Below are 57,671 nucleotides of genomic sequence, written 5' to 3'. Positions count from 1 at the left end.
TTTGCATACCCTTCGGGAATTACCCTTAAAGGTTCGCAGGGTTTACAATGGTCAAACATATCTTTTGGTAATTGCTGGTATAACCTGGTGCCTTCAGTTTTCCAATTGATCATCTCATCACTTACTTCTTTTATTTTTTTTGCCGGATTACCCACAATCACACTCCTGGCTTCAAACTGTTCATCCGCTTTAATAAAACTTAAAGCGCCTACAATACATTCATCCCCTAAAACAACATTATCCATTATTACCGCATTCATGCCTACCAGGCAATTTTTGCCGATAGTAGCTCCATGTATTACTGCACCATGACCAATATGAGCACCGGCTTTTAAAAGCACCGTTACACCGGGAAACATATGTACCGTACAATTCTCCTGTACATTACAGCCGTCTTCAATAATGATCTGTCCCCAATCTCCACGCAAGGCGGCACCGGGGCCGATGTAGCAATCTTTACCAATAATTACATTGCCTGTAACAGCAGCCTGTGGATGAATGAAAGATGATTCATGAATCACCGGTATGAAATTTTTGAAAGAATATATCATATCATTGGTTTTCCTGTGCGGTAACAAGTGCCTTTGAACATTGCTACTACATGTTCATTCTGGTTAGTGATAGTAATATGATACAAGCCTGTTGATTTTCCATTGTGCAATTCCTTTGCTTCTGCAGTTAAAACATCGTTGATGTGTACAGGCTTAATAAAATTGATTGAAGTATCCAACGCCACGGATAATACATTACGGTTATTACAGGCAAAGGCAAAAGCACTGTCGCCCAATGAAAAGGCAATGCCGCCATGTACAATACCAAAGCCATTGATCATTTCTTTTCTTACCGTCATTTGTATTTTACTATACCCTTCCCTGATGTCGATAACAGTAATACCAAGCCATTGCGAAAACAGGTCGTTTTCCATCATGTGTGTTACAACTGCTTTTGCTGAGGAATCTTTATCTACATTCATTTCTTAAAGTTGAATAATAAAAAGTGTTTTAAAGTAGTGAAGTGCTTAAAGTCCCATTAGGAGATTCAGGGGTTTTATTCCCCTTTAAATACAGGTGATCTCTTTTCCAGAAAAGCACTAATGCCTTCTGTATAATCTGTTGTTAATGCTGCTTTTTGCTGGTATTCATCTTCCAGTAATAATTGTTCTTCCCACGAATTATTAAAGGCATTGTTTAAAGCATGTTTGGTGTAAGCCAGGCCTTTGGTTGGCATTTGCGAAAGTGTGGCAGCAATGTTTTTACTTTCTGCTTCAAAAATATCGTTGGTAAAAACCTTGTAGATCATACCCATCTTTTCTGCATCAGCGGCGCTCAGTTTATCTCCGGTCATCATTAAAGCACTTGCTTTTTGCCAGCCAATTAAACGGGGTAAAGTAAAAGTGCCGCCGCTGTCAGGTATCAGTCCAATCTTACTGAATGCCTGAATAAAAGCTGCAGCTTCTGTTGCCACCACAACATCGCAACACAACGCAATATTGGCACCGGCACCTGCGGCAACACCATTTATTGCACACACTACCGGCTTAGGTAAATTCCTGATGCGTTTTACGATGGGATTATAATGCTCCGATAAAATTTGTTTCAATGCTATTTTATTTTCTCCCACCAGTTCGCTGATGTCCTGGCCGGCACAAAATGCTTTGCCTGCGCCTGTGATGTATACACAACGTATATCAGGTACGCTGGCACATTCATCCAGGTGCGCCTGCAGGAGCAACGCCATCTCACGGTTGAAAGAATTAAATTTTTCAGGACGGTTTAAAGTGATAAAAGCGATATTGTTTTTTATTTCGAAAAGAACGGAATTCATATCAGGTGATTTTTTGGAATTAATAATTTATACTTCAAAACTTTTTACTTCGGCATGTCGTAACAAAAAATGATTGACTGCATCATAATTTCTGTCTGGCGAACTGATACGGTAAATATATACAGCATCATTATTTTCTTTGATCATTTTCATACAGCGATAGGTCATTTCATTATGTTCAAAAAAGACCTCTAATTCTTTTTTAAAATTCTCACCAATAGAAACGGTCTTGATCCGGTAATCTTTTACTTTGTGAAATTTATTGATAAAACGTTGTACCGGCTCCAGCACAAATAATGTAATTACCACAATAGCTGTTACCACAATTGCGATCGGATAATAATGGTAGCCAATTGCCATGCCCAATGCGGCAGTTACCCAGATTAATGCAGCAGTAGTTAAGCCATTTACTGAAATGCCTTCTTTAAAAATTACACCAGCACCGATGAAACCAATTCCTGTAACAATATTACTGGCAATTCTGTCGGTACTTCCGGTACTTTCTTTTGAAATGATGGTGTATAAGCAGGAACCGACGCAAATCAATATCATCGTTCTGAACCCGGCTGGCTTACTTCTGAATTCTCTTTCTAAACCAATAATGGCACCAATGATAAAGGCTGCCGATACCTGCGCAGCTTCTTCAAAATAAATAGAGAGGTTCATAATTATTGATTTAAGCTACACCACAGTCTGACGTCCCGCCTGACCGTGGTGTAAGTGTTGTAAAAATAAGTGAACTCTTTTAATTCATTTCAGCGTTTTACGCCGTCCATGGTCTGGCGGGACGTCAGACCATGTTAATGACACTTAAAATAATCAAAGGGTTCTTTACAATCCTGGCATTGGTAAAGTGCTTTACAGGCCGTACTGCCAAATTCGCTGATGCATCTGGTATTGGTGGAGTGGCATTGCGGGCACTCAATCACCGGGTTGGCCGCATCGCCAGACCTGGTAACAGGTGGTGCAATACCATACACTTTTAATTTTTGTTTTCCTGCTTCGCTCATCCAATCTGTTGTCCAGGCAGGCGATAACACCGAAGTGATTTTTATTTTGGTATAGCCATTTTCAAGTAATGCCAAACGGATGTTCATCGCAATCATATCCATGGCCGGGCAACCGGTGTATGTTGGCGTAATTACCACTTCAACTTCTTCCCCGTTGATTTTTACATCTCTTACAATACCTAAATCTATAATGGTAAGTACAGGCACTTCAGGATCGCAAACGGTTTCCAATACCAGCCATATTTTTTCTGTTGCATTGCCCGTCATTTCGCTTTTCTTTGAATTAATACAATATATCTTAAGCCGATGCCACCATCTTGTGCAGCAGGGGAATAGAACTGATGAACGCCTGGTTGTATATAAAATGCTGTACTTTTCCAGCTTCCACCTTTTACAATTTTTGTTCCCTTCATCTTATTGATAAAACTATCCGGGGGTAGGTATGAAATAATTTCACCAGTGCCGGTATTGTTTATACTATCTGCAAAGTGTTTCCACGAAATTGCCCCGCCAGGCAATATCTTTTTTAATTCCCCATAGCATTCATCCCCATCTGTAACTGTCCATTCAGCTACATTACCTTTCATATTGTACAGGCCGTTGAAATTGGGCTCATATGCATTTACCGGCATGGTAAATACTTCACCGTCATCTCCGGGATTTTTGATGATGTATCCATTGGCATCCATGATAGTAAAGAAATTGCAATCATAATCGATACCATTTTTTTTATTAGCCTTTATAGGTTTGTTTAAAAATCTGCGGTACTCATTTATCCCTATAATATCTCTGCTGTGCAATGTTGTATCATTACCAGGCACGCTACCGGAAGTGGCAGCGGCTTCCCACTGAAATAAAGTGGGTAAAGAAATCACTACCTCAATACCTGCAACAGTACTGGTGGCTTTTTGTATTTGCCGGGTTTTCCAATTGCAGTACGCCTGGGCCTGGTAAAAACTTACTCCTGTTACAGGGTAATTATTAAAAGCAGGATGGAAGAAGCGATCGACAAACATCGGCTCATTGTAAGAATAGGGATAATCATTTTTCCAGGCATCAACATCGGGCATTACCGGAATCCGTATCCACTTTTGTCCATCTGTATAAGCATAAACAAGATACTTGGGAAGTAAATGAATAATGCCATTTGTTTTTGTAAAAATCGACTTAGTACCCGGATGGTCTGTTTTATCTATCTCAAAGCTTGCTTTTCTGATATCGATTTTTCTTGACCAGTCGATGCATATAATATCCGGATTAATTTGTTTTTCATACCCAAGCAAGTGCCTCAAAATTGAATCCTGTACATAATCTATAAATTGCCGGTATTGTTTGTTGGTAACCTCATAGGGCGAAATATAAAAACTATTAATTGAGTTTTTTTCAGCCATATAAAAACTTAAGGAGTCATGGCCTTCGTATTCCTGCAACAAAAACGTTTTAGCCGGAATGAGTTTAATGGCTGCAAATTCTTCAGCTAAAAGCTTATCGGTTTTGGATATTGTTTTTTTAATTGAGTTTAAATCAGCATCAACCTGTGCAAATGAGGGCAAGGCGGTGATAAGAAGAAGAAAGACAAAAAAGTAAACGATATTTTTTTGTTTACAGCTTTTCATTACCAGGTTGAATTTGGATATGCTCTTTGCACATATTGCAATTCTGCTAAAATATAACCCAGGTGTTCGGTATGTATGCCATCTTTACCACCGTTTTGCATAAACACTTTTTCAGGCAATGGCAATGTTGCTTCTTCAAAAATGGTTTTTACTTTTTGTAACCATTCCGCTTTTAATAAGGAACAATCAAAGCCTGTTTCCTCAGCAGCACATTGTAATTCATAGGGTGTACTTACAAACATTTCTCCTGAGTACCGCCATAATTCATCAATGGCTCCAAGCATTCTTATTTTACTTTCTTCAGTGCCATCACCTAAGCGTACCACCCATTCGCTGCTCCAGCGTAAATGGTATTTTATTTCTTTCAGTGCTTTGGTAGTAATAGCTGCCAGTTGTTCGTCTTTACTGTGTTGCAGTTTTTCAAACAATAAATATTGATATTGGCTGAACAGGTACTGCCGTAAAATAGTTTGTCCCCAATCGCCATTAGGTTGTTCTGTTAATAATAAATTTTTGAATTCTCTCTCTTTTCTTAAATAGGCTAATTTATCCTCATCAGTATCACCACCCATTAATGTAGCAGCATACTGATAAAAATTTCTTGATTGACCAATCAGGTCCAGGGAAATATTAGTGATGGCAATATCCTGTTCCAGTATCGGCCCATGGCCGCACCATTCTGCGTTGCGTTGCGCCAGAATTAACGTAGTGTCTGCAAGATGCAGTGTATAATCAACTAAAAAACTATTCATTATTTACTTATTCATTATTAATTAATCCTACATATGCCCCACTGCATCCGGTAATTCATAAAATGTAGGATGGCGGTAAATTTTATCTGCTGCAGGTTCATACAATTCACCGGCTTCTTCGGGGTTTGATGCCGTGATGTATTTACTTTCCACCACCCAGATGCTTACACCTTCCTGCCTCCTGGTATAAACATCCCTTGCATTTTCAATTGCCATCGCTGCATCGGCTGCATGTAAACTTCCTACGTGTTTGTGATCTAAACCTTGTTTACTGCGGATGAAAATTTCCCAGAGCGGCCAGGTGTTGTTATCATGCTCTGTTTTATAAAGATTGCCCGTTGCTTTTTCTTCGGGGATATCACCGTAATAGTATTTAGTTATTTTAATAGTCATCAGAATTATTGATTAATAATTATTAATTATTTCAGGATTTAGTGTCTTTTAAATATTTTATGTATCCATTAATTTGTTTTAAACATTCTTTGTAATCCTTATTCACTTCAGTTAGGATTTCCTTTTCAATAAATTTATCATCATAAGCTGTAATTATATGTTCCATAGTTTCTGTAAGAGATCCCCTTGCCTGTCTGCAAAATTGAATATTTTCCTGGTAATGAAATCTTCCAAAGCCTTCAGCAATATTTGCTGTAACAGATCTACTGGAATCTAATATTTGGGCTGTTAGATGAAAATTTTCATATTTTGGAAAATGCTTTTTAGCTAATAATGAAATCTTTTTTCTAAAAGCCCTGCAAATTTTATACGCAGGCAAGTCATAAAAGTGATTGTAAGTAGCCATGAAATAATTAATAATTATTAATCAATAATTCTCAGGCAGCTTTTTCTTTAAGCTGGTTGGCTTTTTTCTCTGCATATGCCATGGCTGCTTCCCTTACCCATTTACCTTCTTCATGTGCATTACGCCTCGCCTCTAACCTTTGTTTATTACAAGGGCCATTACCTTTTACCACGGCCCAGAATTCATCCCAGTTGATCTCACCAAAATCGTAATGCTTTCTTTCTTCATTCCATTTTAGTTTATCATCAGGCAATGTCATGCCCAATACTTTTATTTGTTCTGCAATCATGTCAACAAACTGCTGGCGCAACTCATCATTGGTTTTTCTTTTGATCTTCCATTTCATGCTTTGATCGCTGTTGGTAGATTCGGCATCTTTTGGGCCAAACATCATTAATGAAGGCCACCACCACCTGTTGATCGCATCCTGGCACATCGCTTTTTGTTCATCCGTTCCCTGCGATAGTACCAATAAAGATTCAAAACCCTGGCGCTGGTGAAAACTTTCTTCTTTGCAGATACGTACCATTGCCCTTGCATAAGGGCCATAGCTGGTACGGCATAACATTACCTGGTTTAAAATAGCAGCGCCATCTACCAGCCAGCCAACAGCACCCATATCTGCCCAGGTTAATGTGGGGTAATTAAAAATGGAAGAGTATTTTGCTTTGCCACTGTGCAGGTCGTTGATCATCTCATCGCGGCTTGTGCCCAGGGTTTCTGCAGCACTGTATAAATACAAACCGTGCCCGGCCTCATCCTGCACTTTGGCAAGTAAAATTGCTTTGCGTTTTAAAGAAGGAGCACGGCTGATCCAGTTGCCTTCGGGCAGCATACCCACAATTTCGCTATGCGCATGCTGGCTTATCTGGCGTATATTGGTTTTACGGTACGCCTCCGGCATCCAATCCTTTGGCTCAATCTTTATCTCCCGGTCAATTTTGTCCTGGAAAATCTGTTCAGGATGCTGTACTTCCATGGTTGTAGTTTATATTGTAAAAATAATACAAAAAAACTAACAACTGTTAGCATCGTAAGGTTTTGCAAAATGTATTAAAGTATTTACACCCAGTTATTTTTATGGGCAAGATTGATGATTTGCGCCTTGCTGTTCACATGCAGCTTCTGGTACACATTGGCAATATGCTTGCGAATGGTTAATACGCTGATATCCAGCACAGCAGCAATACGTTTGGCGTCCAGCCCGTTAATGGTATGTAACAAAATCTCTTTTTCCCTTTCGGTAAGTAAGGCATCCAGTAAATGCGGTTCTGCAGCTTTTGTTTCTGTGGGTAAGGTGGCCCTGCCCAGCATTTCCATTGCTTTACGGGCAATAGCTGCACTCATGGGTGCGCCACCATTCTCCAATACGTTGGTAATGGCATTGTGTAAGGTAACAGCACTTTCGTCTTTAAGTAAATACCCATGTGCGCCTGCTTTAATGGCTTCAAATATTTTATCATCATCATCAAAAACAGTTAATACAATAAAATATATTTCAGGATATACAGCTCTTGCAATGCTGATGGTTTGTACGCCATCCATTTCGGGCATTTCAAGATCTATAAAAATTACCTGTGGCATTTTTTCCAATGGCAATCCCTTTAACTGTTGCAGGCAATCGTTACCATTAACTGCAACAAAGCAAAAATCAAGGTCTTCAAACTGTTTTATTTTACCTGTAATACTGCTTCGGTTAACAGCCTTATCATCTACCAGCCCTATTTTTATTGCTTTACCCATGTTATTTGATTCTGTTGCAAAGTATAGGTTTTTAAATTTTATGCTAATACTTAATTTGTAGTAGCAGTTTTTAAAGTTACTGTAGTTCCGCCAGTTGACGGGGCGGCAACAAAAACTTCCATACCAATTTCTTTTGCCCTCGCTTTCATATTTAATAAGCCATTACCTTCAGCTTTATCCTGGTTTTTAATTCCTGCGCCATCATCTGCAATATGAATGGCAATATTATCTGTACTGCGTATATCAATATTGATATTAGCTGCATTACTATGTTTTAATGCATTATGAATAGCTTCCTGTGTTATCCTGAAAATGTTTAACGCATGTTGAGAGCTGATACGTACATCATTGGTGATGAATTCGTTGATATGAAACTGCACCATATCATACGTAGGTTGTAGTTTACTGATATAATTTTTAATGCGGTCGCTGATGCCGGTAATAGTAATATGTTCTTTATTCAATACCCAGATAGTATCTCTTAAAGAATTAATGATTTCCTGCGAATGCTGCTGCAGGTTTTGCAGGGCCGCATTATTTTTTTCAAAGCCATTGTCAGTTATCTTTTCCACATCAGCACGTATTGCCGAGGCATAGGCGCCTATGTTATCATGCAGATCGGCAGCAATTCTTTTGCGTTCATTTTCCTCTGCATCAATAATAGATTGTGCGGCAATTCTTTTTTCTTCCTGCAGGGCAAACTGCATTTTTATATGTTGTTTACGCCGGTAATTTCTAAACAGCAGCCACAATACCAGTAAAGTAAATGCGGCAAATATCAGGGAGCCATAAAATAAATAGTTCTGTTGCGTTATATCCAGTTTTTGTTTGATGATGGTGCTTTCTTTTTTCTGCAATTCATATTTTGCCTGCAGTTCTGCTAAAGCATTAGCAGAATTGGCTTCATAAAAAGCATCTTTTGCGGCAATCATTTTTTCGAGTGTAATGGTATAATTCTTATCATCGCCCTTTAGTTTATAACATCTTGCCAGTGTGGTGTAGTAAGAAATTTTTAACACATCTGCTTCGCTGCCTGATGCGGATTTTGAAGTAGTAGTTGCGGAATCACTTAATGCAAGGGCCGTGGTGAGTTCATGAATGGCTTTCTCAGTCTTTCCCCAATTCATATAAATAGAAGCCAGTGCCACCTGCTCGTTGGAGAGTGGTAAAATGCCCTCTGTTTTTTGCCTGATAGCAATACACTCCAGCATCGTCTTTTCTGCCTGTTCGTAATTTTTCCGGGCTTTGTAAATACCGGCTTTTACCCTGAGCGCATTGGCCAGGTAAAAAAGATTGCCAGCTTTTTCGCAAAGGGGAATAGCTTTGTTGATGCAGTAAATAGCAGAATCTGTTTTTTCAACCCAACGATAGGTTTCTGCCAGGTTAATGTACAGTACAGATGCAGGAGCATAAAATGCCGGCGCATCCTGGCAAACGGCCAAACCTTTAAAATACCAGCTAAAGGCCTCGGGTACATGATTAAGGTTATAATTAATTACGCCCAGTGTACTCATGTTTTTTGCCAGCACAGGAAAATCCTTATACTGCTCCGCCAGGTTTATTATTTTATACAATGCTGCTACCGCATCTTCGTAATTTGTTTTTTCGCCAAAGCAATCCACCTGCAAAGCACTCAACAAAAAAAACAGGCTTCTTGTTTCGGCATCTTTTACATCATACAGCGGAAGATTTGCATTTACGATGGCTTCTGCGCTGTCAGTTTTTCCCTTGCGCAGGTAAGCATTAATTAATATTACTGCAGCACGGCCTTTATTAATTTTATCATGGGTATCATTTGCAAGTTTGCCGGCTTCAACTGCGTATAAATAAAGTGTATCCTTCTGAATACTCTGGTGCTGTTCGCAAAGGTTAAAAAGGGCTGACAGTTTATTATCTCCATCGGTAGCATTTTTATACAATTGCTTAAGGCTGTCGATTACCCTGGTTTGCGCCTGCAGGTTATGGGTAGCAAAACACAGCAATAAAATTATCCACTTGTATACAGGCTGTTTCATCTGTTTAAATAATTAATTAAAAATAGGTATTAATCATATTGAATGTATTAAAAAACGTTGTACTACTACAAATTGAGTATTGCAACACCTGTGCTTTTTGAGCAGTTTTACAACCATATCATTCACCTTAAATTTTTGTTATGAAGTACGCCATTCTGATTATTATTTTTTGCACCTGTGTATACGGCTCCTGTTCTAAAAATGATGATGTGGCGGCAGCTCCTGCATCGGTTACCGGTTACTGGAAGGGCAGTACCAATACCTATGGCATTGGCACCATTGTAAGAACCAATGGTACAGCACGGCAATTATTTAACACCGGCAGCCTTACACTGGGCGATACTACCGGCAGCAGTGTATTTAAAGAAGAAGGTACCTACACCATAATTGCAGACAGCATTTTTATAAACACTGCCAGCGTGCAATTGAAAGGAAAAATGAATGCAGGATTCAGCAATATGCAGGGAGCCTCCAGGATTTCGGGAGGAGGGTTGATAATAAATCAAACGTTTACCATGACAAAATAAAATGATCCCGTTGGCCCTTTAGGCAGCAATACAATAAATAAAGTATCGCCGTCTTTACTACCATTCTAAGATTTGCAGCTACATCCAATATCCCTTTACTTACCACCTACTATTTTTTTTAAAACTCAGGGATATGAAAAAATTTACTTTATCAGTTGTAATGTTTTTACTGCTTACTGCCACTACCATGGCACAAGGCGTTTCTAAATTATTTGGATTGGTGGGAGGCTCTCCGCAATCCAATCAGCAGTCCAACGGATTTTTATTCAGCACCGATAGTTCCGGACAAAACTTTCAGCTGAAATACGATTTTCCGGTAACTACATATGGTGCTAACCCGGCTAACCTGGAGTTGGTACCCTACAATGGAAAATTATACGGTACTACTTACCAGGGTGGAGTTAATAACTATGGAACTATTTTTGAGTACGACCCTGCCACGAACACGTATACCAAAAAATTTGATTTCGGACCCAATGTGTCACAAACAGGCGGCGGCCCCAAAGGATCGTTATTGCTGTATAATAATAAATTTTATGGCTTGGCAGCAGATTATGGTGTATCAGGAGCCGGAGTAATTTTTGAATGGGACCCGGCAACAAATGTTTACAATAAAAAATTTGATCTTACTGGTGGGGGCGGGGCTTCACCTCAAAATTCGCTCAGGCTTATGAATGGCAAAATGTATGGCACCACATCGGGCGGTGGGGCATCCGGTTTGGGAGTTGTATTTGAATGGGACCCGGCAACAAATGCTTATACAAAACTGCTTGACCTGAATGGTATTGGTGCCGGAACAAATGGCTGGTCTTTTTACAATAATGTTACTCCGTATAACAATAAGCTGTATTGCACCACTGTTCGTGGCGGGCTAAATGATTATGGTACCTTACTGATGATAGACCCTTCTCTACCCATTGGTTCAAATTCCACTATCATAAAAAACCTTGATGCAGCCAGCGGTGGAAATGGCAGCAATAACGAAATGATCGTTTATAACAACAAGTTGTATGGTTGTTTATATGCGGGAGGCTCCTCCGGTGCCGGAACTTTATTTGAATTAAATCCTGCTGGAAATATTTTTACAAAACTGTTTGATTTTGATTATACCGCAACCGGCGATCAGCCGCAGGGTAAACTGGTGTTGAACGGTACCCGATTTTTGGGTTTGTGCACCAGGGGCGGAGCGAACGGTACAGGAACTGTGTATGAATGGGACCCGGCCAACCCGACAACGGTCGTAAAAAAATACAGTTTCCTCACTAATAATTACGATAACACAATAAACCCCGGCAGTACGCTGGCTTTATTTAATTCAAAATTTTATGCGGTAAGCTATAATGGCGGTTATGTAAACCAGGGTAACCTGTTTGAGTACGACTATACTCTTAACACAGTAACCAAAAAGAAAACTTTTAACGCAGCAGAAAACGGCCGCATCCCTTATGGTAAACCGGTTTTGTTAAACGGAAAAATATATGGCATCTGTTACCAGGGCCCGCAGGAAATTTTTGGTACACCTTATGGTTGCCTCTGGTCTTTCGATCCGTCCTCTTCTGTTTATTCAAGAAAATTTTTGTTTGATTATCCAGGCAATGCCATCAATGGAAGAGCGCCGGTATCTGCCCCTGTAGCCTATAATGGAAAATTATACGGCACCACTATAAATGGAGGAACAAGCGATCTTGGTGTTTTGTACGAGTACGATCCTGCAACAGATGGGTATACAAAAAAAGATATGCAGCCCATCGCCGGCTCGTTTCCTGTAGGTGAGCCTGCTGTTTACAATAACAAATTGTATGGAATGACCAATGCAAATGGTATTGGTAATAACGGTATCATTTATTCCTATGATCCTGCATCAGGAGTATTAAGCAAAGTATATGATGTGCAAAATGGCGGAAGCCTTTCGCCTAATGGTGCTTTCACAGTATACAATAATAAACTGTACGGTACTACTTCCGGCGGCGGGGCTAATAACTTCGGAGGCGTATTGGTATTTGATCCTGGTACCAATACGGCCACCACGCCAGCTTCTTTTTCATCAGCGGGTGGCGTTACTGTTTCCAATGCACCCACCTTATACAACAATAAGTTTTATTTGATGGCCTACAGCGGTGGTGCAAATGGAAGGGGAAGTATTTTACAATTTGATCCCGCTACCAATGTACTAACTACCGTTTATAGTTTTTCAACTAATGCCGGTGGCAACGGTTACGATCCCAACGGCGGATTAACGGTGAATGGAAACTATTTGTATGCTGTACTAAGGGAAGCAAACAATATAAATGTGATACAATTAGATCCTGCTACCAACACCGTAACCACCCGATCTTCGTATACCCCTGCCAGTAATTATAATATGCCTTCGGCACATAATAGCCTTACCGTTGTACCTGCATTTATTGCCAATGGTACACCCGGTAGCTGCGAAACTTATCCAACTGTGGTGATTAACAGTTCTAATAATAACCAATGGGTACCCATACTGAATACCGCAGGCGATGTAGTGGCAGAAATAAAAGCCAATGGCAATAACCTGGGTAATGTAAACGCCTCAACATATGTAAACAATACTGCTGTAAGAGAAGATCCGATCAAAAGATTATATATGGACAGGAATATTACCATTACTGTACAAAATCAACCATCATCCAATGTTGATATCAGGCTTTATGTAAAGACATCAGAATTTCTGGCTTTAAAAAATGCCACTAATTCAGCGGGGCAACCATCAGGCATCAGTACTATCAGTGATGTAGCTATATTTAAAAATGAACAAACCTGCAATGGTGCACTTACACAAAATGCAGCAAAGTTAGCTACAGCAACCAGTGCTTATGAATATGGTTATGTTTTATCTGCAAGTATCAGTTCTTTCTCCACCTTCTTTTTCGCAAAAAATACATTTACAGCATTGCCGCTTACGTTTATAAATTTTGATGCAGTTAAACAAGAGCATGATGTTAAATTAAACTGGGCAACAGAAAACGAAATTAATTTAGCAAACTTTCAGGTGGAGAAGAGTAATAATGCCGGCAACTTTACTGCAATAGGCACAATTGCTGCCAAAGGAAACGCTTCGCAAAACAATTATACCATAACCGATAGCCAACCTTTTGCAGGCGTTAATTATTACCGCCTGAAAGCCACAGATAAAAACAGTGCATTCAGGTATAGCGGTATAGTAAAAGTTGACTTTAGTAAAAAATACACCATCAACATTTTACCTAATCCTGCACAAGCGTATATAACAATAACCGGGGCCGACGCATTTAAACAGATACAGGTAATAGATGTAACAGGCAAGGTTGTAAAACAGATGAACAAAGAACTGACTAACCGCTATAATATATCCGGCATTAACAAAGGTGTGTATATAATAAAATTAATTAACGGTCAGGAAACCATAGCCGGTAAAATTGTGATCGAATAAAAAAAGGTGCTTCAATGTTTAATGTGCTGCTGCAACTTGCGGCAGCACATTAAAAACTTTACCTGAATTATTTCGTATGCTTAAGAAGGATATACTCATCATTCTGATTTTAATGGCAATAATTATTTTTAGCTAACCCGGTAAAGACTGTAGGTTTTTTTTAAAGTGTAAGTCCCTGTTGCATTCCTGCAGCGGGGCTTTTTTATTTACTGACTGCGCTAATTGTATAACAAAATACCCTGCACAGGGTACTGAATAAATTATGTTGCCGGCTTATGTTTACCAAAATTTAAAACATGAAAGCAACGCTGTTAGTATTAGCCTTATTTTGCTACACTTTTATTACTGCACAAAAAAATAATCCCGTTTATATAAAAGCAGATGTTGGATTAAGTAATGTAAAAACCAGCTCAGGCAAAGGCAGCATGGAGTTTGCGTTAGGTATTGGCCTGGAATCTTATGTTGCCGTTAAAAAAAGTTCAGACTTCGATTTGTCATTGAATCCCGTACTGTCGTACTTAAAAACCGGCTATGAACAAACGGCAGGAGGCAAGGTAATTGTAAACTATATTAACCTGGCTATGCCACTGGAATTTGTGGTAAATCCGCCCCGTTCCGGCGAAAGCATCGGTATAGCGTTTGGTGCCGGGCCCTTTGTTGGTTATGCAGTATCGGGTAAATTTAATTTACTATCAGGCGATCCTTATAAAAAAATGAGTTTTGGTAATGGCATTGCAGACAACAGAAAATCTATTGATGCTGGCATTACCTTAAAATCCTCTATCAGGCTGAGTAAAATAAATATGGGCATGCAGTATAATTGGGGATTAACCAACCTGGTGCCGCAAGACAGGATCAGCAATGGGTCGTATATAAAAAGCAGGAATTTTTTATTTTACCTGTCCTTTGCACCGGGAGGTAAAAAATAATTATTTACAGGGTTTTATTTGATGTCGAAATCAACCACTACTTTTCCTGTTGTGGGGTGGCTCTGGCAGGTGAGAATAAAACCCTGTTCTATTTCTTCATGTTCCAGCCCCCAGTTTACATCCATATCTACTTTACCTTCTACTAATTTTGCTTTGCAGGTGCAGCACACACCACCTTTACAGGCAAAGGGCAGATCGGCTCCTTGTTTTAAAGCAGCATCTAAAATATTCTCGCCGTTAAAAGCAAGATCAAAATCAAAACTACGTCCATCCAGCTTTACTGTGATTTTACTTGAAGGACTGCTGCTGAATGCTGTACTTTGTACTTTGGCTGCTTTATTTACTTTATTGCCTGGCGTGGTAAACAATTCAAAATGGATCTTCTTTTTATCAATGCCCTGTTGTTCTAAAAAATCTTTCACACAGAAGATCATCTCTTCCGGGCCGCAAATAAAATATTCATCAACGCCTTTATAATTTACCAGCTTATTTAATTCAATTAATTTTTGTTTGTCAATTCTTCCGGAGTTTATCGGGGCATCGGTTCTTTCCCTGCTTAATACATTAATGAAATTAAAGCGCTGCAAAAATTTATTTTTCAATCCTTCCAGTTCTTCAAAAAAAATGATAGAAGAACGGCTGCGGTTGCCGAATATTAATGTAAAATCGCTTTGTGGCTCCGTTTGCAAAGTAGTTTTAATGATAGATAGTACCGGGGTAATACCACTGCCTGCAGCAAATGCAACATACTGTTTCTTGTTTGCGCTGTGTAATAGGGTATTGAACTTTCCTGTTGGCGGCAGCACATCTATTTCATCACCGGCTTTTAAAATATCATTGGCATAGCAGGAAAACTTTCCGCCGTCTACTTTTTTTATGGCTACTTTCAATTCATTTTCAAAAGGTGCCGTACATATAGAATAAGAGCGGCGCACTTCTTCGCCATCAATTATTTTTTTAAGGGTAATATTTTGCCCCTGCTCAAAAGCAAATGTGGTTTGTAAGCTTTCCGGAATGGTAAATGCAACAGATACACAATCGGGTGTTTCTTTTTTAACCGTTTTAATTTTTAATGTGTGAAAGTGAACTGCCATAGAACTATTTTTTATCTTGCTGAGCTTGCCTAAGCGTTATAACGCCTTTTAATAAATGAGTTACCATATCATCCTGTAATACTTTGGTACTGATATTTTTTTTGTGCCTTTGCCAAAACTCCAGGCCACGTACGGCCGATAATAAAGTAAGCACCGCTACATAGGGATTAATATTCCTGAATTCTTTTTTGCGGATGCCTTCTTCCAGCAGCGCTACCAACCGCTTTTCGTAACTGCGCCGCTGGTGTAAAAAATTGCTGAGAAAAGGTTCCTGCAAATGTTTCCATTCGTGGTTGGCTACAAACACTTCATCAAATTCTTCCAGCATCATCGTAATATGAAAACGAATGATCAGCTCAATCTTTTCGGTACTGCTGCAGGTTTTATTTTCTGTTTCCATCAGCTGGGTGGTAAATTCGTTAGCCACTTTAAAACAAATGGTTTGCAACAATTCGCTTTTACTTCCAATATGATTGTACAGGCTAGGTGCTTCCACGCCTACAGCTTCGGCCAGTTCCCTCATTGATGTTGCATTAAAGCCTTTCGTTCTGAAAAGGGCAGATGCTTTTGTTATAATAACATCCTTTTTACTGGCATTTTTACCCGGCTTTATTTTAGCCATATTCCATTTTTTACAAAACTAACGCTTATTAGTTTTTGGAATTTATTTTTTATATATTTTCTGCAAGCAGAAAATACTAATTTTGCCGTGTAAATAACTCCGCCATGCAATTACAAGCTGTAGATACGGTAGATAGTATATCTCCTGAAGATTTTAAGAAGCACTACTACAACACCATGAAGCCATTGGTTATTAAAAACCTTTCTAAAGACTGGCCGGCTTATAAAAAATGGACCTGGGATTATTTTATTGATATAGTTGGAGACAAGGAAGTAGGTGTATACAATAATATTAAAAGCGATGCCTATACTCCCATCAATACAGCAGATGCATACATGAAATTTGGCGATTACCTGAAAAAAGTAAAAGAAGGGCCATTAGATCTGCGCATTTTTCTATTCAACATATTCCAGCATGCACCACAGGTAGTAAAGGATTTTACCTGGCCTGAAAACCTGATGAAGGGCTTTGTAAAAAAATATCCCATGCTTTTTGTAGGTGGCCAGGGTTCTGTTACACACATCCATTTTGATATAGATATGAGCCATATCCTGCATACACAGTTTATTGGCCGTAAAAAAGTGCTTTTATTCCCTTTTGAAGAGCAATATAAATTATATCGTAAGCCCTGGGAAGTGCTCAGCCTGGCCAATTTTGCCAATTACAGCCAGGATTTTGACTATGAAAACTTTCCGGCAGTGAGGTTGGCCAAAGGCTACGAAGTGATCCTCGAACACGGCGATACCTTGTTTATGCCCGCCGGGTACTGGCACCACATGGAGTATTTGGATAGTGGTTTTGCCATGAGCCTCAGGGCTTTACAAAGCAGCGTAGGAGGTAAATTAACCGGCCTCTGGAAACTTTTTGGCATGAGAAACATCGACACCCTGATGAAAAAAACCGCCCCAAAATGGTGGTACAACCGCAAGCGGAGAAAACTGTACCAACTGGCTGAACAGGAATTAAAAGTTGCAGAAAAAATTTAATAAAATAAATTCCTTTACTTAAAAAAAAACCTTACTTTTACATCCTGCTGGTTATTTAATCCACTCCAATCTTATTTAAAGCTTCCAGGGAATTGGTATTTACAAGACCCGTTATTATCCAATTACATTTTCTATTATCCCCAATAAACTAACTTTTTTAACAGAGTTAATTTAATATATTATATATACCTTTTTTTCTTGTGGTTTCAGAGGTAAGCAAGGCCGGAGATTTTTATCTCTGGCCATTTTTTTGCGACAGCGTGTAGCCTGAAGAAGTAAGCCACAGGTTACAAGCCACAAGGGATAAGCATTAGATTTAAGTCAGCTTACTTCCCCCTTGCAGCTTTTTTATGTTATTCTGTAGCAGCATTTAAAAAATCGATCAACGGCTTCATTGTTTTAAAAGTATTGGCTACCTGTTTCACAAATGCTTTATCCTGCACTTCGGCATCAGTAAAAGACCTGCTTACAATAAAGCTTTTGAGTTTTAAAAATTCAATAGCCGGATTGGATTCTTCGTAACCTTTTGGGGGCCTCACCAGCGCATCTCCTTTTACACCTTCGGTAAACGCTTTTTTAAAAGCCGGATTCCCGGTAAATTTCTTCCAGGCATCAAAGCTGTAATCAATTTCCTGCCTTATTTGTGCCAGCTCTTTTGGCTCGGGCATCCACATACCACCGGCAGCAAAACTTTTACCTGGTTCAATATGCAGGTAATAACCGGCACCCGTACCTTTTTTCCCGTTCCTGTTAAAATAACCGGCAATATTATTTTTATAGGGGCTTTTATCTTTACTGAACCGAACATCACGGTTGATGCGAAAAGTACAATCCTTAGCTTTTAATTGTGCAATCGGCGGATCAAATGTGGCAATACCTGCAATCAGCTTTTCTGTCATCAGCAAAAAATCTTCCTTAGCATCCTCATATTGTTTGCGGTGCCCTTCAAACCAGGGCCTGTTATTATTCTTTTGTAGGTCTTTTAAAAACTTTAAAGTAGATGACTGCAACATAAAATATTTTTTTAGACAACGAATTTACATAAAACAAAAAAGGAATCAGCTATCAGCCAATTCCTTTATTTACCAATTTCTTTATTTACAATCTACTTATTTCACTCTTCCCCAATTTTCTCCGCTCTTAATACGGTACAAAGTCATTTCACTTACTTTGTATTTTGCAGCAATCTGCTTGTAGGTTAATTTTCTTTTAGGATTTTTGATCATGTCCTTGATCAGTTTTACCTGTGTGGCATTCAGTTTTAAACCTTCGGTTCTGTTAGCCTGCCTTTTTTTATAGGCAATTTTTTCGGGGCTTAGTTGCTGGTGACTGCTCACTTCATCCAATGTGGCCCATTTTAAATTTTTAAACTGGTTATCTTTTTTCTTATGATTAATGTGAATTACATATTTATGTTTAGGCGAAGCTTTTTTACAAAACTGCCGGGCTACTTCCCTGTGAATATAAATGGTACCATTACCGCCATTAACGTGCAGGTTCAATGTTCTGTAACCCGACGTAATGGACCCCGTTAGTAACTTTCCGTCTTCAGTAATGTTTTCACTAAAACTGGCTGCACGCCCTAACGACGATACTGCATATTTTTTGCGAAGTGTTTTTGAGCCGGCGAACTGAATGGGTTTCCAAACTTCCCCGGTAATTTTTTTAATCATTGCAATATGATTTTAAGGTGGTATCCGGGCTCATGCGTTTACCCGAACAAATAAGGTTCAAAGATAAATATAAAAAGAATTTTATCAAGAAGAAAGCATTTTTATGAAATCTTCTTCACTTATTATTTTAATGGTAGCTATTTTCCTGGCTTTTTCCAGTTTACTACCGGCATCTTCTCCCACCACAAGATAATCTAATTTACTGCTTACACCACTAACGATCTTGCCACCGTTCTTTTCTGCCATAGCCTCCGCTTCACTGCGTTTAAGCCTGGCCAGGGTACCCGTAAACAAAAAAGTTTTGCCCGACAGGTTGCCATCTGTTACCAATTCTTTATGCTCATTCTTAAGCTGAACACCCAGTTCCTCCAGCCTTTGCAGCAGTTTTATATTTTCCGGATCGCTGAAGAATGCATGAATACTCTTAGCAACTTTTATGCCTACATCTTCCAGCTGCTGTAATTGTTCTTCGGTATAACCGGCAAAATCATTCAGGTGTTGCACAGCGTTAGCCAGCGTTTTGGCGGTGGTTTCCCCAACATAACGGATACCCAACCCGTAAATAATGCGGTGCAATGGTTGTGTTTTGCTGGCTTCTATGGCGGCCTGTAAATTAGTAATCGACTTTTCACCAAAGCCATCCAGTTTTCTGATGGCATCAAACGGTAAGGTATAAACCCCGGGCACATCTTTTAAAAGGCCCATCTCGTAAAATTTACGCACATTGGCCTCTCCAAAACTGCGGATATCCATGGCATCTTTACTTACAAAATGAATGATCCTTTCCACCACCTGCGCCTCACAGTTAATATTAGTGCAACGCCAGACTGCTTCATCTTCTGTTTTAAATAAACGGTGATGGCAAACCGGGCATTTGGTGGGAAAGACGATCTTTTGCTCATCGCCCTTTCTTAATTCGGCAAATGATTTTACAATTTGTGGTATTACATCGCCGGCACGTTCAATTAAAATGGTATCACCCAGCATCAGGTCTTTCTCCTTAATGTATTCCTCGTTGTGTATAGAAATACTACTAACGGTAACGCCGCCTACCTGCACCGGTTCCAGCTTGGCAACGGGTGTAACGGCACCTGTTCTTCCTACCTGGTATTCTATCCCGATTAGTTTACTGGTGCCCTGCCTGGCTTTAAACTTAAAGGCAATAGCCCACCGGGGGTGGTGAGAGGTCATGCCTAATCTTTCCTGCAGTTGCAGGTCGTTTACTTTTACCACCATACCATCAATTTCATAAGGCAGGTTATCTCTTTTACCTTCAAACTCCTCCACATATTTTATTACACCTTCAATGCCCTGCACTACTTTCATTTCTTTTTTCGGGCTTCTGAAACCTAAATTCCATAACATCTCCAGCATACCACTGTGAGTTGTTGGTTGCGGGTAGTTAGTGGTTAGTTGGCCAGCGGCGTTTTTTCTGTCAGCTGTTAACTGTAAACTATCAACTATATAGCTCACATGATACAAAAAAGCCTCCAGGTTTCTTTTACCAACTTCGGCCGTATCTTTTATACGTAAACTTCCTGCGGCCGCATTGCGTGGGTTAGCCAATGGCGGAATACCTTCTTCGATCAGTTTATCATTATAAGCTTTAAAATTATTTTTATTCATCAGCACTTCGCCACGTATTTCTATTTGCTGAATACCATAGTCGCTGAATTTTGCAGACAGTGGTACCGACTTAATTTGTTTAGTATTGATCGTTATTTCATCGCCTACCGATCCGTCTCCCCTTGTGGCGCCCCTGGTAAAAAGATCGTTATCATAAATAAGCGAAATACTGGCTCCGTCAAACTTAGGCTCCACACAATATTCAATACTATCCAGGCCGCTCAGCTCCCTGGCTTTTCTGTCAAAATCCTTTAGATCTTCGGCATTATAACTGTTTTCCAAACTCAGCATGGGTACTAAATGCTGCACTTTGGGAAAATCTTTCACCAAACCTGTGCCTACTCTTTGTGTGGGAGAATCGGTGGTTATGGCACCGGGATTTTCTTTTTCCAGCTGCTCCAGCTTTTTATACAGCGTATCATATTCAAAATCGCTGATCAGCGGATCGTTCTGTACATAGTAGCGATATTCGTGAAAACGTAAAACTGATTTCAGATTGTCTATTTCAGCTTTCAGATCTTTTGGGGCAGACTTAAGAAATGCTTCAGTGAGTTCCTGTAATTTTTTAGTTTGGCTATCGTTGTACATAAATAATGATCTTCTGCACCAAAGATAAAAATTGTAAAGCCCGTTTTAGTACTTTTGAAAAAACTTTTTATGCCATTGAAAAAACTAACTACTTCCAGGTTATTACTGATTACTTTTTATACTTTTTTACTTTATTCCTTTTCCTCCTGCAAGTTCCGGCAAAAAGTGCCTTTATTGGTGCATCATGCAAAAATTTATACTGCCGATAATGCCTTTTCGGTAGCAGAAGCAATGGCGATAAGAGATGGAAAAATAATTGCTACCGGCACCAATGATAATATATTAAAAGAATTTGAGGGCGAAGAAGAAATAAACGCTGAAGGAAAAACAATCTTCCCGGGATTTATTGATGCTCATTGTCATTTTACCGGCTATGCCACAGACTTGTGGAAATGTAATTTAACCGGCACCAGCTCATTTGACGAAGTAATAAATAAGATAGTAACGTATAGCAAAACTGCACCGATGGAATGGTTGTACGGCAGAGGCTGGGACCAGAATGACTGGGAGATAAAAGAATTTCCTTCCAAAGAAAAATTAGATTCCTTATTTCCCGACCGGCCTGTTTTTTTAAAACGTGTTGACGGGCATGCGGCGTTGGCCAATCAAAAAGCTTTAAACTTAGCTAATGTTACAGCCACATCAGCTATTGAAGGAGGTAGTGTAGAATTAAAAAATGGTAAGTTGACAGGCATACTGGTTGATAATGCCATGGGACTGGTGGAAAAAGTTATTCCTGCAATCAGCGACAGCCTTGCAAAAAAATATTTTAATGAGGCGCAAAATACCTGTTTTGCTTTGGGCCTTACGGGTGTGCATGACTGTGGTGTTAGCGAACATACGGTTGACCTGGTAGATGCTGAGCAAAAGGCAGGGCATTTAAAAATGAAGATCTATGCCATGCTGAGCGATAATGCAGCGTACTATGATAAATGGATAGCCAAAGGCATTTATAAAACTGATTTATTAACCGTAGGTGGGTTTAAATTGTATGGCGATGGTGCACTGGGCAGCCGTGGCGCATGTTTGCTGCAGGATTATACCGATAAAGCAGGCTGGAAAGGTTTTTTATTAAGCGATCCCCAACATTTTAAAGAGATAGCAGCAAAATTAGCCAGTACCCGATTTCAAATGTGTACGCATGCCATTGGCGATAGTGGCAACAGGCAGATATTAAATATTTATGCTGAAGTACTGAAAGGAAAAAATGATAAACGCTGGCGTATTGAACATGCACAAGTGGTAAATGCCAACGATTTTGATCTGTTTGGCAAATACAATATCATTCCATCAGTTCAACCCACACATGCTACCAGTGATATGTATTGGGCCGATAAGAGACTGGGCCCCGAAAGAGTAAAAAATGCCTATGCCTATAAAAAATTACTGAACGAAAACGGTTGGATGCCTTTAGGAACAGATTTTCCGGTGGAAGATATTTCTCCGTTTAAAACATTTTTTGCAGCGGTGGCAAGGCAGGATAGTAAAGCTTTTCCTGCCGGAGGTTTTCAAATAGAAAATGCTTTAACAAGAGAGGAAACATTGAGGGGTATGACCATCTGGGCAGCCAAAGCAGCTTTTGAGGAAAAAGAAAAAGGCAGCCTGGAAAAAGGTAAAGCAGCAGATTTTATAATACTGGATACAGACCTGATAAGCTGCGATATAAAAAATGTACTGAACGCATCGGTGATCAAAACTTTTATCAATGGTAAGCTGGTATATAAAAAGTAAACCGGCTTATTTATGAAAACACCGCTGGCTTTTTGCTTTTTAATGAATGCTTTATTTTTTACGGGCCTTTGTAATGCACAAAATGCTGACTCCGTAAATAAAGTAACCGTTATGGCAGATGCACAATATGCACAGCATGGTTTTTTATATAAAATTATATTGGGCAAAAATTACAGGGCTGTCTGGAATACACCTGTTGCTGCAGATAAATTTTATTTTAAAACAATTACCCGTCAGTATACGCCGGTTAAAACAGGCGGCGGGTTACAAACAGTGTCGCTTTTAATCACTGATAACAATAATACCGAATGGTCGTTACGGTCAGTAAAGAAAAATCCCACCAAATGGATCAGCCCCTTCTGGCAAAAAACTTTTGTAAGGAAAATTGTGCAGGACCAGATATCGGCTTCATTTCCCTACGGTGCATTGGTGGTGCCTGAACTGGCTGATGCCTTGCAAATTGATCATGCCACACCAAAACTGGTAGTAATAAATGATGATACACTTCTTGGAAAATTCAGGGATCAGTTTGCCAACAGGCTTTGTTTTTTAGAAGAGCGAAATCCCAAAGGGAAATCAATAAGCACAGAAAAGTTATTGAAGTTAAAAGATTCCTTACCGGGAATATTGATTGATACGGTTACCTATTTAAAATGCCGTTTGCTGGATATGGTAATTGGCGATTGGGACCGGCATGCCGATCAATACAGGTGGTATCTTGATAACCCGAAAGAACTGAAAATGTATAAACCTATTCCCAACGACAGGGACCAGGTATTTTTTAAAAGCACGGGGGTACTGCCTGGTATCATTATGAAATTGGGTTTTATGCGTTACCTGGAAGGTTTTAATTATGAAGTAAAAAACATTAAAGGATTCACACAAAGAGGTGCTGCTCTTGATAAAAAAATACTAGGCAGGATGACAAAGACGCAGGTTGAAGCAATTACTAATGAAGTAGTGAATAATTTATCAGATGATGTTGTACAGCATGCACTTCTCCATCTGCCCATAGAAATACAAAACAATGAATTTGATCTCCCGGGTAAATTGATCAGCCGGCGCAATGCTTTACCGGCACTGTCAAAAAAATATTTTAGAAAAGTGATCAGCAGGGCTAACCGTAAAAATATCAATTGATTAAGTGAGCAAAGCGGTAACTAAAAAAGAATCCCACATACCTTATTTTAATCTTTATTCAGAAATCCTTTTTGCCGTTTCATGCTAATGTGTTTATTTTACACATTAAATTGCTTGTTTATGAAGAGATACCTGCTTTTGCTGGTACTGTTTTGCATAGGAACAGTATCTTACTCACAACGTTTACTCAGCTGGACACCCGAGTTTCCGATAGATAATTCCAACCTCAGTTTTACTGTGGATTGCAATAAAGGCAACCAGGGCCTTTTAAATTTTGAAGGGGGTAATTCCAGTAATGTATATGTACACGTGGGTGTCATCACCAACCTGAGTACTGGTCCCTCAGACTGGAAGTATGTAAAATTTACCTGGGGAACAGCAGACCCATTGGCCCATGCCACACCACTGGGGTCTAACAAATATCAATACACGATAAATAATATCCGTAGTTTTTTTGGCGTGCCGGCCGGGGAAACCATAAAAAAAGTGACTGTAATTTTCAGGAATGCTGCCGGAACATTAAAGCAGGTAAACTCCGATGTGAGTGATATGTATTTACCTGTTTATGGAAATACCGAGTACGCAGTGCGGTTGAATTTACCACCTTTTGAACCCCGTTATATCCCATGGCTGGAACCATTAACTGTAGCTGTTGGCGGTAATGTAAATATCACAGGTGTTTCATCAGCCAATGCCGCCTTAACCTTAAAATTAAACGGCAATACAATCGGTACTGCAGCAAGTGCCAATACAATTTCTGCCAACCCAACTATCACTACCGCCTGCAGCCAAAAAGTAATGCTGGAAGGTAATGACGGCTCAGGTATTAAAAAAGATTCTTTCGAATTCTATATTCCGCCAACCACTACAGTTGCAGCTTTGCCTGCCGGTATGCAGGAAGGAATTAATTATGCTGCCAGTAATACATCAGCTACATTAGTATTGTATGCACCGGGTAAAACAAGCGTGGTGGTATTGGGAGATTTTACCAACTGGTCTGTGGATTGTGCTTACCAGATGAACAAAACACCCGACGGTAATTATTTCTGGATAACCATCAATAACCTTACGCCGGCCACAGAATATGCTTACCAGTACTTTATTGATAACACCATCAAAATAGCCGATCCTTATACACAAAAAGTATTGGACCCCGATAATGATCCTTTTATTACCGCTGTTACTTACCCTAACCTTAAGCCATATCCAACAGGATTAACAACAGGTATTGTAAGCATACTGCAAACAGCAGAACCGGTATACAACTGGCAGGTTACTAATTTCAGCAAGCCTGATAAAAAGAACCTGATGGTGTATGAATTACTCATCAGGGATTTTACTGCACAACATAGCTACCAATCACTGATAGATTCATTTCAGTATTTTAAAAACCTGGGTATTAATGCCATTGAGTTGATGCCCATTAATGAATTTACCGGCAACGAAAGCTGGGGGTACAATCCAACTTTTTACTTTGCGCCTGATAAGTACTATGGCACTAAAAATAAATTAAAGGAGTTTATCGATAAATGTCACCTTAACGGCATTGCGGTAATATTAGATGTGGTGTACAATCAATGCGATAATAATGCACCGCAGGCAAAAATGTATTGGAATGCAGCTACCAATCAGCCGGCTGCCAATAATCCCTGGTTAAATGTTACAGCACCACATCCTTACAGCGTATTCAACGACTTTAACCATACGTCAACGGCTACACAATACCTGGTGCAACGTTCATTAAATTATTGGCTGGATGAATATAAGGTAGATGGTTTTCGCATGGACCTTGCAAAAGGATTTACACAAACTGTAACTAATACCACCACGGTTGAAAATTATGATCCCACCCGCGTGGCCAATTTAAACCGCTATTACGATGGCACTATTCTTAATCATCCTAATACCTATATTATACTGGAATTCCTGGGTACTTTACCTTGCCAGGAAGAACAGGAATATGCAGCACACGGATTTATGTTGTGGGGCAATAACAATTTTGTGTACAACCAATGTACCATGGGGTATACAGCCAATTCTGATATCTCTCCTATAGTATACAGCGATGCAAAAAAAGCGTTTAACAATCCCGCCGAAGTGGGTTATATGGAAAGCCATGATGAGGAGCGTACGATGTATAAAAATCTGAATAACGGTAATTCATCAGGCAGTTACAATGTAAAAACATTAAATACGGCGTTAGCCCGCGAAGAAGCTGCGGCAACGGTTTTCTTTACAGTACCGGGCCCTAAAATGATCTGGCAGTTTGAAGAAAGAGGCTATGATATTCCGCTGACTTTCGGAGGCTCTAATTTGGCCAATAAGCCACCGCATTGGGAATATATGGATGATGTTAACCGCAAACATTTGTACGACACTTACAAAAGCATCTTACAACTAAGGTTAGCCAACACTGCTATTTTCAACAATACCAGTTTTACTTACGATTTTAATGGAGGATTAGTGAAAGTGCTTCAGATAGCAGACCCTAATGCAGGCGGTAAAAAAATTACCATCGTGGCAAACCTCGATGTTGTGCAGCAAAGCAAAGCTATTACTTTTCAAACCACCGGCGACTGGACCAATTATATCAGCAATGGCACCGCCACTGGTATTAATGGTGCAACCGGTGTAAACTTTACATTAACAGCAGCCGCACAAACCATTACGCTGCAACCCGGCGAATATCATATCTATATAAGTGTGCCGGCATGTGCTACCCTTGCACCAACTGCAACCACGCCAATAAACTATTGCCAGAATGCCACTGCCGTACCGTTAACAGCTACCGGTACCAACCTGCTATGGTATACTGCTGCAACAGGAGGTACAGGTGTTGCAGCTGCACCAACACCATCTACCGCCACAGCCGGAACAATTACTTATTATGTTAGTCAAACCATAGGTTGCGAAAGTGTGCGTTTACCCGTAGTAGTAAATGTAGCAGCTATATTAACTGCACCAGCTGCAACCAGCCCCGTAAACTATTGCCAGAACTCGCCAGCCACTGCACTAACTGCAACAGGCACTAATTTATCCTGGTATACCACCGCAACAGGCGGTACTGCAAGTACTGCGGCACCTGTACCATCTACCACTGCGGCAGGAACGGTAACCTATTACGTAAGCCAGAAAAATAATTGTGGCGAAAGTGCCCGAACACCCATTAACGTGGTGGTAACGGCGCCATTGGCTGCATCCGGCCTTAATGTAACAGGTATTACAACTAACTCTGCCATCTTAAACTGGACTGCTGCTGCCGGCAATTATTATACGGTGGATTATAAAGATGCTGCTGCAACCGCATGGATAAATGTGGTGAGTGCTATTACAACAGGTACTATTACACTAAATAACCTTAACTCAGGTATTGTATACGACTGGAGGGTAAGTACCAATTGCGCTGCGTTGCCCAATACCAATTATGTTACTGCACAGTTTACAACAAATGCACACAACAGTACTATTACAAGGCTAAAAGACGGGTTGGGCATTAAAATATCCCCTAATCCTGTTACCGGTAACGCGGCTATCGATTATATTGTTCCGGGTAATGGAAAAGTGGTAATTACATTGATCAACTCTTTCGGGCAGCAGTTACAAATTTTATGTAATGCCAGCTTAAGTGCCGGGCAGTACAGGATACCGGTTATCAGCCAGCTGAATACATTGGTTAAAGGCAGTTATTTTTTAAAGATTGAGCAAAACGGGAAACGCAATTTTACCCAGTTTTTAAAACAATAAAATAGTTTTACTTTTAAACCATAAAATTGTCTGAAATGTCTGCTGAATTAAATACTGATAAAGGGAAGAATATTAAATCCCTTTTGGCCATCCAGTCTGAAGTGGAAAGCAGTAACAAGATCGCTTTATCTGTAGACTGTGTGATTTTTGGGTTTGATGAAAACAAGCTGAAAGTATTACTGATCAGGAGTGATCTTAAGAAATATCTTGGTAAATGGTCGTTATTGGGCGACCTGGTAAGGCCCAGCGAAGACCTGGATGCTGCCGCCTACCGGATTTTAAAGCAGCGTACCGGCTTAAGCGATGTGTACCTGGAACAGGTGCACACTTTTGGTTCGGTTACCCGCCACCCTGCAGGCCGTGTGGTTACAGTAACCTATTGCTCACTGATAAATGTACAGCATCATAAATTAAATATACTGGATAATGAACTGCACTGGCACGATATTGTAAATGTTACAGACCTCGCATTCGACCATCAGCAAATATTTGACACCTGTTACAAACGTTTACAAAAAAGAATACAGGAACATCCGCTGGGCTTTAATCTTTTGCCAAAGAAATTCTCATTACGCGACCTGCAGAATTTATACGAAGCCATACTGGATACCAAAATGGACAGAAGGAATTTTCGTAAAAAATTCTTCTCCATGGACTTTTTGATTGACATTGACGAGATGGAACAGGATGTACCGCACAGGCCTGGTAAGCTGTACAAATTCAATTACGAAAAGTACGAAAAGAAAAAGAAAAAATGGGTGGGTATTGATTTTTAATGCCGGGTATAGTTGAAGAAAAACAGGCCCTGAAATCAGCTGCTAAATACAGGGTAAAAATTTATTACACCATCCTGCCCTGGCTTAAAAAACATGATAAAAATCATATTTTTTAAGCCCTGGAAATGATTGTAACCCAAAACCAGCCTCATTTTGCAGCACCCCAATCTTTTATGCAGCACTTTCAATATTGTGGCTGCCTTTTAAAACAGCAATAATAATTTTTAGCGGAAAGATGCCAAAAAAAATATTTAACAAAATGTTTGTAATATAAAATAAAGGCTTACTTTGCGTAATATTTACACATCTTGCTTTGTGTAAAAAATACACATTATAAGATTGCTTCTCAATTTTTTTAAACGATACAAATTGCATGTATGAAAAAAATCATCCCACATTTCTTACGGATCATTCCGCAAACGATTGCATTGCTGTGCTTATCAGTAGTGGCGTTTGCACAAACTGCTGTTACCGGTAAAGTTACCGACAGCAAAGATGGTACCCCTGTAAGCGGAGTTACAGTAGCTGTTAAGGGAACAACCACTGCTACTAAAACAGCAGCAGATGGTACCTTTAAAATTAATGCAGCTTCTACTGCTACATTGATGTTTACATCAGTTGGGTTTGCTGCCCTGGAAGTTCCGGTTGCCGGCAAAACTTCCTTAGAGATCAGCCTTGTACAAGCCGACCAGCGCTTAAACGAAGTAGTGGTTGTGGCTTATGGTACCAAAAGAAGAGGCGACCTTACCGGTTCGGTAACAGCCATCTCTGCCAAGGATTTTCAAAAAGGTAATATTAACTCATCAGAGCAATTACTGGTGGGTAAAGTTGCCGGACTGGAAGTTACAACAGGCGGTGGATCTGCCGGTGGCGGAAGTAAGATACGCATCCGAAGCGGAGCTTCTTTAAATGCCAGCAACGATCCTTTAATTGTAATTGACGGTGTACCTGTAGAAGGCAATGGCATTGCAGGATCGGGTAACTACCTCAACACCATTAACCCCAATGATATTGAATCTATAAGCGTATTAAAAGATGCTTCTGCAACTTCCTTATATGGTTCTAGAGCATCAAACGGGGTAGTGATCATTACCACCAAAAAAGGTTCAAAAGGAAAAGTAAAATACAATTTCAATACACAAAGTTCTGTTGCTAATGTGGCCCAGACAGTAGATGTACTTTCAGGCGATCAGATCAGAAGCATCATCAATGCAGATGCAGCTGCTACGGGCAACAATACCTATAAAAATTTATTGGGTACAGCTAATACCGATTGGCAAAAGCAAATTTACAGGGCTGCATTTGGTAATGATAATAATATCAGCGCCAGTGGCAATATTGCCGGTTTACCTTTTGATCTTCCTTTCAGGGCATCATTAGGATATCTTAACCAGGCAGGTATTTTAAAGACCAATAAATTTGGCAGGGTATCTACCTCATTAAATCTTTCTCCTAAATTATGGAACGATCATTTATCCGTAAACGTTGCTTTTAAATACAGTCATACCAACAACCAATGGGCAAATGAAGGTGCAATTGGTTCGGCTGTTTCATTTGATCCTACACAACCGGTTTATACCACAGGAGGCAAATATGGCGGCTACTACGAATGGTTGCAGCCTGATGGTAAACCCATTGACCTTGCTACAAGAAACCCGTTGGCATTACTGGAATTAAGAGATAATACATCCGATGTAAACAGGGTAATTGGTAATGTGCAGATAGATTATAAAATGCATTTTTTACCTGATCTGCATTTATTAGTTAACCTGGGTATTGATAATGCAGGTGGTAAAGGCAATGATAATACAGATTCTCTTTCTGCTACTGTGTATAAAACCGGCGGTTCAAAATCTTATTACGAGCAAAAGAAAAAAAATACACTGGCTGATGTGCAGTTATTTTACAGCAAAGAAGTAAAGAGCATTAAAAGTAAGATAGACGTACTGGTAGGTCATAGCTACCAGGATTTTGTTACAGAGGTAAAGAACTTTGCATCGTTTAGTTACAGGGCTATTTCAAATCCTGCAAAACCTGCATTAAAAGATACACTGGAAGGTTCTCAACCCACTTTCCTTACTGATAAACCTGAATACAGGTTAGAATCTTATATCGGAAGGTTGAACTATACCTTCAACAATAAATATTTATTAACGGCTTCATTACGCCGTGATGCCAGTTCTAAATTTGCTAAAGAAAACAGGGTAGGTTATTTCCCTTCTGTAGCGGTGGCATGGAAAATGAAAGAAGATTTTTTTGCACACAGTAATGTAGTGAGCGATTTAAAACTGCGTTTAAGCTGGGGTGAAACCGGCCAGCAGGATGGTATCCCATACTATTCTTACCTGCCTTATTACTCACAAAGTAATGCTTCGGCACAGTACCAGTTTGGTAATACTTATTATAGTTTCTTACGTCCTTCTGCATATGATAAAGACAGGAAATGGGAAAGTACCACTACTTCTAATATCGGTATGGACTTCGGTTTCCTGAATAACAGGATCTCCGGTTCTGTTGATGTGTATCAAAAGAAAACCAAAGACCTGTTGAGTGTAATTCCTGTTGCTCCTGGTTCTAACTTCGATATTACCCTGTTTACAAACGTAGGTAATATGGAAAATAAAGGGATAGAGTTTTCATTGAATACTATACCTATTGCTAAAAGAGACCTGACCTGGAATTTTGGTTTTAACGTTACTTACAATCAGTCTAAAATTACCAACCTGCAAAAATTCCCCGATCCTAATTTTAAGGGAATTGATGTAAGCAGCATTGGAGGTGGTTTAACCAACTACATTGGCAAATTTGCAGTAGGTTATTCTCCTTATGTATTTAATGTATACAAACAGGTATACGATAAAACAACCGGCGCACCAATAGAAAATCTTTTTGAAGATTTAAACCGTGATGGACAGATAACTGAAGCCGACCGTTATTTATACAAAAAACCTGCTGCCGATATTTTATTTGGTATCAATACACAGGTTACTTATAAAAAATGGAATTTTGGCCTGGCTTCTCATGGTGCTTTAGGCAACTACCTGTACAACCAGTTTAACTCTAACAACGGGGTGTTGAGGGCTTTAAAAAATCCGATCAATTTTATTCAGAACGGGGCACCTGATTATATGGCCACTAAATTCAGCGGTACTTCTACCAACGAATATTTATCTGACTATTATATTGAGAATGCTTCCTACCTGAAATTAGACAATATCAATATTGGTTACAATTTTGGAAAGATCATTCATAATAAAGCTTCATTACGTGTAAGCGGCAGCGTTCAAAACGTATTTACCATCACCAAATATTCCGGCCTTGACCCTGAAAATGCCAGCAGCTCCGGTGTAGATTATACTATCTACCCACGCCCAAGGATCTATTCAGTAGGTGCAAGTCTTGATTTTTAATTTAATAAAATAAGTTTTATGAAAAATAAAATGATCAATAAAATATTATTAGCAGTTGTTGTGGCCATTGTTGCAACATCCTGCGCAAAGAAACTGGACCTGTATCCGGTAAATGATTTAACGCCGGAAAAAACATATTCTACCGCAGCAGGTTATAAAAGTGTACTGGCAAAAATTTACGGTACATTATCTATCACCGGTAACTCAGGCCCTGCAGGTAGCCCTGATATCAGTGGCGGACTGGATGAAGGATCGCAGGTGGCTTTTATACGTATGTTTTTCAACTGCGAAGAACTGCCAACCGACGAAGCAGTGGTAGCATGGAATGACCAGACCATTAAAGACTTCCATAATTTAAAATGGACTGCCGATGATCCTTTTTTAAAAGGGATTTATGCAAGGCCTATTTATAACATTACATTGATTAATGAATACCTGAGAGAAGCAACTGATGCAAAACTGGCAGAACGCAACATCACAGGTACCGCAGCAGATGATATTAAAAAATCAAGAGCTGAAGCAAGGTTTTTACGTGCTTACAATTACTGGGTGATGCTGGATCTGTTTGGAAAATCTACTTTTATTACTGAAGCTAATGCTGTAGGTACAGAATTACCCGGCGAAAAAAGCAGGGCTGATTTGTTTGTGTATATCGAATCGGAATTAAAGGCAATTGAAACAGAACTGGCAACAGTAAAAACCATTGAGTATGGCAGGGTAGACCAGGGAGCAGCATGGGCTTTACTGGCAAGATTATATTTAAATGCACAGGTATACACCGGTACGGCTAAATATACCGAAGCCATTACGTATGCTAAAAAAGTAATTGGCGGTGGCTATAGTTTATACCCGGATTACCGTAAGGTTTTTATGGCAGATAACGACAAGGCCAAAGACGAATTTATGTTTGCCATTAATTGTGATGGATTACGCACACAGGCCTATGGTAATACTACCTTCTTTGTACACTGTGCCTCAGGTGATGATCACGATGAATATGGTGTAGGAAGCGGATGGTATGGATACAGGGGCACCAAGGGTTTATCTGACCTGTTTAATGACCTGAGTGGTAATACAGATAAAAGAGCCATGTTCAGTACTACTAAATACGGAACAGCAGCCAGCCAGATAGCCATCAGCGATATCAGCAATTTTGATAATGGTTTACACATCAATAAATACAAGAACGTGCGCTCAGACGGTGGTGCAGTATCTGACTCCAAGAAAGATTTTTCTGATGTTGATTTTCCTGTATTCCGTTTACCAGAAATGTACCTCATTTACGCAGAAGCTGTATTAAGAGGTGGTGCAGGTGGTGATGCAGCAACAGCCTTAACTTATATCAACCTGATAAGAACAAGAGCTGGTGCAACTGCATTTTCAGCATCTGACCTGACACCTGTTGCCAATGGGTTACAAAATATTTTAAATGAAAGAGGCAGGGAATTGTATTGGGAAGGACACCGCCGTACAGATCTGATCCGCTACGGATTATTAACTACCGGTACTTATTTATGGCCATGGAAGGGTGGTGTGGCTTCAGGCACTGCAGTAGACAGCAAGTATAATATTTTTCCTGTTCCATCTACTAACAGAACCGCTAACCCTAACTTAACACAAAATACAGGCTATTAATTTTTAACTGCTAAAATCATTTAAAATGAAAAATATTGTAAAACAGATTTTCTTACTATCCTTACTGGTGGCTGTATTGGCTTCCTGTAAAAAAGATGAAAATAAAAACTATTTTGAAGGAGGCACGGCACCTGTATTAAAGGCTTCTTCAACTGCCGCAATGGTATTAGACAGTACTAAGAAAAACAATACTGCTGTTGTTTTTACATGGACGAACCCTAACTACCAGTTTAATACCGGTAACAGCTCACAGGATGTGATATACATACTGCAGATTGATACAACTGGTGCCAATTTCAAAAATCCTAATATACAGGAAGTGGCCATTCCAAAAGAATTGAGTGTGTCTTATACTATTAAAGACATCAATACTTTCCTGTCTAAATTAGATGTGCTGGAAAACATTCCGCACAATATCGAGTTCAGGATAAAATCTACCATTGCAGGTAATGCAGTGCCTTTATATTCAAATGTGGTTAAAATTGTGATCACTCCATACCTGGATGTTGCCGTACCAATTCCACCAACAGGTGATTTATACATAACAGGTGATGGCACACCCAGCAGCTGGACCAACAACCCTCCGGCAGCTCAAAAATGCACAAAGGTTAGTAAGGTAGAATATAATATCACCATGAACTTTACACCAGGCTTCTATTACAAATTCTTATCTACATTAAACAACTGGCAGCCACAATATGGTGGTAAAGTTGCAACAGGTGGCGATATAGGTTTTAACATGGGAGGCGGCTCAGATCCTGATGCTATTCCTACTCCGTCAGTAGCGGGTAGTTATAAAGTAACCATGAATTTTAAAACGGGAAAATATACAGTTGTAAAACAATAACAAACAATTAAAATTTTAACAATGAAACATATTTTAAAAATATTTTTAGCTGCTGTTACGGTTGTTGGTTTGTTTACAGCATGTAATAAAATAGACAATCTTAAAAAGGTGGAGGCATTACCTGTTTACCAGTTAGGTGTTTCGCCGGTTTTAAGTACTTCAACTACTACTGTTGCACCAACCTTGGCAGATTCCAACAAAGCAGTGGTAACATTTTCATGGACCAACCCGAGGTATGCACAGGATTCGGCGGTGTATAAATACATCCTGGAGATTGACAGCACCGGCAAAAATTTTGCCAACGAGAATACCAAAACAGTAATTGGATTATTAAACACTTCATTAACAGGAAGGGATTTAAATGCTATCCTGCTGAACCTTGGTTTTAAATTGAATACAGCGCAGAGTATTGATGTAAGACTGATCTCTTCTTACAGTAACAACAACGAAAGGTACATGTCTAATGTATTGAAATTGACCGTTACTCCTTTTATGGATCCTTCAACATTGGTTACCGCCAACACATCAGTTACCTTAACCTTAGCCAATGCTGCATTAGCTTCCAATACTTTCAGCTGGACAAATGCATTCACTGGTTATCCCGGTATTGTAACCTACACATTACAATATGATTCTGCCGGTAAGAATTTTGTAGCGCCTATTGAAATTGCCGTAGGGCCTTCCATTTTAACCAAGGGTTTAACCCAGGGAGAAATGAATACTACAGCATTAAATTCGGGTATACCAGGGGGCAATACCGGAAAAGTGGAGTACCGCTTAAAGGCTGTAACCGCATTAGGCGCTATCGTGTTTTCTAACGTGGTTAATGTAACCATTCAAAGCTATGTGCCCATTGTAAGAATGTATTTACCGGGCAGCTACCAGGCCTCCACAGGCAATGGTAACGACTGGGATCCGCCAACAGCACCTGAATTGATCAGGGACCTTCGTGCAGGGGTGTTTAACGATATGTACTACATCTACATCTACTTACCTGCAGGTGCCCAGTTTAAAGTTTCCGAAGGCCGCTCGTGGAATATTGCTTATGGTACCGGTGCAGCACCAGGTTCTATCACCAGCAATAACGGCGGAAATTTTTCTGTAACCAATGCCGGCTTTTACAGGATAACTGTTAACCGCACTACTTTAAAATATGATATCCGTGAAGGCAGGATGGGTTTTGTAGGCGGAGCTACCGCAGCAGGATGGAATCCTCCGGGAGTATTCCCCACTTATGCTATGGGAACAGCCGCCACCAATTTATTTGTGGGTATCAACACCTTCCCGAGCAATGGCGGCTGGAAGCTGATTGATAATAATGCCTGGGATAATGGCAGCAAAGCAGTAGATGAAACCAGGAGCTATGGCACACCTAACGGCGATGGCAGTACGCTGGAAGTAAATGGCGCTAACTTTGCCGACATCACTAACTCGCCTGTAAGAAACAGGGTGATCTGGGATGGCCGTGATGTGAATAATGTAAAATATTTTATGAGTCCTGCAGCCGAAATGAGGGTGGTGGGAGACGGTATTAACCAGGCCGGTGTAAACGACTGGGATCCGCCAACATCTCCTCAAATGACTTACGCTGGTAATGGCGTATGGACGATCAGCATTACCTTAAAAGCAAATAAGGATATTAAATTTGTGGCCGGTAATGCCTGGGGTGCTTTTGATTATGAAGATAACAGCGGCCAGAGCCAGGCTGTAGGTGCCGATAAAAAGATCAAGTGGGAAGGCGGGGACAATTTTAAAACCCCGGCAACTGCAGGTACTTACACTATTACATTGAATGAAAATACCCAAACAATGCGTATCAACTAATTGCCGGGTTTGCGGAATATATAGATAAAAGGGCTGTCCGGAAGGGCAGCCCTTTTGTATTAGTAATTTCTTCTCTCTGCGGTCTCTGCTTATAAAATTTACTATACTCACTTATCGCCCTGAACGAAGTTGAAGGGCACCATTCACCATTCACTTCCTCACACACTCACAATCCCATTCTTAATAGCATACATTACCAAACCCACCCTTGTTTTTACACGCAGTTTTTCAAACAAGCCATCACGGTAGCCATCGATAGTGCGTGGGCTTACAAACATTTTATCGGCAATTTCTTTGTAGGTCATTTCGGTGCAGGCGTATTTTAAAAAATCGGTTTCTCTCTCGTTAAGGTTGGCCAGTGTATTAATAGTACTGCCTTCATCCTCTATCTTATTAATGGCATGAATTAGTTTACCACTCACCAGGTCACTGTAGTAGTAGCCTTTGCTCACCAGGGCATCAATAGCGGCTTTTAATTCTGCCGGTTCGCTATCTTTTAAAATATAGCCTTTGGCGCCGGCTTTCAGCATACGGATGATTGAGTTTTCATTATCGTACATGCTGAGGGCGAGTACTTTGATGTCGGGGTGATTTTCTTTAAGCCATTGAGTTGTAGTAAAGCCATCCATTACGGGCATGTTAATATCCATCAACACAACATCGGGGAGCCTGGCGGAGTTTAATTTTTCTATGAATTCTTTGCCATCATCGGCCTCAAAATTTACTTCATAACCAAGGCTTTCTACAAGGCTTGCAAGGCCCATACGAAGGAGGGAATGGTCGTCTACTAAAACAATGGAAGTCATGGCTAAGGGTTGTTAGTTGCTGTGCTAAAATAAAAATACTGCATTTGTAGCAAAAAAGGGTGAAAACACGGTGGGAGAGTTTTGGAAGGCGAATTAGTTTTGGATATTTGATAAAAGGCTTGTTTTTTAGAGAATGTTGATTTATAATTACAATAGAAACCTTTTTTAACCTAATAAATTTTTAAATTATGGAGTTCGATCTAAAAGTTGAAACAAAAAGTGAAATCCTTTTTAAATATGGTAGAGGGATGGGGCCAAATTTAGCAGCACTTCCAAATGAAGAGGTTGTTATGATTACTTATGAAAGCCTTGGAGCTGAGGATAAACCCAATGGGCTAAAATTACTTGCCAGAGATAAAACCGGCAATAGTGTTTCCATTGCTCTAAACACTCCCAAAAAACCATGGGATTCAGGAGGCGATCCGGAGGGGTTTGAGTTACTTAAAAAACTTTTCGAAGAAAAAAATTATGCCGAAATAAGCAAACAATTCTTTATTCAAAAAATAATGCAGTGATTAGGCTGTTATAGTAAGTTTCATCACTAAATCTACTATATGGTTTCCTGTAAAGACTTCTGAGGTGAGATAAAAAGCTATATCTGGATTTGTAAGGATATAAAAGTGAGGGAAAATTGTGAGGAGATAAAGTGTGTAACGGAATGATGTTTTTGTTACAAGCATTTTCGAAACCGCCAATTAAATTAAGGGCATCTATATTATTACCAGCAAATACTTTTAATAATTCAATTACATCGTAATACTGAAGATTAGGATCGTGAGAGATTGGCGATATGGGCAAACCTGGGTCTGGTATCAAAAATGGAATTCTTGAATTTCTAAATAATTTATCTTTTAAGTACAGAGTTTTAAGTAACTGGAATATTTTGCTGATACATGTAAATACTTCGTCAATATTGCTTGTTTCCGCCATTAATAAACTGTCCTCAAAAATATTATTGTCAATCATTAATTTTCTTAGTTTGTTCATCATTCCCATTTTTATTTTTTCCATGCATTCATTCTGTATAATACTCAAATAAATAATTTCATAAGAATTGAGTCTTTTTGATATATTTCCGGTAGATCCGAAAATTATATTTGCAGTATCTTTAAGATAATAAAGATTTTCTAACAAAAAAGTATCGCAATTTTGTAGAAACAGGAACTTAAACTTAATTTTAGTTTCTTTTAAATACTTTGAAAAATCATATAATAAAAGTCCATTAGAGCTATTACAACTTGCCCATTTTTTCAATGGAAGTTTTTTAGGGTTTAGCTTTTTAAAAAGCTTTGTATTTTCATTTCCTTGCTTCTTAAGACCTCTTAAAAAAAGGGGATTTTTTTTTCCTGTATTTTTTCTTTTAAGGAACTCAGTAAAATAAGCCGACTGATGTTTATACGCAGAGAAAGTTGCCTTCTTCGTTAGAAGATTACCACAGCCATTCATAACAAATCCTTCATCAGTCACATTAATTTCAAACCCGTTACTGTGGCTGGATGTATGCAGAACATAATTATCTGCTGTATAATTTTTAAAAACAAAATCAAAAGCTTTTTGCCAGTAGTTGAAAGATGTTTTTACTTTTTGTATAACGAGTTTATTATCATTGCAACTTTCACTTTCATATATTGTTATTTCGCAAAAAAAGAGCTTCGTTTTTTTAGAGTTGTTTATAATTTTTACCTCGTTTCTTTTATCTGTTTTTAAAAGAAGGCGTTGGGTTAAAAATGAGTTCTTTATAAAAACCACCTTAATACGTTGGGAATAACTTAATTGTTCTAAATATTTTTTTGTATCTTGAAAAACCTTGTCTGGTTGAGATTCATCAGTAAAGTCAGAGATAAATATTATGTAAAGCCATTCGTAATAGTTCATTTTAGATACTTGATTTAATAAACTCTAATTTACAAAACACATTTATCATTTTAACTATAAATTAATTAAAATGTCAAAAAAGACTAGCTTGTTTTTTTTGACATTTGTTGTTTCTAGTTTAACAGTACAAAGTCAGACATACGAGAAATATCTTATTCATGAGGCTAAAGTACCAGGCCCCCAAAAAATCACGAACGTAAGGGAAACAGTTCAAGACAATTTCGGTTTCTTGTGGGTGGGTACTCAAGATGGTTTATTTAGGTATGGCTCTGAAGTACTGGGGTTTTATACTACTGATTTAGGAACAAAACATAGCCTTATTACTCCAGACATAAGAAGTATGGTTGTTGACAGTGTGAATAACAAAGTTTGGATTGCAGGTATTAGCGGCGGTATCAATATAGTAAATTTGACCACAGGCGTAATTGAATACAAAAATATACTCTATAATAATGGAGAAATAATATTGATTACTCGAATTTGTATTGCTGAAAAGAAAGTTTTCGTCGCATCTTCTTCAGGTATTTATTCAATTGACAAAAAAAATTATGAGGTTAATAAACTGCCTGGTTCTGACTCACTCAACGTTTTAAATTTACTAATCATAAAAGATAAATTATTAGCCTTTACGCAATCAAGCGGAATAATTCTTTATGATATAAAAAAATCGAAGATACTTAGCCGGTTACCGGTTAAAGCATATAGTAATACCATTGATTTGGCTTATTTTGAAGCTAAGGCAAGTGAGGATTGCTTTTATGTGGCAACTTCAGATGGAGTCAAAGGATTTAAACTAAATTCTCAAAACATCATTTATGAAAAGGACTTGTTGGATTTTTTACCTCTAAAACATAACAATCATGCCTTTGGACTTTGTATAGACAAAGAAAAAAATATTTGGTATTCCAATGAAAGCAATCTTATAAAAGTCAACTTTAAGACAAAGAAATATAGCGTAATAAAAAATGCGTCAACCAGTGAATCGCCAGTGTGGTTGAACTCAATTTATACTATTTTCTGTGATAACGAAGACAATCTTTGGCTTGGTTGCCAGCAGGGCCTGGCCTATTTAAAAAACAGTCCTCCTTACGCTGAAAATATTTCTTCAAAAGAAACGTCGATTTCAAATACCAGCATTACACAGGCTTATTACCTGTATCCGCAATCAGACAGTATTGTTTATGCATGTTCAGAAAATGGTCTTTACAAAGTGAATTGTTTTACCGGTGATATATACCCAATAGATAGCAGAGTTTCATACGACTATTTCTATTGCGACAATATATTAGATACATTAGTTTCAAATACAAAGGGGCTATTTTCTATTAGAAATAAAAAATTTATACCTTTTGAATCCATACATAAAGAATTTGGATTTATTGGAATTATACGCATCAATAGCATTGTGAAAATGGGGGACATATATATATTCGGAACCGAAAATCACAAAGGAATTATTGTATGGGATTATAGAACGAAAATTGTAAAGCATTTTGATGGAACCAATAATAAGAGCTTTAATGAACCAATAATAAACACAGTATTTCAAGTCTCTAATAATGAAGTGGCAGTATTGGGGGATACACATTTTAATGTTTTCAACATTCAAACGTATAAATTCACTACGCATACCTTTAAAAAAAATGCAAAAAGTAACTACTCAATATTCTTTGATATATCAAAAATAAAAAATAAATATTATGTCGCTACATATGGAAGTGGTGTCATTGTTTTAGATTCTAATTTTACTTTTGAAAAAGAATTTTCAACAAACAATGGCCTCAGGAATAATGGAGTTTATAAATTACTCCCTTGGAGGGATAGTTTGTTGTTTATTACAACTAATCAAGGTTTAAGCTGTTTAAACGTAAATAAAGAGACTTTTAAAACATTTTATGCGAATGATGGTCTTCATGATAACGTTTTTGAAGAAACAAGTGGCAATACGTTAAACGATAAAATTTATGCCGGGGGTAAAGGAGGGTTTACAATATTTAATCCTTTAAATCTTCCGGCAGAAGTAAAAATACCTGCGATATATTTCTATGGTATTAATATTGAGTTATCTGATGAAAAAAAAACAGATACTGTTAATCTGAAATCAAAATCTTTTTATATTCCTTTTAATGTATTACAGGCTACAATTAAGTTTATTGGCATTAATTATTTTAATCCAGAACGCACAATATATCAATACAGAATTATTGAGAAAAGCAAAAACTGGATTGATCTTAAAACACAAAATTTCATTACGCTCATTGGCCTCTCCCCCGGCACCTACCACCTCCAGGTAAAAGCAGCCAACGAAGATGGAATTTGGAGTGAGCCAAAAGAACTCATATTAATCTTTGAACCCAAATGGTACCAAACCTGGTGGTTTTACTTATCAATAGCATTAACAGTTGCAGGAATTCTTTATTCATTATACAGTTACCGTATTAAGCAAATACAAAAACAACATGCCATACGAAAAAATATTGCCACAGATTTGCATGATGATTTGGGTAGCACACTCAACAGTGTAAAAGTATTTACCAACCTGGCCATAAGTGGTGTAAAGCAGGAGGAAAACCTGCAGCAGGTTAAAGATAATTTAACTGAGGCCACCATGAGCCTAAGGGATATGATTTGGGTACTGGACGATTCGCTGGATACAGTAGATGAACTGATAACCAGGCTTAAACAATTTGCTATACCGGTAGCAGGCGCAAGCAATATAGTGGCAGTAATTAAAGCTGATAGCGAAGTCAATAGCCGGCAACTCACAAAAGAAGAAAAACGTAACCTGTTTTTAATTTGTAAAGAAGCTATTAATAACAGCATAAAATATTCCAGTGCAGGCCAGATAGATGTTAGTATTACTGCCAGCGGTAAAAAAATAAAGATTGTTGTTGCCGATAATGGTAAGGGGTTTAATGTAGAAGAAGTTAAAAAAGGTTATGGGCTTAAAAATATGCAGTATAGGGCTGGGCAGATAAAGTATAAAGTTTCCCTTGTTTCTTTTCGTGGTGAGGGAACTCAGGTAGAAATAAAGCCAGCCTGATAATTATTTTACAATTGGTAAGGATGATCCACAGATATTTTTTTTTACGAAACAAGATTTTTTGGAAAAATCTCTTTGCCATTGGTATATTCCTATCCCGGGAATAAGAATATACCGGTATTAGATTGCTCTATGATACTTTCTGTGGAATGAAACTATTATCAACGAAAATAAATTAAGTATACTATTTTTTAAATTTAAATGCCAATAGCCAGAATGTTTGCTTTGCTATTCCATCGAGAGGGTTTGCGCCGTCATTGTAAGATAGACCAATTGTAAATTTATTATTTTGAGTTGGGTAAAAAATAAGCTCACCTTTAAACATAGGTACATATGACTCTCCGGCAGCAGCTATACTGTTTGAAATATCAACCCTGCCATCGTAAGTAATTTTAAGTTCTATACCTTTTGTCCAAAATTCTTTGTTTAATAAGCCGTTTTTGGAATCGTATGTTTTTTTCTTAAATAATAGATTTCCACCCAAACTGAAAAACCCTCTTAAATCATATCCCTCATCTGCTGCTGCTTTTGCTGTAAATACATTTTGATATTCAATGCCAGCTTGTGGATGTAAATAGAATAATACCCGTTTTGCAGTTTGGGCATAACCACCTAAGATAATTCCGCCGGGCTTTTTTGAAAAGGGGTGCCAGTACGAAGTGAATAAAACAGAATGTGAAGTATCATAAAAATCGCGTAAATATTCTAGTGCATATTCCACGAAATGAGCTTGAGACTCGTCAATATTTGTGTAAAAAGCCTGCGAAAAAGACATACCCGCTTTGTAGTTTTTTTGTTCTTTTTCTATTTCGTTGTTTTGATTGTAAACAAAAAAGCCTGAGAACACTTCTTTGTAAGCCTTATTGTTTTTTGTCTTTTTTGTTCTGTCGCCAAACTGATATCCTATGCCGGCATTTATCACAAAAGAATTAGGTTTGCCTTTGGGAAATGTAAAAGAAAGATTGGCGGCCTTGTCATCGTCTTTGGTACCTGTTTCAAAAGCTTTTCTCACTTTTAATTTTTTCCAGAATTTGCTTAAAGTGTGGTCTTCTTCATTGCCGCCGTTTTGAGCAACTACAGAAGATGCTATCATAAGCAGAGGTAAAACAAGAATGGATTTTATTTTCATAACCCTTTTTAATTATTTAATTTTTGAATCTACTAATGCTGTGCAGTGCCCTACAGTAGAGCAATCGCCTGCTTCTGAACTACTGATGCTTGCGGATGACTTAAATTCTTTTACAAGAATATCAAGTCTCATCTGCAATAATGTATACTCATCATCTCCGTACAAAAGGTTTTGCACCAAGTCAATATTATCGTTTAATGTTTCGGGTTTAGTTGTAAAATTTCCTGCTATATGAAGTATGATACGCTTTGTTCTTATTGCTGCAGTGTCAGTTTTATCATCGGCAAGTGAATTAGCAATTAAAAAATCAGACAATAACTGATTGCCTATTTTCAAAGAGGGGTCTGATGCTTCCATTTTTTTTAATTTTGAATGTAGCTTTTTAAAGTCCCCAGGTTTTAACGTAATTCTGTGTTTTGCCATGTTTTTGAGTTTAGAATGTGGAATTACAAATTGGTATTGATTGAAAGTAAAGCCATTGAAAAAATTTACAACCGCCTCTTAAGTTTACATGAAAATATTAGTCTGCATAAAATCTACTCCTGTTAACAAACCTATCTGTTACTCAGCGGTTTTACAATAGCCGCCAGATTCTTTAAATTAAATGCCTTTGACAAAGTAACATTGTAATAAGGCTGTGCATTGCTATAACCGGATAATTTATCGTTTTTTCCAAAAAGATTGGATACCTCAGCTCCTAATGTAAAGCCTGTGGTTGGTTCGGTAATAAACAACCTGCCCTGAAAGTATGCATTGGTATTGCGCTTGTAAACTACACTAGTTGATGAAAGGCCGCCAACAGGCATATAATTTAAATTAATACCCAGAGCGCCACTTAGTCGAATGCTGATTTCGTCGGTCTCAAACCTGAATAAAATTCCCAATAGGCCAAGATAAGCATCATAAATATTCTGATTAACTTTTGTGCTTAGAGGCGTAACTAAAGGAAGTGCAACACCCGCCGGATACCTGTTACTGGCAGTATCTTTTTTATAAGTATTGTTATTGGTAAATTTCGATTCAATCTTACTCCGCCGCCAGATAAATTCAAAATTGGGAGCGTAGTACACTTTAAGTTTATCATCGGTCAACCATGGTATGGGTATTATGGGACTAAAAAATGCGCCAATATTATCTGAAATCCTGGAGGTCATTTTAATAGCAGTATCCCTGAAATAAATGACAGAGTCCCTACCATAAGCCTCAATCCTGGAAGTGAATGTCGTATTGGTGGATGTGTCTGTTTGCGTCATGGTACGGTTACCATATACTCCAACACTGATGCCGTATTTTTTTGTTTCCGGGATAAGAATATTGAGCGCAAAGTATAGTTTATTGGCCTGTACACCATCAACCATATCAAAGTTTGTACCCAGGTAGCCCAGGTACCGGTAATTATCTAATGGCTGATCGGCGGGTTTTATTATGAGTGTTATTTCGGTGGTTTCACTTTCATTGTCCTTGTCCTCTTCCTCTTTCTCACCAACAGTTTTCTTTATGACTAGCTTTATTACCAGTTTAAGGTCTTTTACCTGTTTATCATCAGCATTGTCTTTTTTAATAAACAGTCGTACAAAATTTCCCTTGTCTTTTAAATCTTTAATATTTTTTCCTTCAATTTTTTCAAATATTTCGTAGTCGGCTCTGGGCAAGGTTGACTTATCCTCATCAACCGATACATATAATTTGCAATCCTTAAATTTTTCCAACGAAGTATTAGAAGACGTTATTTCTACATTGACAGTTCTTTCTTCGTCTGACCTGCGATTTACAAGTGTGTCTTTGGTTTTATTAAAGCCGATGTTGTATTTGGCAGCATCTGCCCGGCCAGGATTATTTTGTGCAAGTAACGCTGCAGGTAAAAGCAATAGCAGGAGCATCAGTTTCTGTTTCATGGTTCAAAGTTTTGGCGTATAAAATTTATACATCAAAACTATAGCCCGCCTCTCTGCATAACAATGGCAGTTTAACCCTTTTGGGTACCGTTAAATCACCTTATCTTCCCGTCATAGTTATTTGATAAATATTTCTAACCTTGATTCGTCCGGCTGAGTTTATCGATTGCTTTTTAGCGTTTTTTCAAGGGCTCTTTGGCTTTTTTATAAATTTGCCACGGTACAATATTACAAATTTGGAATTACTTATATTAAGCAGCATTCCCGTCTTTTCCCCTCCCCATTTCCCGTTATTAAACCCTTGCCCTAAACCATTACTACCCCCATATTTGTACAACCATCAACGGTACCCAAAAGGGGTATTGCCTCAGCAAACGGTATCGTTTATTTTTAATCCATATAGCATGGTAAAATCAACAGGGCTTTTAACCAAAAGAGAAGAAGAAGTACTGGCCGCACTGGCAAAGGGTCTTTTGTATAAAGAGATGGCGGCACAGCTGGGCGTTTCTCTCGATACCGTTAAAAAGCATTGTAAGAACATTTACCTCAAACTAAAGGTCCGTAACCGAACAGAAGCCACCAATTATTTCAATACCCTGAAAGCTGCATAGCACCGCACCTGGTGTTGTGGCTAAACATTTTCAAAAAAATTGATCAGTATGAAAAGGACGCTACTTACCTTAATGGCAGGCGTATGCATGTACGCAGGCATCGCACAACCTACTGCAGGCCTGCAGGCTTATTTCCCCATGAATGGCAATTTTAACGACGCCGGGCCTAATGGCATTGTGGTAACCAATACCGGCGCTACAGCTTCTACTAACGCCAGCGGAACAGCGAATACCGCTATGTTCTTTAACAACCCTACCAGCACGGTGGTGCAATATGCCACGCACCCGCCGGCTGCCAGCCTCAGCTTTGGTACAGCGCAGGATTTTAGTGTAGACTTTAATATGTATATCACCAGCCCCTTTGCCCACTCAGCAGGCATCTATGATAACAATTTAAATTACGGCGGCTATGGCATCTGGTTATGGAATTCACCCGGCTACCTGCAGCTCAATCTTAACTTTAAAAATGGTAATGTAGGTACTACCAATGGTGCATTAAATGTAAACACCTGGTACCATATCTGCTGCCAGAGGGCTTCAGGTACTTTAAAGATCTTTATCAATGGTGTGCTGAACGCTTCTGCTCCCGAAGGCACTATGGCCCCGGTATACACCTATGCTGCTCGTTTTGGCACCATGTTCTATAATGCTATTGTACCGCCCAACTATAATGGCCTGGTGGGTAAAATAGATGAAATGCGAACGTACAACAGGGCATTAACACAGGCAGAAATAACAGGCCTGGTGCTGCCGATAAAACTAACCAGCTTTACCGCATCAAAAAATAATACCGATGTATTACTGCAATGGCAAACGGAATTTGAACAGAACAGCAGCCATTTTAATATTCAGCGTAGTACCGATGGCGTCAACTTTACCACCATTGCTACGGTAAATGCGGCAGGCAACAGCTCCGTAACTACTAACTACCGGTATACAGATAACACGGCAAAAACCATTGCAGCAGGCAAAAATATCTTTTACCGGTTAGAAGAAAATGATATGGATGGCAGAAAAGATTTAAGTGCGATTGTACTGGTAAAATTTGGAGCAGGTGCAAATGGGTTGATACTCTTACAAAATCCGGTTACAAATGAATTGAGGCTACAGCTAAGTATGCCGGCAAAACAAAATGTAAGTATACAGGTAACCAATGCGCAGGGGCAGCAGGTAATGGTAAAAACGCTGCAGTTGAATGCAGGTGAAACATTTACAGCTTTACCAGTAAATACTTTGGCTAAAGGAACTTATTATATCAGCCTGGTAAATGCAGGTGGAGATAAGCAAACCCTGTTATTTATAAAACAATAAACACCGGGCTGCACCCGAATAAAATCCAACACGATAATGCAAAGGCCGGACTGAAAATGTCCGGCCTTTGCATTAAAAAACATTGCTCTGCCGGCCCTGGCTCCTGGTATACTGATATATTTATATTGCATTAGATGATTGTAACAATGTATTATTCTATTCGCTTCATTTTAGTGAAGCCTGAAACATCAGGCAATAAAATGTTATAAAGCCACATTAGACCTTATTTTTTAACCAACCTTAAAAAACTGTACTGTAAAACCCTTACTAAACCACCCGGATAGCGGCTTTGATCCGGCACAGGGCCAACACACACCCGGTGCAACGCCATAGCAAAGCCGTAGCAACGTCATAGTTACTCCGTAACGAAGCCTGCATAATGGTATGAGCTACTTTTTATGAAAGAGAAGCAGGTTGCAGGATGATAAATGGAGCAGGTTTTTCTAAAACGATAACCCTCTTTGGCTTAAAAACGGCAGTTCTTTTGCCAAATAATACCAGTATATAAAATTGTCGTCAAAAATTTTACTGAAAATCAATTGTTTACAAAGGTGCTATTAAAAATACTCTCCTTTTTTGTTGGAAATGCACCTTAAAGGGCCTTACCTTCGCCGTCCCAAAAAAGCAACAGCAATTTTGCAGCTGCTTAAAGGGCGGAAGTACCGGGATGGCGATACTCCGAACGTTTATAAACCGCTTACTGACTGCATCATAAAAACTGCAGCAGGGCAAAAAAAGAAAAAAATGAGCAAATTACATTTCACCACCAAGCATGCTAACGAGGCTACCGTTACACACAACTGGTACGTTGTGGATGGTACTAATCAAACCGTAGGGCGCATGTGTGCAAAAATTGCAGCTGTTCTTCGTGGTAAGAACAAAGCCTATTACACCCCACACGTTGATTGTGGCGATTTTATTATTGTGATCAACTGCGAAAAAGTTAAGTTGACCGGTAACAAAATGGATGAGAAAATTTACGACAACTATACTGGTTACCCGGGTGGCCGTAAAGAAGAAGTTGCAAAAGATCTTCAGAAACGCAGGCCCGAAGTGCTTATTGAAAGAGCAGTAAAAGGTATGTTACCTAAAAACCGTTTAGGCCGCCAGTTATACAAAAAATTATTTGTGTACGCAGGTGCAGCCCATCCTCATGGCGCTCAACAACCAAAAGAATTAAAATTTTAATTAGTAAACATCAGTTACGCAAGCGGCTAAACCCGTAACCCGTAACCCGAAACATAAATAAAAAATGGAAAAGCAAAAAAACGCAGTCGGCCGTAGAAAAGAAGCTGTAACACGTGTTTTCCTTAGTAAAGGAGAAGGCAAAATTACAATCAACGGCAAAGACTATAAAGCCTACTTTCCCCTGGTATATTTACAAAACCAGGTAGAAGCACCTTTTAAAACTGTTGAAGCTACTGACAAATTTGATGTGGTTATTAATGCTACCGGTGGTGGTGTTAAAGGCCAGGCAGAAGCTGCTAAGCTGGGTATTTCCCGTGCTTTACTGGAAGTTAGTTTAGACTATCGTCCGGCTTTAAAAGCTGCAGGCTTATTAAAACGTGACCCACGTTCTGTTGAGCGTAAAAAACCAGGTCGCAAAAAAGCAAGAAGAAGCTTCCAGTTCAGCAAACGTTAATACTGGCCAATGGCTCATGGTTAATAGTTCATGGCAAGTTGCCTTACTATCAACCATCAACTATGAACCATGAACAAATTTTAAATAACAACATTAATAATATACAATGGAAAATAATACTTCCTTACAACAACAGTTACTCGAAGCAGGTGTGCACTTTGGCCATTTAAAAAAGAAATGGAACCCCAAAATGTTGCCTTACATCTTTGCTGAAAAGAAAGGTATTCACATTATCGACCTTAACAAAACTGTTGAGGGTTTACAGGAGAGTGCAGCAGCATTAAAAGCGATTGCACGCAGCGGTAAAAAAATAATGTTTGTAGCTACTAAAAAACAAGCTAAAGAAATCGTAAGCGAATGTGCAAGAAAAGTGAACATGCCTTATGTTACCGAACGCTGGTTGGGTGGTATGTTAACTAACTTCAACACTGTTCGTAAGAGCGTTAAAAAAATGCAGAGCATCGAAAAAATGCTTGCTGATGGCAGCGCAGAAAGCCTGACTAAAAAAGAACGTTTAACATTAGGACGTGATAAAGATAAACTGGAAAAAGTATTAGGTGGTATTGCTGCAATCAGCCGTGTACCAGCTGCTTTATTCCTGGTAGATATCGGTCACGAACATATTGCACTAGCCGAAGCAAAAAAATTAGGTATCAGCACTTTTGGTATGGTAGATACCAACAGCGATCCTAATAAAGTTGACTTTGCTATTCCTGCAAATGACGATGCTACAAAATCTATCTCTATCATCGTTAATTATTTAACTGCTGCTATTGTAGAAGGTTTACAAGAGCGCCAGGCAGATAAAGACAGCGAAGATGATCATAGCGATGTAGAAGAATCAGCTGAAGCCAAAGCCGCAAGGTTTGAGCAAAAAGTTGATGGTGGTGACGACAGGAACAAACGTGGTGGTGGAAGAGGTCCTGGTGGTCCGGGTGGTCAGCCAAAACGTAGGGTAGCTGGTCCTGGCCAGGGTGGCAGAAGGCCGGCTGGTGGTCCTGGTGGAGCAAGATAAGAAGTCCCTCCGTGCCCAACTTGTTGGCGGGAATTACGGAAGAGATTAGCGAAGGTGATGTTTGAAGTTTTATGAAGTGTGTTGTAACCAATGTACTTTAAAATCTAAAACGTTATTCATTATTAATTTTTAATTATTCATTACAATGAGTGTTACTATAACAGCAGCAGACATTAATAAATTACGTCAGACTACCGGAGCAGGTATGTTAGACTGCCGTAAAGCTTTAACAGAAAGCAACGGCGATTTTGAAGCAGCTATTGATTGGTTGCGTAAACAAGGACAAAAGGTAGCGGCTAAACGCAGCGACCGTGAAGCCAAAGAAGGAGTGGTAATTGCACAAACTACAGCAGACAACAAAAGTGGTATCGTTCTTTGCATCAGTGCCGAAACTGATTTTGTAAGTAACAATGCAGATTTCGTGGCTTTTGTAAAAAGTATTGCAGATGCAGCTATCAGCAATAATGTAAATACCGCTGAAGAATTATTAGCAGTGTCTATCGGTAACGAAAAAGTTGCTGATATGATCAATGATAAACTGGCTTCTATCGGCGAAAAGATCGGTATTACCCGTTTTGAAAGAGTGAACGCTCCGTTTGTAGCTTCTTATATCCATGGTGCAAACCGTATGGGTGTATTAGTAGGCCTTACTAAAGAAGCGCCTGAAGCTGGTAAAGATGTAGCCATGCAGATTGCTGCTATGAATCCTTTGGCAGTTGATGAATCTTCTATTGCTCCTGAAACAATTGCAAGAGAAAGAGAAATTGCTATCGACCAGATTAAAGCAGAAGGCAAACCAGCTGAAATGGCTGAAAAAATTGCCGTGGGTAAAGTGAACAAATTTTTAAAAGATAATACTTTAGTACACCAGCCTTTTGTAAAAGACAATGGTAAATCGGTTGCCGATTATTTAAAGAGTGTGGATGCTGATTTGAAAGTTATCGAATTTAAAAGAGTAGCATTAGGTTAATTTACTCATCAAACTTTTATAAAAAGGGTTGCTTCAGATGAAGCAACCCTTTTATTTTTTAATTCACTTTTTCCAGGTTGAGGGAGATGGTTTTGTCTTTGGAATTGTATTTCATGATCAATACTGTTCCGGGCTTACCTCTTGTAACAAAGTAGGTTACTTTCTTTTCTTTTATAAGGTCAAATCTTTTTTGAGTGAATCCTTTTTTAGGATCAATCGTAATGGCAACAGTGCCATATTTTTCATCACCAAAAGATCCCCTTGCTAAAATTGTTTTCTTCTGGCCATCCAATCCTTCATCAGTATACATATAACCAAAGCTATGGGTATAAACAAGCCAGCGGGCCATTAAACCAATAGACATCCCTTCAGTAGGGATCTGGCTTCTTTCTTTATCCTTTTCAATTTTTTCAAGTGATTTTGCTTTCATTGTATTATCAATACGCAACAAGAACATATCATCTATAGTGGCCTGTGCAGCGGCTGTACCACCATTGCTGCTTAATAACCTTGATGCAACACCAATGGCGCTAACAGTTTTTCTGAAAAATTCTCCTACCAATACCATGCTGCCATCCGGCATCAAACAAAGATTATGTGCCTGTATATATCCCTCTTCCGACTTACTTTCATTTTTCATATCCAGTACATTGGAAAGATCATTCTGGTAATTAAAATTTTTCAACACTTTTATATCTCCGGTAACATCATTCAGTTCCCCAATACTAAACCCTATTGGCTTAGCGGTATAAAATTTATCACTCTCATTATACATTGTAGACACAATTTTTAATTTGCCATCTGTGCCCGCTTTTATAAGCATGGGCTCCAAGGTTAAATCGCCTATATCCATTGGCTTTTTAAATAATTGTTTACCGGTTTCGGTACTTAAACCAATTAAAGAAACAACAGCGTCTTTAGACATAATGCCACCCCTGTTAATTTCATACAGTAATATGGTGTTTGGTGTGGTAGCTACAAGATAAGTATCGTCCCTGTCCCCTTTATCTGCGGTAAGGCTTTCTTCCCATTTTAGTTTTCCATTATTGTCTATCATTTGCAAATTCACACCACCGGTTTTAGCCTTACTCTGGTACACACAAATAAATCCTTTCCCTTCCACATTACTTGTTCCCTCATAACTGTTTTCCATCTGATCGGCCATAGCACCGCCAAACATTCCTTTCTTAACTTTTTCAGGGTCGTAAGGAACAGTACCGGTTTCCTTCCCTTTAAGGTCAAATATTTTTACAAACCTTGCGTAACCATCTTTTTTATCGCTGTCATAAAAGCTAAGTAATATCTGGTTAGATTCATAAACTGCTTTTTTTAACACCAGGTCTTTGGAGCCTTCAAACTCGTTATTACCAATGGGTTTCAGATTTTCATCTACTATTTCTAACCTGTATAATGCCGATTTTTTCATTTTGTCTATTTTATAAAAAAAGGCATAACCAACAATCTGCTTATTGTTTACAATGTCTACAGAATTGCGAAGTTCTACATCAACTACATTTTCCAGGGTTTTACTTTGCGAAAAAGCAGTGGTACTAAATAGCACAGCTGTTACAACAAAGAGAAGGTGAATTTTTTTCATGTTCATTTTTTTTGAATTAAATAATTGTATTTACTGGCGGGGTATTTGTTTTTAAAACTATTATAAGCACTGGCTTCATCTTTCATCTTTACCTGCGTATTGTACATCATGGTGGCAAAATCTGCATCTTCTGTACTGTTAGCACCGTTGATATTTAAAAAATAAGCAGCCAGTTTTTCCAGGTCGGCAGTGCTGCAGTTAAATAAAAAATCCTGCAACTCCTTCAGGTTGCTTCCGGCTTCAGCATAGGCATTGGCGGCATTAAACCGTTCCAGGTTTTTATCTTTATACACTAATTTAGAAAAACAAAGTGATAAGAAATAATTGTAAGTGGAAGCGTTGTACTGATTTTGTAGAGCAAACATGCATAAATGAATACATAAACCCAGTTTGTTATTTTCGTACTCGTAACGCACCAACTCCAGCATTGCCCTTTCCTTAAAATTTTTGTACGAAATATTTAGTGCACTGCAGCAATTTACTGTTGCTGCAGTATTACTTCCAGAAATAGCTGCATAACGCCTGGCACAGTCGGGATGCGTTTTTATAGAATCAAGGTCTTTATCTGCATTCATGGTTACTTTGATTGAAGAAAGGCCGTTGTATTTTGGTTTCACCACAAAATAAGAGGGATCAATTTGTGCCTTAGTAATAAAATCTTTTGGCGAATACAATTTATCTGAAGTAAATAGTTCTTCTACCTTATCTAATTTCAACAGCACTTTTGATGCAGTGGCAATATTAAACCCTGCATTTTTAATCAGCACTACACCCAGGCTATCTGCTTCACTTTCTTTATAAGTACTGTGTTTGCCGCTTTCTACATTTAATCCTTTCATTAATTTCCGGTAGCGGTCAAATTTACCATAGTCGGCTTTTTTAATTTTATTCAACTCTGTTACAAATTCTTCGGAGGTAAGCATGGCAATGCTTTTTTGAATCCTGCTGTCGGAATGATTGAGCAACTGGTGCGATATCTCGTGCCCCAGCACAAGTGCCAGCTCATCATCATTGTCGATCCATAAAAACAATCCCAGGTTTATCATAATTGTTCCTTCTCCATAACATGCGGCGTTAGCTATTATTGAACGATTAATAAATAAATGAATAGTATCGAAGCGGAAATTAGGATTGGCGGCGGTTATTTTTTTAAGGATCTCATTGCATTTGCCCAGCAGCAGGGAATCTTTCACTACTTTATTATTTTCAAAATCATCTATCAGGCTTTTATTTCTGCCACTCAATATTTCGTCGTACCATGCCTGTGAAGATTTATCTGTATAAAATTTAGGTACGGTATATTTTTTCAGTTGTGCAATTTTATCAGCATAACAATCGGCACTAAGCACCGAAAATTTAATATCGCTTTGCTGTGCGTTTAATGGCAGGCAAATGATACAGGCTAATAATAAGGAAACAAATAATTTGCTATAAGAGTTAGTTACAGAAGTTGGCATTGGTTTAGAAGAATACGTTTTAAGGTATGAATTTAATACATTATAACGAATATTATAAGTGATTATTTGCTGCCACTGATTAATACAAAAAAAACGTTCCGGAACAATACCGGAACGTTTTGGGTTTTATCGATTAAGGGCTTAATTATCTGGCATATACACCATTGGGACTCACCACACTTGCAGGCCCGCCGGTAATACCAACCGGGGGTACAATAATATTTACCGCTGCGCCATTTATTTTTAAAGAAACTTTTCGTGCATGAATTTCCACACCCTGCTGATGAAAGGGCGGCATGGCTGCAGGCTCACGGTTAATTAAATATGGTGCTGTAAAATCACTCATCTCTACTTCAAAAGTATAACCTGCAACAACACATTTGCTTGTTGCTTTGTCTGCACTTATCTCAATATCAAATGTGGCATTTAAAACAGGTGCCTGCTCAAAAGGAGTACCTGCGAATATGTTAGGCCCGAAATATTTTCCAACAGTTTCATCAGTACTTACAAAACCCATCACTGCAGGCATGGCAGCAGGATCAGGTTGCCATAGTATCATACCACTTGCAGCATTGCCCACCGGCGTATTTACCATACGGCCTAAATGCACAATTACATTTGGCATTTGCAGTTCAGGAGAAGTAACTGCTACCAGGTCAATGCCGCCTTCCCAGCTCATCCATTTTGAAACATTGCTCATAAAATAATTTTTAAGTTTATTGTATGAGGTAAATGTATGCCGGGGCAATAATGAATTTAATACCCGCTGTTGGGTATTTATTAAAAAAGAGAGTACTAATTATTTAATGCTTCCCATAAAATTTCCACCGGGTGTTTTGCCCTGGCACCTGTACCGTCTTTGATCTGGTGGCGGCAACTGGTGCCGGGTGCAGCTATAATTGTTTCGGCAGCAGCATTACGTACAGCAGGAAATAAAACCAGTTCACCGATCTGCATGCTTAAGTCGTAATGTTCTTTTTCGTAACCAAAACTACCGGCCATGCCGCAACAACCACTGGGAATGGTTTCTACAGAATAGTTTTTGGGTATGGATAGTATTGACGCAGTATCACTTAATGCACTCAATGATTTTTGCTGGCAATGCCCGTGCAATTTTATTTTTTTAGTTGCAGAGGAAAATAATGCAGCATCAATTTTACCTGCAGCAAATTCCCGGGCAATAAATTCATCAATATAAAAAACGTTTTTGCTCAGGGCTTTTGCCTTGGCTAAATTTTCGTCTGTTGCCAGGTCAATATACTCATCACGGAAAGTTAATATGGCTGATGGCTCAATACCGATCATGGGTGTAGCATCATTAACAACAGGAGCAAGTAATTCAATATTTGTATTGATGATCTCTTTTGCCTTACGCACCAAACCTTTACTTAACCAGGTGCGGCCGCTTTCTAAATGGGCAGGAATATGTACTTCGTAATCTAACTTTTCTAATAGCTGAATGGCTTTAATACCAATTTCAGTATCATTATAATCTGTGAATTCATCGCAGAATAAAAAAATCTTTTTATCTGAAGTAAATGGATTTTGTTTTTTATGTTTTGCAAACCAGCTATGTAAAGTGGTTGTATACATGGTGGGCATGCTACGTTTTGTTGCAAAGCCGGATAATTTTTTTATTGCTCCGCCAATTACTGAATTGCTTACGGCAAAATTGTACAAGCCGGGTACCATGGCTCCCAGTTTGGCTGAGGCTGTAAAGTTGGCGATCAGTTTACTTCTAAAGGGTACACCATTGGCATCATAATAATGTTGTAAGAATTCTGCTTTTAATTTTGCCACGTCCACATTACTCGGGCATTCACTTTTACAACCTTTGCAACTTAAACATAAATCCATCACTTCATAAATCTCTTGATGATCAAAACGATTTAATTTATCGCTGTTGGTTAAAAACTCACGAAGAATATTTGCTCTTGCCCTTGTAGTATCTTTTTCATTTTTGGTGGCCATAAAAGATGGGCACATCGTGCCACCACTTAATGCAGTTTTTCTGCAATCGCCACTGCCATTGCACTGCTCGGCATGTTGCAATACATTTTGATTATTAAAACGGAAATGTGTTGTAAACTCCGGCGTTTGTTGCCCGGGTATGTACCGTAGCATGGTGTTCATGCTGGGCGTATCTACAATTTTATTGGGGTTGAAAATATTATTGGGGTCCCAGGCTTTTTTTATTTCTTTTAAAAGGGCATAATTTTTTTCTCCCACCATTTGTTTGATGAACTCCCCACGTAATCTGCCATCGCCATGTTCACCACTTAATGAACCATCATATTTTTTTACCAGCGTGGCAATTTCTTCCGCAATGGTTCTGAATAACCGGTTGCCTTCAACGGTTTTTAAATTGATGATGGGGCGCAAATGAATTTCGCCGCTGCCCGCATGCGCATAATGCACGCTATACAAATCATGCTTCTTCAGTATCTCATTAAAATCACGGATGTAGGCAGGCAGGTCATTTACATCAACTGCGGTGTCTTCAATTACCGGTACTGCTTTTGCATCGCCGGGTAAATTGCTGAGCAAGCCCAGGCCGGCTTTACGCAATGTCCATATTTTTTTACTGTCCGCACCAAACAATAATGGAAAGTGATAGCCTAAACCGGAAGCACGCATGTCATCTTCTACCTGTTTTGCAATAGCAATAATTTCTTCCCTGGTTTCCCTGCAAAATTCAATTACTAAAATGGCACCGGGATCTCCCTGCACAAAAAAACGGTTCTTGCTTTGTTCAATATTATCTTTGGTACATTCTAAAATATAATGATCGATCAATTCACTGGCACTGGGTTTATATTTTAACGCAATTAAATTGGCCCTTAAACTTTCATCAATAGAATTGAAATGTACACAAAGCAAACCCACTTCTTTAGCTGGTAAGGGCACTACATTTAATTTTATCTCTGTAATAAAAGCTAATGTGCCTTCGCTGCCTGCAATCAGTTTACAAAAATTAAAATCTTCGCCGCCTGCAGTAAAAGGCGCCGCATCCAGTAAAATATCAACCGCATAACCCGTATTTCTTCGCTCTACAGATTTTTTAGGAAACTGTTTTTTTATTTCTACCTGGTTATCGTAATTGCTTAATAAACCTCTTACGGTTTTATATATCGAGGCTTCTAAACTATTGCCTTCGCATTTGTGGTGAAATTCATCTAAGCTTAGTGTTTTAAATGCTGCCTCGCTGCCATCACTCAACAATGCTTTCACTTCTATTAAATGTTCTCTTGTACTTCTGTACACTACCGAATTTGATCCGCAGCTGTTGTTGCCTACCATGCCGCCGATCATTGCCCTGTTGGCTGTAGATGTTTCGGGGCCGAAGAATAAGCCATGCGGCTTTAAAAACATATTCAGCTCATCACGTATCACCCCCGGTTGTACACGAACCCAGTTTTCTTTGGTATTTAATTCAATAATGGAAGTAAAATATTTTGATACATCTACCACAATGCCATTACCTACCACTTGCCCGGCTAAAGAAGTACCGGCAGTACGTGGAATTAAAGACGTTTTATACTGCAGCGCAAATGCAATTAACTTTTTCAGGTCATCAATACTTTTTGGTATTGCAACGGCTAATGGCATTTCCCTGTAAGCGCTGGCATCGGTGGCGTATAAAGTACGCATGGTAGTATCTGAAAATAAATCACCCTGCAGTTGTTTGCCCAGTTGCTGTAGCGCCTCAGTCATGCTTAAAATTTAAGAGTTGCAAAGATAGTTTACAAACAAATAAGATAGAGTTTGTACAAAAGGTTGAGAACCCTTGCAATATTCTTTGCTTTTTTTAGAAACTTTCTAAAAGTTAACCGATGGGGTGGGGCACGCCGCAAGGGTGACCCACCCTGCAGACTTTAGCTTATCATAAGCTGAAGATGCATTGCCTTTTCTTTATCCGGGTGAGCCACTCATAAGGAGTGACCCACCCTGCAGCCTTTAGCTTATCATAAGC

At 38.9% G+C, this 57,671-nt stretch carries 46 protein-coding genes (1 of these 46 only partly in view); 20 read left to right on the top strand and 26 right to left on the bottom strand.

Annotation, left to right across the window (positions count from 1 at the left end):
* From ACYVM0_RS24200 to ACYVM0_RS24145, 12 genes are all read right to left on the bottom strand, one after another.
* Positions 1-551, bottom strand: partial view of an acyltransferase gene (locus ACYVM0_RS24200; RefSeq protein ID WP_460561527.1) — the 5' portion only. Its footprint begins 40 nt before the window's first position; the window shows 551 of its 591 coding nt (coding positions 1-551); it begins with the start codon at positions 549-551; the stop codon falls past the left edge of the window.
* Positions 548-973: a hotdog family protein gene (paaI, locus tag ACYVM0_RS24195; protein WP_460561525.1), complete on the bottom strand. Its 426-nt coding sequence runs from the start codon at positions 971-973 to the stop codon at positions 548-550. Before paaI ends, ACYVM0_RS24200 begins: the two co-directional genes overlap by 4 nt.
* 74 nt (positions 974-1,047) lie before the next feature.
* On the bottom strand, positions 1,048-1,824 hold the full coding sequence (locus tag ACYVM0_RS24190; RefSeq protein WP_460561523.1) for a Clp protease/crotonase-like domain-containing protein: 777 nt from the start codon (positions 1,822-1,824) through the stop codon (positions 1,048-1,050).
* 27 nt (positions 1,825-1,851) lie between these two features.
* Positions 1,852-2,490: an MgtC/SapB family protein gene (locus ACYVM0_RS24185; RefSeq protein ID WP_460561521.1), complete on the bottom strand. Its 639-nt coding sequence runs from the start codon at positions 2,488-2,490 to the stop codon at positions 1,852-1,854.
* Positions 2,491-2,624: 134 nt separating this feature from the next.
* Positions 2,625-3,101, bottom strand: a complete 477-nt coding sequence (gene paaD, locus ACYVM0_RS24180) for a PaaD family protein (protein ID WP_460561519.1) — start codon at positions 3,099-3,101, stop codon at positions 2,625-2,627.
* A complete protein-coding gene (locus ACYVM0_RS24175; RefSeq protein ID WP_460561517.1) occupies positions 3,098-4,450 on the bottom strand; it encodes an SUMF1/EgtB/PvdO family nonheme iron enzyme in 1,353 nt (450 codons plus the stop codon). Before ACYVM0_RS24175 ends, paaD begins: the two co-directional genes overlap by 4 nt.
* Positions 4,450-5,202: a 1,2-phenylacetyl-CoA epoxidase subunit PaaC gene (gene paaC / locus ACYVM0_RS24170; RefSeq protein ID WP_460561514.1), complete on the bottom strand. Its 753-nt coding sequence runs from the start codon at positions 5,200-5,202 to the stop codon at positions 4,450-4,452. The genes ACYVM0_RS24175 and paaC overlap by 1 nt, the downstream gene beginning before the upstream one ends.
* Positions 5,203-5,229: 27 nt before the next feature.
* On the bottom strand, positions 5,230-5,595 hold the full coding sequence (gene paaB / locus ACYVM0_RS24165; RefSeq protein WP_460561512.1) for a 1,2-phenylacetyl-CoA epoxidase subunit PaaB: 366 nt from the start codon (positions 5,593-5,595) through the stop codon (positions 5,230-5,232).
* 31 nt (positions 5,596-5,626) lie between these two features.
* Complete coding sequence (locus ACYVM0_RS24160) at positions 5,627-6,001, bottom strand: four helix bundle protein (protein WP_460561510.1); 375 nt, start codon at positions 5,999-6,001, stop codon at positions 5,627-5,629.
* 31 nt (positions 6,002-6,032) lie between these two features.
* Complete coding sequence (gene paaA / locus ACYVM0_RS24155) at positions 6,033-6,980, bottom strand: 1,2-phenylacetyl-CoA epoxidase subunit PaaA (RefSeq protein WP_460561508.1); 948 nt, start codon at positions 6,978-6,980, stop codon at positions 6,033-6,035.
* Between the two features lie 83 nt (positions 6,981-7,063).
* Positions 7,064-7,744: a response regulator gene (locus ACYVM0_RS24150; protein WP_460561506.1), complete on the bottom strand. Its 681-nt coding sequence runs from the start codon at positions 7,742-7,744 to the stop codon at positions 7,064-7,066.
* A gap of 50 nt (positions 7,745-7,794) precedes the next feature.
* Positions 7,795-9,759, bottom strand: coding sequence for a tetratricopeptide repeat-containing sensor histidine kinase (locus ACYVM0_RS24145; protein WP_460561504.1), 1,965 nt, complete (start codon positions 9,757-9,759; stop codon positions 7,795-7,797).
* A 140-nt stretch (positions 9,760-9,899) separates the two neighbouring features.
* Between ACYVM0_RS24145 and ACYVM0_RS24140 the strand changes: the two genes are divergently transcribed.
* From ACYVM0_RS24140 to ACYVM0_RS24130, 3 genes are all read left to right on the top strand, one after another.
* Positions 9,900-10,286, top strand: a complete 387-nt coding sequence (locus ACYVM0_RS24140; RefSeq protein WP_460561502.1) for a hypothetical protein — start codon at positions 9,900-9,902, stop codon at positions 10,284-10,286.
* Between the two features lie 133 nt (positions 10,287-10,419).
* On the top strand, positions 10,420-13,722 hold the full coding sequence (locus tag ACYVM0_RS24135; RefSeq protein WP_460561500.1) for a choice-of-anchor tandem repeat GloVer-containing protein: 3,303 nt from the start codon (positions 10,420-10,422) through the stop codon (positions 13,720-13,722).
* Between the two features lie 296 nt (positions 13,723-14,018).
* The gene (locus ACYVM0_RS24130; protein ID WP_460561498.1) at positions 14,019-14,651 is read left to right on the top strand and encodes a hypothetical protein; all 633 of its coding nucleotides are present in this window, start codon (positions 14,019-14,021) and stop codon (positions 14,649-14,651) included.
* 14 nt (positions 14,652-14,665) lie between these two features.
* Here the strand turns inward: ACYVM0_RS24130 and paaE are convergent, their stop codons facing one another.
* Positions 14,666-15,745 carry a 1,2-phenylacetyl-CoA epoxidase subunit PaaE gene (gene paaE, locus ACYVM0_RS24125; protein ID WP_460561497.1) on the bottom strand — a complete coding sequence of 360 codons (1,080 nt, stop codon included), beginning with the start codon at positions 15,743-15,745 and terminating at the stop codon, positions 14,666-14,668.
* 4 nt (positions 15,746-15,749) lie between these two features.
* Complete coding sequence (locus tag ACYVM0_RS24120) at positions 15,750-16,367, bottom strand: TetR/AcrR family transcriptional regulator (RefSeq protein ID WP_460561495.1); 618 nt, start codon at positions 16,365-16,367, stop codon at positions 15,750-15,752.
* Between the two features lie 104 nt (positions 16,368-16,471).
* On the opposite strand from ACYVM0_RS24120, the gene ACYVM0_RS24115 reads away from it, so the two are divergent.
* Positions 16,472-17,353 carry a cupin-like domain-containing protein gene (locus tag ACYVM0_RS24115; protein WP_460561493.1) on the top strand — a complete coding sequence of 294 codons (882 nt, stop codon included), beginning with the start codon at positions 16,472-16,474 and terminating at the stop codon, positions 17,351-17,353.
* 353 nt (positions 17,354-17,706) lie between these two features.
* Here the strand turns inward: ACYVM0_RS24115 and ACYVM0_RS24110 are convergent, their stop codons facing one another.
* From ACYVM0_RS24110 to ligA, 3 genes are all read right to left on the bottom strand, one after another.
* Complete coding sequence (locus ACYVM0_RS24110; protein WP_460561491.1) at positions 17,707-18,366, bottom strand: DUF2461 domain-containing protein; 660 nt, start codon at positions 18,364-18,366, stop codon at positions 17,707-17,709.
* Between the two features lie 96 nt (positions 18,367-18,462).
* Entirely contained in the window at positions 18,463-19,026 is a 564-nt protein-coding gene (locus ACYVM0_RS24105; protein ID WP_460561489.1) for an NUMOD4 domain-containing protein, read from the bottom strand.
* An 84-nt stretch (positions 19,027-19,110) separates the two neighbouring features.
* Positions 19,111-21,240 (bottom strand): NAD-dependent DNA ligase LigA, encoded by a 2,130-nt coding sequence (ligA, locus tag ACYVM0_RS24100; RefSeq protein ID WP_460561487.1) that lies wholly within the window; start codon positions 21,238-21,240, stop codon positions 19,111-19,113.
* Positions 21,241-21,309: 69 nt separating this feature from the next.
* Between ligA and ACYVM0_RS24095 the strand changes: the two genes are divergently transcribed.
* From ACYVM0_RS24095 to ACYVM0_RS24060, 8 genes are all read left to right on the top strand, one after another.
* Entirely contained in the window at positions 21,310-22,971 is a 1,662-nt protein-coding gene (locus ACYVM0_RS24095; RefSeq protein ID WP_460561485.1) for an amidohydrolase, read from the top strand.
* 12 nt (positions 22,972-22,983) lie between these two features.
* Complete coding sequence (locus ACYVM0_RS24090) at positions 22,984-24,111, top strand: hypothetical protein (protein ID WP_460561483.1); 1,128 nt, start codon at positions 22,984-22,986, stop codon at positions 24,109-24,111.
* A gap of 120 nt (positions 24,112-24,231) precedes the next feature.
* Positions 24,232-27,855 (top strand): alpha-amylase family glycosyl hydrolase, encoded by a 3,624-nt coding sequence (locus ACYVM0_RS24085; protein WP_460561481.1) that lies wholly within the window; start codon positions 24,232-24,234, stop codon positions 27,853-27,855.
* 35 nt (positions 27,856-27,890) lie between these two features.
* Complete coding sequence (locus tag ACYVM0_RS24080) at positions 27,891-28,631, top strand: NUDIX hydrolase (protein ID WP_460561479.1); 741 nt, start codon at positions 27,891-27,893, stop codon at positions 28,629-28,631.
* Positions 28,632-29,008: 377 nt separating this feature from the next.
* Complete coding sequence (locus ACYVM0_RS24075) at positions 29,009-32,041, top strand: SusC/RagA family TonB-linked outer membrane protein (protein ID WP_460561477.1); 3,033 nt, start codon at positions 29,009-29,011, stop codon at positions 32,039-32,041.
* A gap of 18 nt (positions 32,042-32,059) precedes the next feature.
* Positions 32,060-33,676, top strand: coding sequence for a RagB/SusD family nutrient uptake outer membrane protein (locus ACYVM0_RS24070; RefSeq protein WP_460561475.1), 1,617 nt, complete (start codon positions 32,060-32,062; stop codon positions 33,674-33,676).
* 25 nt (positions 33,677-33,701) lie between these two features.
* Positions 33,702-34,523: a SusE domain-containing protein gene (locus tag ACYVM0_RS24065; protein ID WP_460561473.1), complete on the top strand. Its 822-nt coding sequence runs from the start codon at positions 33,702-33,704 to the stop codon at positions 34,521-34,523.
* A gap of 21 nt (positions 34,524-34,544) precedes the next feature.
* Positions 34,545-36,347 (top strand): SusE domain-containing protein, encoded by a 1,803-nt coding sequence (locus ACYVM0_RS24060; RefSeq protein ID WP_460561471.1) that lies wholly within the window; start codon positions 34,545-34,547, stop codon positions 36,345-36,347.
* A 158-nt stretch (positions 36,348-36,505) separates the two neighbouring features.
* On the opposite strand, the gene ACYVM0_RS24055 is transcribed toward ACYVM0_RS24060, so the two are convergent.
* The gene (locus ACYVM0_RS24055; RefSeq protein WP_460561469.1) at positions 36,506-37,153 is read right to left on the bottom strand and encodes a response regulator; all 648 of its coding nucleotides are present in this window, start codon (positions 37,151-37,153) and stop codon (positions 36,506-36,508) included.
* 188 nt (positions 37,154-37,341) lie between these two features.
* Here ACYVM0_RS24055 and ACYVM0_RS24050 point away from each other — a divergent pair, with 188 nt between their 5' ends.
* Positions 37,342-37,668 carry a hypothetical protein gene (locus tag ACYVM0_RS24050; protein ID WP_460561467.1) on the top strand — a complete coding sequence of 109 codons (327 nt, stop codon included), beginning with the start codon at positions 37,342-37,344 and terminating at the stop codon, positions 37,666-37,668.
* Here the strand turns inward: ACYVM0_RS24050 and ACYVM0_RS24045 are convergent.
* Positions 37,646-39,028, bottom strand: coding sequence for a hypothetical protein (locus tag ACYVM0_RS24045; RefSeq protein ID WP_460561465.1), 1,383 nt, complete (start codon positions 39,026-39,028; stop codon positions 37,646-37,648). The genes ACYVM0_RS24050 and ACYVM0_RS24045 overlap by 23 nt on opposite strands.
* 70 nt (positions 39,029-39,098) lie before the next feature.
* Here ACYVM0_RS24045 and ACYVM0_RS24040 point away from each other — a divergent pair, with 70 nt between their 5' ends.
* Positions 39,099-42,071: a sensor histidine kinase gene (locus ACYVM0_RS24040; RefSeq protein WP_460561463.1), complete on the top strand. Its 2,973-nt coding sequence runs from the start codon at positions 39,099-39,101 to the stop codon at positions 42,069-42,071.
* A 184-nt stretch (positions 42,072-42,255) separates the two neighbouring features.
* Here the strand turns inward: ACYVM0_RS24040 and ACYVM0_RS24035 are convergent, their stop codons facing one another.
* From ACYVM0_RS24035 to ACYVM0_RS24025, 3 genes are all read right to left on the bottom strand, one after another.
* On the bottom strand, positions 42,256-43,200 hold the full coding sequence (locus ACYVM0_RS24035) for a hypothetical protein (RefSeq protein WP_460561460.1): 945 nt from the start codon (positions 43,198-43,200) through the stop codon (positions 42,256-42,258).
* A 12-nt stretch (positions 43,201-43,212) separates the two neighbouring features.
* A complete protein-coding gene (locus ACYVM0_RS24030) occupies positions 43,213-43,623 on the bottom strand; it encodes a hypothetical protein (protein WP_460561458.1) in 411 nt (136 codons plus the stop codon).
* A 131-nt stretch (positions 43,624-43,754) separates the two neighbouring features.
* Complete coding sequence (locus ACYVM0_RS24025; RefSeq protein ID WP_460561456.1) at positions 43,755-45,095, bottom strand: hypothetical protein; 1,341 nt, start codon at positions 45,093-45,095, stop codon at positions 43,755-43,757.
* A gap of 404 nt (positions 45,096-45,499) precedes the next feature.
* Between ACYVM0_RS24025 and ACYVM0_RS24020 the strand changes: the two genes are divergently transcribed.
* The 6 genes from ACYVM0_RS24020 (at position 45,500) to tsf (ending at position 50,644) form a co-directional block, all read left to right on the top strand.
* On the top strand, positions 45,500-45,706 hold the full coding sequence (locus tag ACYVM0_RS24020; protein WP_460561454.1) for a response regulator transcription factor: 207 nt from the start codon (positions 45,500-45,502) through the stop codon (positions 45,704-45,706).
* A gap of 48 nt (positions 45,707-45,754) precedes the next feature.
* The gene (locus tag ACYVM0_RS24015; RefSeq protein WP_460561452.1) at positions 45,755-47,017 is read left to right on the top strand and encodes a LamG-like jellyroll fold domain-containing protein; all 1,263 of its coding nucleotides are present in this window, start codon (positions 45,755-45,757) and stop codon (positions 47,015-47,017) included.
* Positions 47,018-47,761: 744 nt separating this feature from the next.
* A complete protein-coding gene (rplM, locus tag ACYVM0_RS24010) occupies positions 47,762-48,205 on the top strand; it encodes a 50S ribosomal protein L13 (protein WP_430988156.1) in 444 nt (147 codons plus the stop codon).
* 64 nt (positions 48,206-48,269) lie between these two features.
* Complete coding sequence (gene rpsI / locus ACYVM0_RS24005; protein ID WP_430988155.1) at positions 48,270-48,659, top strand: 30S ribosomal protein S9; 390 nt, start codon at positions 48,270-48,272, stop codon at positions 48,657-48,659.
* A 106-nt stretch (positions 48,660-48,765) separates the two neighbouring features.
* Positions 48,766-49,674, top strand: a complete 909-nt coding sequence (gene rpsB, locus ACYVM0_RS24000) for a small ribosomal subunit protein uS2 (RefSeq protein WP_460561449.1) — start codon at positions 48,766-48,768, stop codon at positions 49,672-49,674.
* 145 nt (positions 49,675-49,819) lie between these two features.
* Positions 49,820-50,644 (top strand): translation elongation factor Ts, encoded by an 825-nt coding sequence (tsf, locus tag ACYVM0_RS23995; protein ID WP_460561447.1) that lies wholly within the window; start codon positions 49,820-49,822, stop codon positions 50,642-50,644.
* Between the two features lie 58 nt (positions 50,645-50,702).
* On the opposite strand, the gene ACYVM0_RS23990 is transcribed toward tsf, so the two are convergent.
* The 4 genes from ACYVM0_RS23990 to ACYVM0_RS23975 form a co-directional block, all read right to left on the bottom strand.
* Positions 50,703-52,241 carry a DUF6770 family protein gene (locus ACYVM0_RS23990; protein ID WP_460561445.1) on the bottom strand — a complete coding sequence of 513 codons (1,539 nt, stop codon included), beginning with the start codon at positions 52,239-52,241 and terminating at the stop codon, positions 50,703-50,705.
* Between the two features lie 2 nt (positions 52,242-52,243).
* Positions 52,244-53,698, bottom strand: a complete 1,455-nt coding sequence (locus tag ACYVM0_RS23985; RefSeq protein ID WP_460561443.1) for a M48 family metallopeptidase — start codon at positions 53,696-53,698, stop codon at positions 52,244-52,246.
* Positions 53,699-53,843: 145 nt separating this feature from the next.
* Positions 53,844-54,398: a hypothetical protein gene (locus ACYVM0_RS23980; protein WP_460561441.1), complete on the bottom strand. Its 555-nt coding sequence runs from the start codon at positions 54,396-54,398 to the stop codon at positions 53,844-53,846.
* A gap of 95 nt (positions 54,399-54,493) precedes the next feature.
* Positions 54,494-57,412 carry an FAD-binding and (Fe-S)-binding domain-containing protein gene (locus ACYVM0_RS23975; RefSeq protein ID WP_460561439.1) on the bottom strand — a complete coding sequence of 973 codons (2,919 nt, stop codon included), beginning with the start codon at positions 57,410-57,412 and terminating at the stop codon, positions 54,494-54,496.
* Positions 57,413-57,671 lie beyond the last annotated feature (259 nt).

The sequence above is a fragment of the Ferruginibacter profundus genome (assembly GCF_054783275.1).
Note: the sequence above shows the minus strand (reverse complement) of the source record. Positions and strands in the feature narration are given on the sequence as shown.

Coding starts and splice junctions, on each gene's coding strand:
- paaI (WP_460561525.1), bottom strand. CDS start 973: ATGAATGTAGATAAAGATTCCTCAGCAAAAGCAGTTGTAACACACATG.
- ACYVM0_RS24190 (WP_460561523.1), bottom strand. CDS start 1,824: ATGAATTCCGTTCTTTTCGAAATAAAAAACAATATCGCTTTTATCACT.
- ACYVM0_RS24185 (WP_460561521.1), bottom strand. CDS start 2,490: ATGAACCTCTCTATTTATTTTGAAGAAGCTGCGCAGGTATCGGCAGCC.
- paaD (WP_460561519.1), bottom strand. CDS start 3,101: ATGACGGGCAATGCAACAGAAAAAATATGGCTGGTATTGGAAACCGTT.
- ACYVM0_RS24175 (WP_460561517.1), bottom strand. CDS start 4,450: ATGAAAAGCTGTAAACAAAAAAATATCGTTTACTTTTTTGTCTTTCTT.
- paaC (WP_460561514.1), bottom strand. CDS start 5,202: ATGAATAGTTTTTTAGTTGATTATACACTGCATCTTGCAGACACTACG.
- paaB (WP_460561512.1), bottom strand. CDS start 5,595: ATGACTATTAAAATAACTAAATACTATTACGGTGATATCCCCGAAGAA.
- ACYVM0_RS24160 (WP_460561510.1), bottom strand. CDS start 6,001: ATGGCTACTTACAATCACTTTTATGACTTGCCTGCGTATAAAATTTGC.
- paaA (WP_460561508.1), bottom strand. CDS start 6,980: ATGGAAGTACAGCATCCTGAACAGATTTTCCAGGACAAAATTGACCGG.
- ACYVM0_RS24150 (WP_460561506.1), bottom strand. CDS start 7,744: ATGGGTAAAGCAATAAAAATAGGGCTGGTAGATGATAAGGCTGTTAAC.
- ACYVM0_RS24145 (WP_460561504.1), bottom strand. CDS start 9,759: ATGAAACAGCCTGTATACAAGTGGATAATTTTATTGCTGTGTTTTGCT.
- ACYVM0_RS24140 (WP_460561502.1), top strand. CDS start 9,900: ATGAAGTACGCCATTCTGATTATTATTTTTTGCACCTGTGTATACGGC.
- ACYVM0_RS24135 (WP_460561500.1), top strand. CDS start 10,420: ATGAAAAAATTTACTTTATCAGTTGTAATGTTTTTACTGCTTACTGCC.
- ACYVM0_RS24130 (WP_460561498.1), top strand. CDS start 14,019: ATGAAAGCAACGCTGTTAGTATTAGCCTTATTTTGCTACACTTTTATT.
- paaE (WP_460561497.1), bottom strand. CDS start 15,745: ATGGCAGTTCACTTTCACACATTAAAAATTAAAACGGTTAAAAAAGAA.
- ACYVM0_RS24120 (WP_460561495.1), bottom strand. CDS start 16,367: ATGGCTAAAATAAAGCCGGGTAAAAATGCCAGTAAAAAGGATGTTATT.
- ACYVM0_RS24115 (WP_460561493.1), top strand. CDS start 16,472: ATGCAATTACAAGCTGTAGATACGGTAGATAGTATATCTCCTGAAGAT.
- ACYVM0_RS24110 (WP_460561491.1), bottom strand. CDS start 18,366: ATGTTGCAGTCATCTACTTTAAAGTTTTTAAAAGACCTACAAAAGAAT.
- ACYVM0_RS24105 (WP_460561489.1), bottom strand. CDS start 19,026: ATGATTAAAAAAATTACCGGGGAAGTTTGGAAACCCATTCAGTTCGCC.
- ligA (WP_460561487.1), bottom strand. CDS start 21,240: ATGTACAACGATAGCCAAACTAAAAAATTACAGGAACTCACTGAAGCA.
- ACYVM0_RS24095 (WP_460561485.1), top strand. CDS start 21,310: ATGCCATTGAAAAAACTAACTACTTCCAGGTTATTACTGATTACTTTT.
- ACYVM0_RS24090 (WP_460561483.1), top strand. CDS start 22,984: ATGAAAACACCGCTGGCTTTTTGCTTTTTAATGAATGCTTTATTTTTT.
- ACYVM0_RS24085 (WP_460561481.1), top strand. CDS start 24,232: ATGAAGAGATACCTGCTTTTGCTGGTACTGTTTTGCATAGGAACAGTA.
- ACYVM0_RS24080 (WP_460561479.1), top strand. CDS start 27,891: ATGTCTGCTGAATTAAATACTGATAAAGGGAAGAATATTAAATCCCTT.
- ACYVM0_RS24075 (WP_460561477.1), top strand. CDS start 29,009: ATGAAAAAAATCATCCCACATTTCTTACGGATCATTCCGCAAACGATT.
- ACYVM0_RS24070 (WP_460561475.1), top strand. CDS start 32,060: ATGAAAAATAAAATGATCAATAAAATATTATTAGCAGTTGTTGTGGCC.
- ACYVM0_RS24065 (WP_460561473.1), top strand. CDS start 33,702: ATGAAAAATATTGTAAAACAGATTTTCTTACTATCCTTACTGGTGGCT.
- ACYVM0_RS24060 (WP_460561471.1), top strand. CDS start 34,545: ATGAAACATATTTTAAAAATATTTTTAGCTGCTGTTACGGTTGTTGGT.
- ACYVM0_RS24055 (WP_460561469.1), bottom strand. CDS start 37,153: ATGACTTCCATTGTTTTAGTAGACGACCATTCCCTCCTTCGTATGGGC.
- ACYVM0_RS24050 (WP_460561467.1), top strand. CDS start 37,342: ATGGAGTTCGATCTAAAAGTTGAAACAAAAAGTGAAATCCTTTTTAAA.
- ACYVM0_RS24045 (WP_460561465.1), bottom strand. CDS start 39,028: ATGAACTATTACGAATGGCTTTACATAATATTTATCTCTGACTTTACT.
- ACYVM0_RS24040 (WP_460561463.1), top strand. CDS start 39,099: ATGTCAAAAAAGACTAGCTTGTTTTTTTTGACATTTGTTGTTTCTAGT.
- ACYVM0_RS24035 (WP_460561460.1), bottom strand. CDS start 43,200: ATGAAAATAAAATCCATTCTTGTTTTACCTCTGCTTATGATAGCATCT.
- ACYVM0_RS24030 (WP_460561458.1), bottom strand. CDS start 43,623: ATGGCAAAACACAGAATTACGTTAAAACCTGGGGACTTTAAAAAGCTA.
- ACYVM0_RS24025 (WP_460561456.1), bottom strand. CDS start 45,095: ATGAAACAGAAACTGATGCTCCTGCTATTGCTTTTACCTGCAGCGTTA.
- ACYVM0_RS24020 (WP_460561454.1), top strand. CDS start 45,500: ATGGTAAAATCAACAGGGCTTTTAACCAAAAGAGAAGAAGAAGTACTG.
- ACYVM0_RS24015 (WP_460561452.1), top strand. CDS start 45,755: ATGAAAAGGACGCTACTTACCTTAATGGCAGGCGTATGCATGTACGCA.
- rplM (WP_430988156.1), top strand. CDS start 47,762: ATGAGCAAATTACATTTCACCACCAAGCATGCTAACGAGGCTACCGTT.
- rpsI (WP_430988155.1), top strand. CDS start 48,270: ATGGAAAAGCAAAAAAACGCAGTCGGCCGTAGAAAAGAAGCTGTAACA.
- rpsB (WP_460561449.1), top strand. CDS start 48,766: ATGGAAAATAATACTTCCTTACAACAACAGTTACTCGAAGCAGGTGTG.
- tsf (WP_460561447.1), top strand. CDS start 49,820: ATGAGTGTTACTATAACAGCAGCAGACATTAATAAATTACGTCAGACT.
- ACYVM0_RS23990 (WP_460561445.1), bottom strand. CDS start 52,241: ATGAAAAAAATTCACCTTCTCTTTGTTGTAACAGCTGTGCTATTTAGT.
- ACYVM0_RS23985 (WP_460561443.1), bottom strand. CDS start 53,698: ATGCCAACTTCTGTAACTAACTCTTATAGCAAATTATTTGTTTCCTTA.
- ACYVM0_RS23980 (WP_460561441.1), bottom strand. CDS start 54,398: ATGAGCAATGTTTCAAAATGGATGAGCTGGGAAGGCGGCATTGACCTG.
- ACYVM0_RS23975 (WP_460561439.1), bottom strand. CDS start 57,412: ATGACTGAGGCGCTACAGCAACTGGGCAAACAACTGCAGGGTGATTTA.